Origin of the sequence: Saccharophagus degradans 2-40, assembly GCF_000013665.1 — a bacterium.
GTDB lineage: Bacteria > Pseudomonadota > Gammaproteobacteria > Pseudomonadales > Cellvibrionaceae > Saccharophagus > Saccharophagus degradans.
On the sequence record NC_007912.1, the window covers coordinates 865071 to 922741 of the forward strand.

Annotated in this window: 32 protein-coding genes (1 of these 32 only partly in view); 16 read left to right on the plus strand and 16 right to left on the minus strand. The window is 45.0% G+C overall.

All coding sequences use genetic code 11. From position 1 onward, the window contains the following. From SDE_RS03630 to SDE_RS03685, 12 genes are all read left to right on the plus strand, one after another. Positions 1-758, plus strand: partial view of a hypothetical protein gene (locus SDE_RS03630; protein ID WP_011467164.1) — the 3' portion only. 178 nt of this gene lie to the left of the window's left edge; the window shows 758 of its 936 coding nt (coding positions 179-936); the start codon falls outside the window, past its left edge; the stop codon is at positions 756-758. Between the two features lie 420 nt (positions 759-1178). Further along, positions 1179-3905, plus strand: a complete 2727-nt coding sequence (locus SDE_RS03635; protein ID WP_011467165.1) for a TonB-dependent receptor — start codon at positions 1179-1181, stop codon at positions 3903-3905. A gap of 71 nt (positions 3906-3976) precedes the next feature. After that, entirely contained in the window at positions 3977-5170 is a 1194-nt protein-coding gene (locus tag SDE_RS03640; protein WP_011467166.1) for a glycoside hydrolase family 53 protein, read from the plus strand. Between the two features lie 44 nt (positions 5171-5214). Continuing rightward, positions 5215-7572, plus strand: coding sequence for a glycoside hydrolase family 2 protein (locus tag SDE_RS03645; protein ID WP_011467167.1), 2358 nt, complete (start codon positions 5215-5217; stop codon positions 7570-7572). A gap of 243 nt (positions 7573-7815) precedes the next feature. After that, positions 7816-9231, plus strand: a complete 1416-nt coding sequence (locus SDE_RS03650; protein WP_143710842.1) for an MFS transporter — start codon at positions 7816-7818, stop codon at positions 9229-9231. A 41-nt stretch (positions 9232-9272) separates the two neighbouring features. Beyond that, positions 9273-10277 carry a LacI family DNA-binding transcriptional regulator gene (locus SDE_RS03655; RefSeq protein WP_011467169.1) on the plus strand — a complete coding sequence of 335 codons (1005 nt, stop codon included), beginning with the start codon at positions 9273-9275 and terminating at the stop codon, positions 10275-10277. Positions 10278-10404: 127 nt separating this feature from the next. Next, positions 10405-11997, plus strand: coding sequence for a PfaD family polyunsaturated fatty acid/polyketide biosynthesis protein (locus SDE_RS03660; protein WP_011467170.1), 1593 nt, complete (start codon positions 10405-10407; stop codon positions 11995-11997). A 65-nt stretch (positions 11998-12062) separates the two neighbouring features. After that, positions 12063-18845: a type I polyketide synthase gene (locus tag SDE_RS21125; RefSeq protein ID WP_011467171.1), complete on the plus strand. Its 6783-nt coding sequence runs from the start codon at positions 12063-12065 to the stop codon at positions 18843-18845. Positions 18846-18852: 7 nt separating this feature from the next. Then, positions 18853-28074, plus strand: coding sequence for a beta-ketoacyl synthase N-terminal-like domain-containing protein (locus tag SDE_RS03670; protein ID WP_011467172.1), 9222 nt, complete (start codon positions 18853-18855; stop codon positions 28072-28074). Beyond that, positions 28074-28937, plus strand: a complete 864-nt coding sequence (locus tag SDE_RS21130; RefSeq protein WP_011467173.1) for a phosphatidate cytidylyltransferase — start codon at positions 28074-28076, stop codon at positions 28935-28937. Before SDE_RS03670 ends, SDE_RS21130 begins: the two co-directional genes overlap by 1 nt. Then, positions 28924-29514, plus strand: coding sequence for a CDP-alcohol phosphatidyltransferase family protein (locus tag SDE_RS21135; protein WP_011467174.1), 591 nt, complete (start codon positions 28924-28926; stop codon positions 29512-29514). The genes SDE_RS21130 and SDE_RS21135 overlap by 14 nt, the downstream gene beginning before the upstream one ends. Next, entirely contained in the window at positions 29507-30706 is a 1200-nt protein-coding gene (locus SDE_RS03685) for a hypothetical protein (protein WP_011467175.1), read from the plus strand. The genes SDE_RS21135 and SDE_RS03685 overlap by 8 nt, the downstream gene beginning before the upstream one ends. Positions 30707-30814: 108 nt before the next feature. On the opposite strand, the gene tpiA is transcribed toward SDE_RS03685, so the two are convergent. The 4 genes from tpiA to SDE_RS03705 form a co-directional block, all read right to left on the minus strand. Next, positions 30815-31588: a triose-phosphate isomerase gene (gene tpiA, locus SDE_RS03690; RefSeq protein WP_011467176.1), complete on the minus strand. Its 774-nt coding sequence runs from the start codon at positions 31586-31588 to the stop codon at positions 30815-30817. A gap of 304 nt (positions 31589-31892) precedes the next feature. Further along, positions 31893-32732, minus strand: a complete 840-nt coding sequence (locus tag SDE_RS03695) for a VOC family protein (protein ID WP_011467177.1) — start codon at positions 32730-32732, stop codon at positions 31893-31895. A 70-nt stretch (positions 32733-32802) separates the two neighbouring features. After that, positions 32803-33744: a hypothetical protein gene (locus SDE_RS03700; RefSeq protein WP_011467178.1), complete on the minus strand. Its 942-nt coding sequence runs from the start codon at positions 33742-33744 to the stop codon at positions 32803-32805. A gap of 229 nt (positions 33745-33973) precedes the next feature. After that, positions 33974-36886, minus strand: a complete 2913-nt coding sequence (locus tag SDE_RS03705) for a TonB-dependent receptor (RefSeq protein ID WP_011467179.1) — start codon at positions 36884-36886, stop codon at positions 33974-33976. Between the two features lie 195 nt (positions 36887-37081). On the opposite strand from SDE_RS03705, the gene SDE_RS03710 reads away from it, so the two are divergent. Beyond that, the gene (locus SDE_RS03710; protein ID WP_011467180.1) at positions 37082-38776 is read left to right on the plus strand and encodes a glycosyl hydrolase family 28-related protein; all 1695 of its coding nucleotides are present in this window, start codon (positions 37082-37084) and stop codon (positions 38774-38776) included. 96 nt (positions 38777-38872) lie between these two features. On the opposite strand, the gene SDE_RS03715 is transcribed toward SDE_RS03710, so the two are convergent. Continuing rightward, positions 38873-39685 (minus strand): hypothetical protein, encoded by an 813-nt coding sequence (locus tag SDE_RS03715; RefSeq protein WP_143710843.1) that lies wholly within the window; start codon positions 39683-39685, stop codon positions 38873-38875. A 232-nt stretch (positions 39686-39917) separates the two neighbouring features. Between SDE_RS03715 and SDE_RS03720 the strand changes: the two genes are divergently transcribed. Beyond that, positions 39918-41432, plus strand: a complete 1515-nt coding sequence (locus SDE_RS03720; RefSeq protein WP_011467182.1) for a S41 family peptidase — start codon at positions 39918-39920, stop codon at positions 41430-41432. 140 nt (positions 41433-41572) lie between these two features. Here the strand turns inward: SDE_RS03720 and SDE_RS03725 are convergent, their stop codons facing one another. The 4 genes from SDE_RS03725 to SDE_RS21140 all read right to left on the minus strand — a co-directional run bounded on the left by SDE_RS03725 (position 41573) and on the right by SDE_RS21140 (position 47396). After that, on the minus strand, positions 41573-42610 hold the full coding sequence (locus SDE_RS03725; protein WP_011467183.1) for a hypothetical protein: 1038 nt from the start codon (positions 42608-42610) through the stop codon (positions 41573-41575). Between the two features lie 84 nt (positions 42611-42694). After that, on the minus strand, positions 42695-43522 hold the full coding sequence (locus SDE_RS03730) for a glycoside hydrolase family 11 protein (protein ID WP_011467184.1): 828 nt from the start codon (positions 43520-43522) through the stop codon (positions 42695-42697). A 519-nt stretch (positions 43523-44041) separates the two neighbouring features. After that, positions 44042-46081 carry a BACON domain-containing protein gene (locus tag SDE_RS03735; protein WP_011467185.1) on the minus strand — a complete coding sequence of 680 codons (2040 nt, stop codon included), beginning with the start codon at positions 46079-46081 and terminating at the stop codon, positions 44042-44044. Positions 46082-46379: 298 nt separating this feature from the next. Further along, complete coding sequence (locus SDE_RS21140) at positions 46380-47396, minus strand: CAP domain-containing protein (protein WP_011467186.1); 1017 nt, start codon at positions 47394-47396, stop codon at positions 46380-46382. A gap of 687 nt (positions 47397-48083) precedes the next feature. Between SDE_RS21140 and SDE_RS03745 the strand changes: the two genes are divergently transcribed. Further along, the gene (locus SDE_RS03745; RefSeq protein ID WP_011467187.1) at positions 48084-50111 is read left to right on the plus strand and encodes an Ig-like domain-containing protein; all 2028 of its coding nucleotides are present in this window, start codon (positions 48084-48086) and stop codon (positions 50109-50111) included. A gap of 415 nt (positions 50112-50526) precedes the next feature. Here the strand turns inward: SDE_RS03745 and SDE_RS03750 are convergent, their stop codons facing one another. The 7 genes from SDE_RS03750 to SDE_RS03780 all read right to left on the minus strand — a co-directional run bounded on the left by SDE_RS03750 (position 50527) and on the right by SDE_RS03780 (position 56890). After that, positions 50527-51090, minus strand: coding sequence for a hypothetical protein (locus SDE_RS03750; RefSeq protein WP_011467188.1), 564 nt, complete (start codon positions 51088-51090; stop codon positions 50527-50529). 184 nt (positions 51091-51274) lie between these two features. Next, positions 51275-51577 (minus strand): GNAT family N-acetyltransferase, encoded by a 303-nt coding sequence (locus SDE_RS03755; protein WP_011467189.1) that lies wholly within the window; start codon positions 51575-51577, stop codon positions 51275-51277. 74 nt (positions 51578-51651) lie between these two features. Further along, on the minus strand, positions 51652-52071 hold the full coding sequence (locus tag SDE_RS03760; RefSeq protein ID WP_011467190.1) for a GFA family protein: 420 nt from the start codon (positions 52069-52071) through the stop codon (positions 51652-51654). A gap of 1408 nt (positions 52072-53479) precedes the next feature. Next, positions 53480-53920 carry a hypothetical protein gene (locus tag SDE_RS03765; RefSeq protein ID WP_041324162.1) on the minus strand — a complete coding sequence of 147 codons (441 nt, stop codon included), beginning with the start codon at positions 53918-53920 and terminating at the stop codon, positions 53480-53482. Continuing rightward, positions 53920-54564 carry a hypothetical protein gene (locus SDE_RS03770; protein WP_011467193.1) on the minus strand — a complete coding sequence of 215 codons (645 nt, stop codon included), beginning with the start codon at positions 54562-54564 and terminating at the stop codon, positions 53920-53922. The genes SDE_RS03765 and SDE_RS03770 overlap by 1 nt, the downstream gene beginning before the upstream one ends. Before the next feature lie 595 nt (positions 54565-55159). Then, complete coding sequence (locus SDE_RS03775) at positions 55160-55621, minus strand: Rap1a/Tai family immunity protein (RefSeq protein WP_011467194.1); 462 nt, start codon at positions 55619-55621, stop codon at positions 55160-55162. 945 nt (positions 55622-56566) lie between these two features. Further along, positions 56567-56890 carry a hypothetical protein gene (locus SDE_RS03780; protein ID WP_011467195.1) on the minus strand — a complete coding sequence of 108 codons (324 nt, stop codon included), beginning with the start codon at positions 56888-56890 and terminating at the stop codon, positions 56567-56569. 204 nt (positions 56891-57094) lie between these two features. Here SDE_RS03780 and SDE_RS03785 point away from each other — a divergent pair, with 204 nt between their 5' ends. Next, the gene (locus tag SDE_RS03785) at positions 57095-57340 is read left to right on the plus strand and encodes a helix-turn-helix domain-containing protein (RefSeq protein ID WP_011467196.1); all 246 of its coding nucleotides are present in this window, start codon (positions 57095-57097) and stop codon (positions 57338-57340) included. Positions 57341-57671 lie beyond the last annotated feature (331 nt).

Here is a 57671-nt window from a genome sequence, read left to right on the forward strand (position 1 = left end):
TGGCAGACGATGAGTCGATAACCCTAAAACAAATCGAAACGTTTACCTATAACAGCGACAATAATGTGTTTGAGCAGCGTATACGCACCTACCATGGTGGCGATACAGTAGGGCGCTTAGCGCTAGAAATCGACTTTGAGTACGACTCAATAGATACTTGGCAATCTAGCGTGGTTACCATGAATAATTACGATAGCTGGATGGAGTCTGGCAATGGCAATTTATTTATGCGGGCTGAGTGGGTAGATACGTGGAATAGTGGTAAGTTTGTTTCCAACACCGAAATGCTTACCTTCTACAATACCTCTACTGGGGAGCAATCCGGCGAGGCATTCCACCAAGCTTTCCGTTCGTACACGGGCGATTACAACACCCTGTTTGAAATAGATTATCAAAGCGATAACACTATAGATAGAACCGAAGAGCGCACATGGACAGATGATGGCCAGATCGAGTGGGTATTCACTTACTCCGGCTCATTTGAGGCGTTATTGCAAGAGGTGCTATTCACCTACGACGACGACGGCTTGTTAAGTATGCATGAGTCCTATGACCATATCACTCAAGTATCTACAGCTAGGGTTTACGACTTCACCGACCCAACGCAAGTTATTATGGGTAAAGCTAGCGGTCCAGATGAGTTTAACCTTCAAATGGAGGCTGCGATACTCACTTATAAACAAGCCCCTTGCGGTAAAGCTGCCGAGGCTCGTTTTAAGTTCGAAATAGAACCCATTCCACGCTGTTTCGTTAAGTAACGCATTGTAAAGCATAGTAAAGCGCACTTTTATGCTGCGCGTACACTCTTCTTTAAGGGCGCCTTCGGGCGCTTTTTTATTGCCTGTTGATTGTTCATAAGTTCGCAGTTGGCTATTTCTTATGCGAAATCGGCTTAATTGCTCTTGCTCAAAATGCTTTACAGATTACAGGAAAACGTTTACCTTTGTTTTCAAGGAGGCCCTGATGGGCATTTTTTTGGGGTTGAGGGGTAAACGTTTACCTTTTGTTTTCTGATAATCGCGCATTTGTAGGCTAACAGCGGTATTCGGTGAACTCTTTGTCGCGAAGTCATCCAGCCCTGCTTAGACCGTACTTTCGGTGTTTCTACCCAATCCCTAACGGACTCTCACTGAGATGAGGGCTGTTAAAGCAAGATAAATATAAATCGGAGAGTTGCTATGAATCGTTTTAATTCGCTCACTACCAATGCCAGTACACGCGTTATCGCGTTGGCCTTGGGCTTGGTTTCTACCGTTAGTTTTGCGCAAGAAGAAAATGTAGACGCAAACCTAGAAGAAGTGATTGTTGTTGGTAAGTACCAAGCCAGTTTGCAATCTGCATTGGAACGCAAACGCGGTTCCGCAAGTGTAATAGAAGCTATTTCAGCAGAAGACATTGGCCAACTGCCCGATGTGTCTATTACCGAAAGCTTGGCGCGCTTACCCGGTGTTGCGCAAGACCGCGATCGCGGTAACGGCAGTCAAATTTCTATTCGCGGTATGGGCGGTCAATTGGGTTTAACCACCTTAAACGGTCGCGAAGTGGCCACGGTAGAAGAAGATCGCAACATTCGCTACGACCAGTTCCCCTCTGAATTAATTAACGCTGCGCAAGTGTACAAAACGCCGCAGGCAAAAATTGCTGAGGGTGGCGTATCGGGTACGGTAAACCTAGAAACCATCTCCCCATTAGATTACGACGAGCGTGTTATTGCGGTTAATTTGCGCGGCTCTTCTTATTCACTAGGTAAAGATATAGACGATGCTGCTGGCGGCGGTATTGGTACGCGTTACAGTGTTTCTTATATAGATAAATTTGTCGACGACACATTAGGTGTGGCCATTGGTATTGCCGGCCAAAATCAACCCATTGCAACTCAGCGCGCAGAGCTGTGGAACTATGGTGATACGTGGCACAACACTCAATGGAACGACGAAGAAGGCAAAAACTTTAACGCGCCTTGGGGTGGTTCGGCCCTAGTTCGCGGCGGTGAAGATTCCCGCGTAGGCGGCATGGCTGTCGTGCAGTGGGAGCCCACCGAAAACTTTGCATTAAGTTACGATTTCTTTTACTCGCAGCTAGATATTAGCGAAGAGCAACGCGGTTTCGATTTTAATATCGACCCCGATTACGCGCGCCAGTGGGATATTAACGATTCAGTTGCCACACAATTTACCAACTCGGATGAAAATGCCGAAGATGTACTAAGCGCGCACGTTGGTTTAAGTTCTTTGCGCAGCTTAAATGAAAAGTTTACTCAAACCGACGATTTAATGAGCCACGGCTTAACCGCAGACTGGTATGTAGGTGGTTGGAATTTAGTGGGTGCAGTGTCGCACTCCGCAACTAATCGCGATCGTATGTGGCAATCGGTACGTACAGTAAACACCTCCGAAAATTTAGGCGGTACTTTCGGTGCTAACAGCGATGACCGCATGACGTTTGCGTTGGATACCGGTATAGATTTAACCGACCCTGCACAAAACCGCGTAGATAACCTAACCGTTAACCCGCTCTCTGTGGGTGAAGATGCTATTACCGCAATTGAATTTAGTGCAGAACGTGAATTAAACGGTTCGTTTTTCTCATCGTTTGAAGTGGGTGCACGTGTATCCGAGCGCGTTAAAAAGCAGGATGCGCAAACGTGGGACCAATTTGTAGTAAACAATTGGGATGTAGCATTAACCGACGAGTTTATTATCGACGCCGGAGCTAAATCTTATTGGAGCGACTTGCCTGATTACTTAACTATCGATCGCGAAGCCGTTATCGACTACTACTTTGGCAGCATCGAAAACCCAACCCCTGGCGACAACGACGACCTATTAGCTAGCTGGGAAGTAAGTGAAGATATTCAGTCGGCATACGTACAGCTAAACATAGATACACAACTGGGCAGCATTCCAATGCGCGGTAATGTGGGGGTGCGCGCAGTAACAACAACAACGGGCACAAAAGGTTATCAAGTGCTATCCGCAAGTACGTGGGTAGAAGAACCTGTAGGTTCTGGGGTATGGGTAGAAGTTTTACCGTCGGCCGAGCAGGTGGAAACCGAGCACAGCTATGACGATTTCTTACCCAGCGTTAACTTGGCGTTCGAATTGCGTGATGACCTAGTTTTACGTTTAGGCGCAGCAAAAACGATTGCTCGCGCACCGTTAGACTTCTTAAGCCCAGCGGTAGACATCGGCCAAGATCAATGGGCACCTAACCCTGGTGAATCCGCGTCGGGTAACCCATACCTAGAGCCGTTCCGTGCCACTCAAGGCGACACTACCTTGGAATGGTACTTTGGTGATAGCAACTCTATAGCTGCCACCTTGTACTACAAAGATATGGAATCGTACATTGCACGTCAGGCGGGTGCAGAATCTATCACTGTAGACGGCACCGACTACCTATTGTCGTTACCTGTAAACGGCAGTGGCGGCTACATCAAAGGTTACGAAATCTCCTATCAGCAAGCGTTCGACTTTTTGCCAAGGCCGTTTAGTGGTTTAGGTGTGTATGCCAACTACGCCAATACTTCTTCAAATATCGAACAAGGTACGCCACTAAATGCAACGCCATTTGGTTTGACGGGTTTGTCTGAAGATGTAGGTACATTTACGCTTTGGCATTACTTAAATGGTTTTGAAAGCCGCTTGTCTTACAATTACCGCAGCGAATTCCAACGCGATATTAGCCGCGTAGCTGGCGAAGAAGGCGTGAACGCCGCAGAAGGTTACATGGATTTAGCATTCTCTTACGAGCTAAACGAAAATGTAAAACTTATGTTGCAAGTACAAAACCTAACCGATGAACCTTACAAAGTGTATGGCTTAGAGTCTAACAACCCTAATCACATTAATAAGTTTGAAGAGTTTGGACAGCGCTACAGCTTTGGTATTAGCTGGAAGCTGTAATCACACAAGGCCAGTTAGGCAACTAACTGGCCTTCCTGTAATTTTCCATTCCTAATAAGCGAGTTGTACCTATGTTATTAGCTCAATTGCCAGTTAAAAAATATTTTGTCTTATTAGCTATTTTCTCGTTTATGCTGGGGTGTAATAGTGCTGGCGTACAACAAAGTGCTAAATCAATTCAGGTTGCTGGCACGCACAGTAAACCCGCTCGTTTTTTTGCTGGTGCCGACCTTTCTTACGTAAACGAAATGGAAGATTGCGGAGCAACATACCGCGTAAACGGTGTAACTACCGACCCTTACCAAGCCTTTGCCGATGCCGGCGCAAATTTAGTGCGCGTGCGCTTATGGCACAACCCTACTTGGACAGAATATTCCGACTTTGCCGACGTTAAAAAAACTATCCGCAAAGCCAAACAAAATAATCAAACGGTATTGTTAGATTTTCATTATTCAGATACCTGGGCCGACCCAGAAAAACAATTTGTTCCAGCCGCTTGGGAACATATGGTGGATGACACCCCAGCACTAGCGCAAGCCTTAGCGCAATACACAACCGATGTATTAGAAAAGCTGCAAGCAGAAAACCTATTGCCAGATATGGTGCAAGTAGGTAACGAAACAAACGCAGAAGTCTTACAGCTAGAAGCGCACATGAAACACGGCGAAATAGATTGGCAGCGCAATGCAGCGCTACTAAACAGTGGGTTAGCAGCCGTTGCTGAATTTAACCAAAACAACAACACCTATATTGAACGCGTATTACATATCGCCCAGCCAGAAAATGCTTTGTGGTGGTTTGACGATGCCGCGCAGGCTGGCATAACCGATTTTGAAATTATAGGTCTTAGCTACTATGCCAAATGGTCAACGTATAAATTAGATTCCATCGGCGAAGCTATACGCGCCTTGCGAACCGCATTCAATAAAGATGTGTTGGTGGTAGAAACCTCATACCCCTGGACTATGCAAAATTTCGATCAAGCCAATAACGTGCTCGATGCTACCAGCTTGCAGCAGGGCTACCCTGCAACGGCCGAAGGCCAAAAAAAATACATGATGGATTTAGCTAAACAAATTATGTACGCCGGTGGAATTGGTATTGCCTACTGGGAACCAGCTTGGGTAAGCACCCCTTGCAAAACTCTATGGGGTACAGGTTCTCACTGGGAAAATGCCGTGTTTTTTGACTCTGGCAACAACAACGAAGCGCTACCCGCGCTTAGTTTCTACACAGACATAATGGCTCTTTTTAAGCAAGATTAACGGCATTACCGCCACCCATAAAGCACAAAAAATAATGGTGACTTATGAATATTAAAACCCTTTTTATCGCGCAGCTCGTATGCGTGCTGATATTGTTGCAGGGGTGTAACTCTAATCAGAATAACAGCCTGCGCGATGAGAATAATTTACACACGCCTGCCACCTTGTTTAACGCTAATTGGCAGTTCCAAAAATCAGATACCGTATTAAGCCTGCAGCAAGCAGCGGAGCTGGAAGGTTGGCAAACGGTAAGCCTGCCACACACCGCAAATATAGAGCCAAGAATTGTAAACAACCAATGGCAGGGTGACGCATGGTATAAAAAGAAAATCACCTACAACAATGCGTGGGATGGAAAAAAAGTTATTTTAGATTTTGAAGGCGCCATGAACGAAGCGCAGGTTTGGCTAAATGGCGAATTGGTTGCAACCCATCGCGGTGGTTACTTGCCTTTTTCGGTAAACCTTACCGGTAAACTAACCGCAGGCGACAACGAATTAATGGTGCGTTTAGATAATCGCGACAACCCCATTACAGGCCCCAAACCTTTAGACATTTTAGATTTTAATATGTTTGGCGGTATTTATCGCAACGTATGGTTGCGGGTAGAAAACCCCACCCATATTTCCAATGCTGTTGCTGCAAACAAGGTAGCGTCCGGTGGAATATTTGTTACCTACCCAAAAGCAAGCAAAGCCGAAGCGTTTGTAAAAGTGCAAACCCATATCTATACACCTGTAGCTAATCAAGATGTATTGGTGCAACACACGCTTACCTATAAAGGTGAACAAGTAGCCTTAGCTCAACAAATTATTGCCGATAACACTCAACCCGATCACGAAGATGTGCAACTAATAACCGTGACCAAGCCCGCACTGTGGTCGCCAGCGGAGCCAAATTTGTATCAACTTAATACGCAGGTTATTGTTGATGGCAAAGTGTTAGACGAAGAGAATACGCAAATAGGTATCCGCGAATTTACCTTTAAAGAAAACCAGCTTTATATTAACGGCGAAAAAACGTTTTTACGCGGTGTAAACCGCCATCAGGAATACCCATACATAGGTTATGCGCTTTCCGATGCTGCCCAGTATCGCGATGCAGAAAAAATTAAAGCGGCGGGTTTCGACTATGTTCGCCTATCTCACTACCCACATTCTACGGCCTTTATGAAAGCTGCGGATGAGTTGGGCCTTGTATTAATAGATGCAATTTTAGGCTGGCAGTTTGTGTCTGAAGATCCCGCTTTTCAAAATCATGTAGTGCAAACCTGTCGCGACATGATTCGTCGCGATCGCAATCACGCGTCGGTACTTGCATGGGAGTGTTCACTTAACGAATCGTGGATGGAAGAGCCATTAATCGACCGCTTCCACACTGCCGTTCACGAAGAAATGCCAACCACCACCACTTACTCGGCGGGTTGGCAAGCCTATGGTTATGATGTGTATCTGCAAGCGCGTCAACATCGCTTGCAGCATTACGATACACCCACTAAACCCTATGTCGTGTCTGAGTATGGCGACTGGGAATACTACGCCATGAACGCCGGTTTAAATCAAGACGCATGGGGCGAGCTTAAACAAGCCAATCGTTCAAGCCGACAATTACTCAGCGATGGTGAAAAGCGCCTTCAGCAGCAGGCCGCCAATATTACCGAGGCGCACGACGATAATTTCAATACCCCAGCTTTTTCTGATGGCTACTGGGTAATGTTTGATTACAACCGCGGTTATGCCGACGATTTAGAAGCATCAGGCATAATGAGCTTAGAACGCCTGCCCAAATTTAGTTACTACTTCTATCAAAGTCAACGCCCTGCTAACGAGCAGGCTGGGCCTTTAGCTAACGGCCATATGGTGTATATAGCTAGCCATTGGCAAGTAGGTTCAAGCTTAGAATTTGCCGTGTATTCCAATGCCGACAAAGTGCAGGTTACCTTAAATGGCAAACAGTTAAGTGGTGAGCGCGCAACAAAACAGTACCCCAACTTGCGCTTTGCTCCATTTATTTTTAAAGCCGATAAATTTGCAGCAGGTGAGTTAGTGGCAAAAGCCTTTGCCAATGGTAAGCAAGTGGCAACCCATAAAGTGGTTACACCCACTAAAACTGCCAGTATTGCGCTAAGTTTAGAAAAATCTTCTAAGCCTGTGCAGGTAGGCGTTGGCGATACCGTATTTGTTTACGCCAAGGTGTTAGATACAAACGGCAATAACAGCCGTGTTAACAACTTCCCTGTAAGTATTCGTTTGGAAGGCGATGCGCAACTGCTATCGCCGGCCAATGTTAATACAGAAGATGGCATCGCAGCGGCTTTAATACGCGTTGGCAGCGATCTTTCATCAATTCGTATTTCCGCCTCTGCCGATAAAGTAGAAGATGCGTTTTTAGAAATTAAATAAAAAGCTAGATAGTCGTTACGCTTTATGCGGCCTACGCAAAGCAGTACTTGCGTAGGCCCAATAAGGCACAGCCCCCATCGGGCAAAACCCTAAAAACAACAGCTTAAAAGCAACCCCCTCGCTTGCCAAGCAAACCAAAATCTAACTACTATGATCTATAGGTAGTCTATTTTAAAAAGCCATATGCTTTAACTAAGCCTATAACTTAGCCTATAACTTAGTCTTTAATTAGGCCCTTATATTGTGCAGCATAGGAGCATTGTTATTACGCGCGAATTAAGCACAGTAAATATGCTCGCTTTGGGGCTGGGTTTCTTGGCGCAATTCTTCACTGTGCAGGGTATCCCTATTTTGGCGGTGCCTTATTACCAAATGACGCTCGGGGTCGACCCGTTTTTACTCAGCATTGCTATGATGGGGCCACTGTTATTTGGTAGCGCAATAGGCCCTTGGGTTGGCCATCTCTCCGATGCATGTAACAGCCGCTTTGGTCGCCGCAGACCATTTATATTTGTGGGTGCTTGGGGCCTGTGTATAAGTTATGGCTTATTGTGGATGGTGCCGCAAAGCTGGTCTTCCTCCGCACAAATAGTGTATTTTTTTATTGTTGCTTGTGCCTACTATGTAGCTGGGGCCATCTACACGGTGCCGCTAACCAGCATGGTGTACGAACTAAGCGACGACCCTCACCAGCGCACGCGCATACTTGGCTTTACTACCTACTTTTTTAAAACCGGCTCGCTTATGTATCAATGGGTGTTTCCCATTGCACAGCTCGCTATTTTTGGCAGCGTAATAGTAGGTATAAAGTTTGTTGGTTGGGGCATTGGCATTTTTATTTTTGCGCTTATGGGCATGTTACCGGCCTTGTTTATTCGCGAAGCTACGCAGCCTAATGGAATTGGTTGTGTAGTAGATCGTGTAACCGTGTCGTTTAAGCAAAGTTTGGGCGCAATAATTAATAACCGCGAAATGCGCTTGCTTATTATTGTGGTGTTTATCCAAATGGGCGCCTGTGCCGGCGCAGCCATGATGGATTACTACCTACTGGTGTATTTTGTTCACGCAGGTGATATAGGCACAGGCGCAGTATGGAAGGGCGTGTTGTCTACTTCTTATGCGCTAGCGGGCATGGCGTGTGTGCCACTGGTTGTGCATTTTTCCAAGCGCGTGGGTAAGCTCACTGCGCTTAAATGTATTTTTATAATAAATATAGTAGGTGGTGTGGCTAAGTGGTTTATCTTTGTGCCCGGCGCCCGTTGGGGCATAGTGCTAGATGCAGTGCTGTGCAGCGCGGTATGGACAGCCATGGTAGTGCTTATTCCCTCTATGATTTCTGATTTAAACGCGCAGCAATCAATGCAAAGCAGCACAGCAACTAAAGGCGCAACTGGCTCGCAAGCGGGCGCATTTGCTGCAGTACACGGTTGGGCGGCAAGCTTTGCAGGGGTAACGGCGTTTATCGCTAGCGGTTTTATGCTCAACCTAATTGGTTTTAATGCGGCAAGTGGCGCAGCACAGCCAGAGCAGGCGCTGCTATGCATGCGCATTATTTTAAGTGGTGGCACAGCAGTATTTAGCCTCTGTGCACTGGCAGTGCTTCACTATTTGGGGTGGAGCAGGCAAAATAGCCAATTAAAGCAAACGTTTACATCGTAATACACATTACGATAAGCATATAAAGCTAGTTAGGGTAGGTTATGGCAACAATAAAAGATGTCGCACGCGTTGCGGGCGTATCCACAGCCACGGTTTCGCGCGTAGTACACAACGGCGGTCAAGTAGGTGATGCGTGCCGCGCACGGGTTAAAAAGGTAATTGCTGAGTTAGGTTACCGGCCCAATACAAATGCCCGCGCTTTGGTAAGTAAAAAAAGCGATACCCTTGGTGTGGTAACGCCGCGTTTATCGATGACCTTCTTTGGCACGCTCGCCGCAGGGGTAGAAAATGCCGCGCGCGAAAATAGCTATAAATTGTTAATGAGTAACTCTCTCTACGAAACCGAAACAGAATTAGAAGCCATAGAATCACTGCGCGAACACAGTTGCAATGCAATTATTCTACACAGCGAATACTCCGACGAAAAAACATTGCAAGAGCTTGCACGGCAAGTGCCTGGCTTGGTGTTAATTAATCGCTTTTTGCCCAGTATGGCGAATCGCTGCGTGTGGTTAGATAACGTCGCCGGTGGCAAAAAAATTACCGAATACTTAATTGAGCGCGGCCACAAGCAATTTGCAGTAGTAACCAGTGTGTATCAAAACAACGACCCGCAATCGCGTTTAACGGGTGTAAAAGAAGCATTAAAAAATGCCGGTTTAAAAATGCCCGCTAATAATATTGTTGAGTCCACGGCCAATATGCGCGGTGGTGAAGAAGCCGTGCAAGAATTATTAAAACGCGGCGCAAAATTTACAGCGGTAGTTGCTTATAACGATTTAATGGCCGTAGGTGCAATGAACGCATTGCAAGATGCTGGCATACGCGTGCCAGAAGATGTGTCGGTAGTAGGTTTCGACGATTTATACATCACGCGCGCCTGCCGCCCCAAACTCACCACCATGAGCTACCCCATAGAAGAAATGGCCAACTACGCCGCAAAGCTGGCAATAGACCTAAGTACCAACCCCAGCAATGTACAAAACCGCACCCATCTGTTTATGCCCGAGCTAATCGAGCGCAATTCGGTGGCGGATATTAGCTAATATTTATATGTAGTTTACATAAATTCATTCACGAGCATTGATGGCTTAAAGTCTAATGGCACATTATTCCTTTTATTGGTGCTAAACTGTTTCGTTTATAACTCTTAAAACGAAATAGGGCGAGGCTGTGAATGAGACTAATACTGGGCTAGGTAATGATTGTTGCCGGCCAATAGCATCCGGGCCAGCGCTGCTCGAACTCATACGCAGTGTGCGCGCGCCATTAGCTGTTTATAAAGATAAGCATGGCAGCTTATCTGTGTATCCCGCCACAAAAGACGTTACCGTTACCAACGATTACTCCCCTGTAGCAACGCTGCCCCCCTTATACCCAGAATGGTTGGGCGATAGAGGCTTTTGCGCAGTTCACGGTGTGCGCTTTGCCTATATTGCTGGTGCCATGGCGCGAGGTATTGCCTCTATAGACATGGTGGTAGCCATGGGCAAAGCCGGCATGATGGGGTTCTTGGGCTCTGCAGGTCTAAGCGTAGAGCAAATTCAACAGTCAATCTGCGCCATTCAAGCGAGTCTAAATAACGGTGAAGCCTGGGGCTGCAACCTTATTCATACACCCGATGCACCAGATTTAGAGATGAGCATAGTGCAGCTTTTTCTGCAGCTGGGTGTAGCTCGTATTTCAGCTTCTGCATTTATGAGCATGACTCCTGCATTGGCGGCCTATGCTTATAAAGGTATCTATCGCGATCGCGATGGCGTTATTTGTCGCGCTAATTACGTTTTTGCCAAAATATCTCGGCCAGAAACCGCAGCCGCTTTTATGAAACCCGCACCGCAGGCCATGCTCAAGCAATTACTTGAGCGGGGTTTACTAACTGAAGCCGAAGTGCAATTGGCGCAAAACTTGCCAGTTTCCGAAGATATTACCGTCGAAGCGGACTCTGGTGGACACACCGATGGTCAAATTCTTACTGCGCTGTTTCCTACAATTCTCGATTTAAAACATCAGTTAAGTGAGCAGTACCAATACCAACGCGATATTCGCATTGGCGCAGCGGGAGGCTTAGGCACGCCCTCTGCTATTGCCGCGGCCTTTGCGTTGGGGGCTGCCTACGTACTTACTGGGTCGGTAAATCAGGCATGTATAGAAGCAGGTACTTCTCAGGCTGTTAAGCAATTGCTAACGCAAGTGCGCACAGGTGATGTGGCCATGGCGCCCTGCGCAGATATGTTTGAAGCTGGGGTAAAGGTGCAAGTCTTAAAGCGCAGAACCCTATATGCACCAAGATCTACCAAGCTTTACGAAATATATAAACGCTACGACAGTCTAGAAGACATTCCTGCAGCAGAATTAGACCAATTAGAGAAATCCATATTTCGTCAATCATTAACAAGCGTTTGGCAAACAACCAAACGCTTTTTTGAAACCAGAGATCCAGCGCAATTAGCGAAAGCAGAAGCGAACCCAAAAGTGAAAATGGGATTAATTTTCCGCTGGTATTTAGGCAGCAGCTCGCGCTGGCCAATTGATGGCGACGAAGATAGGTTGGTGGATTACCAAATATGGTGTGGGCCAGCACAAGCGGCCTTTAATGATTGGGTGCGGGGCAGCTTTCTAGAGCCAGCAGAAAATAGAGCAGTAGTGCAGGTAGCTCGCAATTTGTTAGAAGGCGCGGCCATAGTCACCCGCGCGCAACAGCTGCGTACCTTTGGCATAGCTGTACCGCAAAATGCCTTTGCTGTGGTTCCGCAAAAGCTATAGCACCTAATGCAGTTTGACGTGCCCCTTTAAAAACGAAATTTTTAGCATAGCCATCGAGTTTAAATATGAGTAAATCCAGCCCTATTGCCGTTGTTGGTGTGAGTAGTATCTTTCCCGGTAGCCCGCAAGTATCTGGTTTTTGGCGAGATATTTTGCAAGGCAAAGATCAAATACGAGAAATACCAGAAAGCTACTGGTTGATAGACGATTACTACGATAAAAACCCCCAAGCGCAAGATAAAACCTACGGGCGCAGAGGGGCGTTTATCGAGTCGGTAGCATTCGACTGTATTGAGCACGGTATTTTACCTTCGCAACTGCAAGATATAGACACAGTGCAATTGCTTGCACTAGTGGCTGCGCAGCATGTGTTACGCGATGCGGCCAAGGGCGATTATAAGCATTTAGATAAATCTCGCATGAGCGTTATTTTAGGTGTGGCTGGGGGCACAGAGCAGCTAGTGCAAATGGGCGCGCGATTGCAAAAACCGGTATGGCTGAAGTCGCTACGAGAAGCCGGCATAGCAGAAAATTTAGCGCAAGAAATTTGTCAGCGCATAGCCGACCACTACGTACCTTGGTCGGAAGCTAGCTTTCCTGGTTTATTGGGTAACGTTGTGGCTGGACGAATTGCCAATCGCTTGGATTTAGGTGGTACCAATTGCGTGGTGGATGCGGCCTGTGCAAGTTCCTGCTCTGCCTTGGCGATGGCCGTAAACGAATTACATCTGGGCCATTCCGATTTCGTAATAACCGGCGGCGCAGATGCACTTAACGATATATTAATGTATATGTGCTTTAGTAAAACGCCAGCGCTATCCGCTACGGGGGATTGTAGGCCATTTTCAGATGCTGCAGATGGCACTATTCTTGGCGAAGGTGTAGGCATGCTGGCACTGCGCAGGTTAGAAGATGCCGAGCGAGATGGCGATACTATTTATGCTGTTATAAAAGGTGTGGGCTCAAGTTCAGATGGCGCAGGTACTGCGGTGTATGCGCCGGTAAGTGAAGGTCAAGCAAAGGCAATTAATCGCGCATACACACAAGCAGATTTTTCTGCAAATACCATTGAGCTAATTGAAGCACACGGTACCGGTACCAAGGCTGGAGATAAAGCAGAATTTAACGGGTTAAATATTGCTTTTGGCGCAAGCGAGCAAAGCCAAAGCAATAATCAGTGGTGTGCGCTTGGCTCGGTAAAAAGCCAAATAGGCCACGCAAAAGGTGCCGCCGGTGCAGCGGCTTTAATTAAAGCGGTAATGGCTCTGCACCATAAAGTACTGCCACCAACCATTAAAGTGAATCAACCAAACCCCGCCTTTAATATAGAGCAGACCCCTTTTTATATAAATACTAAATTGCGGCCCTGGGTGCGCAACAGCCATTACCCGCGCCGAGCGGGGGTATCCTCGTTTGGCTTTGGTGGCAGTAATTTTCACGTAGCGTTAGAAGAATATACAACTGCGCAAGCCAACCCGCGTTTGCACATGGTATCCGATACTCACCTAGTGCTGGCTGCTGGTGGTAGCCACGAAGAGTTATTCCGTAAACTAATAAACACAGTAGACAATTTACCCAGCGATAAAGATGCGCTGGAGTATTTTGCTAGGCAATCGCAAGAAACCGTACAAGCAAGCCAGCCTTACCGCGTAGCATTTGTTATTGATAGTGTTGAGCAGCTGCGCCAGCTTATTGCGCAAGCAAAACAGCAAACACAAGCCAATACCGCTAAAAATGTTAATTCGCCCAGTGGTTGGTTTTACGGTGTTTCTCAGGGTGCTACCGCCGGCGAGAGTGAACATGTTGGCTACGGAAAAATTGCGTGTCTTTTCCCCGGGCAGGGCAGTCAATATGTAGATATGTGTGCGCCATTGGCAACGGTATTTCCCGCTGCGCGCGAAGTTTGGGATTCCGCCGAGTCGAATTTTGCTGAAGGCGAATCGCTATCTCGTGTTGTATTTCCTATTTCTACTTTTAGTGAGGCGGCCGCGCAAAGCCAACGTGATTGGTTAAATCAAACAGAGTGGGCACAGCCTGCTATTGGTGCCGCTAGCTTAAGTGTATGGGCGCTATTAAAAAAACTAGGTTTAAATCCAGAAGCCTTTGCTGGCCATAGTTATGGCGAACTTACCGCGTTAAGCGCCGCCGGTGTACTTTGCGAGCAAAGTTTAATTGCCACTGCGCGCGCGCGTGGGTTGGCGATGCGTGATGCATCTGCTTCTACCAGTGGGGCAATGGCTGCGGTGCATGCCAGTGTGAATACCGTTAATGAGTTGTTAGAAAAATTATTAAGTGAAGCAAAGCAAGCGGGTAACGCTAACCCTATTATTACGCTGGCTAATATTAACTCGCCGTCGCAGGTTGTTATTAGCGGTGCAACGGAAGTGGTAGACGCCTTTACCGAACTGTGCGAACAAGAAAATATTCGTGTTAGCAAATTGCCTGTTTCAACTGCATTTCATTCCCCGATTGTGGCGCAAGCGGTAGCCTCGCTGGCAGATCACCTAAAAACCACACCATTTAACCCAATACAAAAAACGGTGTATGCCAATAAAACGGCACAACCGTATCCAAGCGATGTTACGCAACAGCAGCAATTACTTACCCAGCAATTAATATCACCTGTGCGTTTTCAAGAGCAAATCGAGGCCATGTACGCACAGGGCTACAGAACATTTATTGAGGTGGGGCCAGGTAATGTACTTACCGGTTTGGTCAGTGCAATATTGCAAGGCAAAAATCACGTCGCTATCGCGACCGATAAAAAAGCAAATAATTCCTTAGCGACCTTCTGGAAGGCGCTAGGCCAATTAACCTGCCTAGGGGTTAAGTTAGATTTTTCTGCACTGTGGCAAGATTTCCGCAAACAAACGGCGCCCGCGGACCGTGTGAAACCTAAAATGGCGTTGCCCATAACGGGCATTAATTACAATCGTGTATACCCTCCAAAAAATGGTGCAGCAGGTATTCCTCCAGCAAATCCAGAAGAGCTGCTGGCGCAGTCTGTCAATGCTCAGTCCACATCTGCTCAGCCCATAAAAACAGAGCAAGATAATTTACATTCCATTAATAAAAATGATGGCGTATTGCTTAATACCCCTAACGCGCAGCCCCATGCCGCTAGCTCGCTTAAGAGCAACTCGGTGGATACTAGCTCGATGGTTCCTAACCCTATAGCCGCAATGCCAACTACCAGTAGCCATCAAGCCCATTTGCAAACAGAGGATAGTCCCATTTCTAATTTCACCCCTAATCAAAAAAGCGAATGGCTGGCGGCATTCGAAAATATACAAAAACAAACTAACGAAACTCATCGTCAGTTTCTGCAAATGAGCGAGCAAGCCTTAGCACAATTAGGGCAGTTAGTTGCATCAGGTTCGGCTGCGCCAGTAGATACTAGTTCAGTTAGCGCTCAGGCAGAGCACACTATAGCCGTTAACAACCTAGACGTTTCTGCACATGCTCAATATCAGCAACCGCAATCGGCAATACAAAGCGAGCCAAACGTAGCGCCCGCAGGCGATGAAATAGTTAAAACAGTGGCGGAGCCCGCAGCACCTAGCGCCATGCCATTACCAGTTACGCAAAATCTTGATGTAGCAGAGGTTATGCTAAATGTAGTGGCAGATAAAACCGGCTACCCGAGAGAAATGCTGGCTTTGTCTATGTCGTTAGAAAATGATTTGGGTATCGACTCCATTAAAAGAGTGGAAATATTATCTGCAACCTTAGACGTTGTGCCAAACCTGCCAGAAGTAAACCCTTCAGATATGGCGGTACTAAGCACACTCGAAGAAGTTGTGCAGTTTATTCAGCGCAAAATGGCAGAAGTGGCGCCAAGCTCCAACTCAATGGCTACACCACAAAACCAAGTAAGCGCACCGGTTGAAAGCCCGCAAATACCAAGCCCAGCGCAGAAAGTAGTAGCCGATATAAATGTAAACGACTTGCTTATGCAAGTAGTAGCAGACAAAACAGGTTACCCGCTAGAGATGCTTAATCTCGATATGCATTTGGATGCAGATTTAGGTATAGATTCTATTAAACGGGTAGAAATTTTATCTGCGGCAACAGAGCAATTAGATTCCTTGCCAGAGCTCGATAACAGCGTAATGGCAGGCCTTAATACACTGGCAGAAATTTCGCGATATATCACTGCGCAGCTAAGTGCAGCCAGTGGCGTTGCAAGTGAGGCAATAGCACAGCCTGCTACGCATGAAGTTTCTACCCCCTCGATCACATCCAGCGACAACACTGTAGATATTCAGCACATAATGTTAAGCGTTGTGGCAGAAAAAACGGGCTACCCGGTAGATATGCTAGAGCCAAGCATGGATTTAGAAAACGACTTAGGCATAGATTCTATCAAACGCGTAGAAATACTTTCTGCGACCCTTGAGAAGGTACCTAATTTGCCAGAGTTCGATGCCGCGAGTATGAGTAGTCTAAACACTCTTGCTGAGATAATTGAATTTATAAAAAAGCAATTAGGCAGTACTAAGGATGAAACTAATCCAAGTGCTGCCGTAGTCGAAAAAGAATTACAGGCTGCCGCAACTAACAATAATTTATTAAGTCGTTACGAATTAGAGCTGCTGCAGCTACCAAGGCCAAATTTTATGCCGCATCAATTGATGCAGCCACTAGTCATTGTGCCTGCTAATTCCCCCTGCGCTCAGCCACTATGCGACGCGCTAAAGGCGCGCGGTTTGCAGGCCGAGGTTGCTCAGCGAGTAAATGAAAACCACAAGGCCGTAATTAGTTTAAATGGTTTGCAAAAATTTAAACACAGTAAAGATGCACTAGCGATTAACCGCGTTATTTTTGAGCAAGCCTGCACATTGGCTCCAGTGCTAGAAAAAGAAGTCGGAGTATTTATTGCTGTACAGAACACTTCGGGCGACTATGGCCAAAGCGGTGCCTCAGGCGTGCAGAGTTGGTCTGGTGGTATCAGTGGCCTAGTTAAAACAGCTGCGCAAGAATGGCCCGCTGCGTTAGTAAGAAGTATTGACATTAATATAGAAAAAATCACGCTTGCTGAGCTTGTTAATAATCTTGCACAAGAAATTGTCGATGGCGGTATTCAGCGCGAAGTAGCGTTAGGCTTGTATGGTAAGCGTTGTGTGCCTGTTAGCGTAAAAGCCAGTGTGCAACAAGGCAGCATGCCACTACATAAAGACGATGTGATATTAGTTACTGGCGGTGCGCGGGGCGTCACAGCGGAAGCCATATTAGCTTTAAGTAAACAATTACCTTTAAAGTTTGCATTGCTAGGCCGCTCGCCGGTAATTGATGTAAGCCGGTTTGAGCATTGTGCGGATGAAGCCGCAATAATGCGAGCAATTCTAGCCGAAGCAAAGGCGGCAGGAATTCAAATGCTCCCTGCAGAATTAAAGCGAGAAGTGGGGCTTGTGGTTTCTTCTAGGGAAGTAAGCAAAACGTTAAGCAATCTACAGGCAGCTGGCTCACAGGTAAGTTATTTCCCGTGTGATATAAACAATCAAGACCAACTAGCCGAAGTGGTAAAACAAATTCAAACGCAGTTGGGGCCCATTAGTGGGGTTGTTCACGGAGCGGGTGTATTGGCCGATAAATTATTATCTGGCAAAAAAATTGAGCACTTTGATGCGGTGTTTGGTACCAAAGTGCAGGGGCTGCATAACTTACTCAATGTACTAACGGATCAAACATTAAAAGTGCTTTGTTTGTTTTCTTCGGTTGCTGCGCGAGCGGGCAATATTGGTCAGAGTGATTACGCAATGGCTAATGAAGTACTTAATCGTGTGGCCGCTTGGTATAGCGCAGCAAATAACACTAAAGTAGTGGCTATTAACTGGGGGCCGTGGGAAAGCGGTATGGTAACGGATGCGCTCAAACAGAAGTTTGCGCAAATGGGGGTTGAGCTAATTCCCTTGCACAGCGGTGCACAATTTTTTGTAGATGAGCTACAACACAGCCAAATTAATACCGAGGTCGTTTACGGTGGCATGCCTCTTAATAAACCGTTGGCCAACCCAGGTGCTTTGTGTAGCCATAAAATGCAGGTGGTGGCGAGTTTACAATCTCTGCCCCATTTAGAAAGCCACAAGGTTCGCGGTGAAATAGTACTCCCTGTAGTACAGGTGGTAGATTGGTTTAGGTCTGCCATGCTATCTGTGCTGCCAAGTTTAAAGGCGTTTACACTGTTAGATTTAAAAGTGCTAAAAGGCATTGTACTTAGCGAGCCTCACGTTACTTTTACAATCAACTTGGAAGAACTGCCCAACTCAACGCTCTTTTCGCTTGGTCTTACCGATGCCAATGGTGTACTGCGCTATAGCGCAAACGTTAACTGTTTAGATAAAAGTTATACCGAAGCGAGTGGTGCCGGTGTGGGCGAATCCGGGGAGGCGCCGTCTCGTGGCTTACTTAGCAAGCCAAGCAACCCCAGCTATACGCATTTTAACCCCTATAAAGAATTGTTGTTTCACGGTGAACACTACCAGTCGATTACGCGAATTGGCGCTTTAGAAGATGATAGTGCCGTGGCCGAATTAATAGGTACAAATCAATTAAATTGGGCTGACTATGGTGCAAGTATAGATCAAGCTATATTGGATGGCGCTTTGCAACTTGCATTGGTTTGGGGGCAAAAGCATATCAATCGCGAAAGCCTGCCAATGGGGTTCGACACTATGCAAATAAATCACTTTGGTACAGTACAGGGCGCAGTGCGCTGTTATTTACAGCGTGAAAAACACGATAGTGTGAGCACGGTTTCCAATATTTGGTTATTAGATTCCGCCGATACAGTACTTGCTTGCATACGCGGTTTGCGTATGTACGCTGTTAACGAAAGCTTGCGGTAAATTAGTTATGGCGTATAACCATTTTGAGCCTATCGCTATTGTCGGCGAGGGGTGCGTATTGCCCAGCGTAAATTCTGTAGAGGATTTATGGCGAGTTACATCAGCGGGTTTAGATTTAACCTCTAATGCGAGTATCAACCATTGGGGGGTAGACCCACAGCGAGTAGTGGGTGAGCAAGCTCAGATTACAAGCCCTGGTGATACGGCTTGGTCTGCACGCGGTGGCTTTGTTGACGATGCCATTGCACTGTCTAATGTTGATTCTCTTAATCTAAGTTCAGAAAATTTGCAGCAAACTAGTCGCGGTGTTCAGTGGTGCATCGCCGCGGTTAGGCAGGCAATGGCAAGCGCAGCAATATCGCCCGAAAAAAAGGCGCGAACAGATTGGGGGGTGATTTTAGGTAACCTTTCTTATGCACCGCGCGAAACTAACGATTTATTTGCGCAGCACTGGCTGGCGAAGCAGCCAGAATATGCCGCGTTACATAAAAAACTGTTTAATCGGCAAGCCGATTACAGTCAGCGATTTTCTTCATCTGCGCCCAGTCATATTGTGGCACAGGCTATAGGCGCTGCTGGCCCCACCTTTTGCTTAGATGCTGCGTGTGCGTCGTCGTTATACGCCATTAAACTCGCGTGTGATTATTTGCATTCTGGGCGTGCGACCACCATGTTTACAGGTGCAGTTAATCACGCAGATAGCCTCTATTTAAATGTGGGTTTTAGTGCGCTTAAAGCTCTGAGTAAAAACGGCATATCTCGCCCATTTGATTCCCGTGCCGATGGCCTAGTGCCTGCAGAAGGGGCGGCCATTGTTATTTTAAAAACACTGCGCCAAGCGCGAAAAGATGGCGATACAATTCGCGGTGTTATTCGGTCTATAGGTTTATCGAATGATGGCCGCACAGGCGGCTTACTTTCGCCTTCGCGTGCAGGGCAAATTCGCGCCTACGAAAATGCATACAAACACTGCGATATAAAACCTAACAAGGTCTCGTATATCGAATGCCACGCCACGGGTACCCCAACGGGGGATAGTGTCGAACTAGAAAGCATTAACACTTTCTTTTCCACAAATACGGGTTTGGCAATATCTTCACTTAAAAGTAATTTTGGCCATTTAATTACTGCAGCCGGTGCAGCCGGTTTGATACGTGTATTACAGAATATGAAGCAATCTACTAGCGTTGCGTCTATTCACTGCGAGCAGCCTATTGCAGGCTTGCATTCGGGCCCCGCGCGACTAGTGCAGAAAAATGAACATTGGGCTAATGGCGATAATTGCATTGCCGGTATCAATGCGTTTGGCTTTGGTGGTAACAATGCTCATATGGTGGTGCAGCATCAGCTTAATAATAAGCTGTGGCTAGTACCAAAAAGTATTGATACAAGTACATCTTCACGGCAAAGCACAATCAACTCTATTGCGCAAGAGAGCGACCCGCTAGTTGTATGCGGCGTTTCCCTGCGCACAGCGCGAGTAGAAAGTAAGCTCGATTTTGTAAAAAAATGGAGCCGCGAAAAATACGGTTTAAATTCTGCGAATATTGGCTCAGACGTAAAAAACAAGCGAATAAATAAACTAGATATAGACCTCGCTCAACTTGGCTTTCCTCCAAGTGATTTAGACGATACCAGCGCGCAGCAGCTACTTATTATGACGCTTATTCGCGAAGCGTTAGGTGAGCTGCCAGCGTACGATGCTAAGCGCACTGGCGTATACGTGGGTATGGGGGTAGATATGAATAGCTGCCGCTTTACTATGCGTACACGCTTGGCTCATTGGCTTGGCGAGCTTGCAAGTATCGAGGGACGAGTCGACGAGCATTGGCTGCCCGAGACGCGCAATAGTATAACGCGGCCCATAAATGCTGTTTCTGTCATTGGTACCATGCCAAATATTCCGGCTAACCGCAGTAATTTGCAGTTAGATTTGCAGGGTCCAAGCTTTACTGTGTCCGCAGAAGAATACAGCGGAAGTTACGCATTAGATATTGCAAAGGTTGCACTATTAAAAAATGAAATAGATGTGGCGGTGGTAGGCGCGGTTGATATTTCATCGGAAGAGATTCATCGCCAAGCAGTTGCATTACGAGATCAACAAGCTAATCCAAAAGAAAATAGCGCAAGCGCACAATTGCCGATTGAGCAGCAAGTGGACGGTGGCGTAGTACTGCTATTACAGCGCAAAAGCACTGCATTAAAAGCAGGTAATCCAATTTACTACGAACTTCCTTTGGATGAAGCTCAAAATATTGCCAAAGAACGTACAGCCGAGCTGTGCCTAGCAAAAAACGACTGGCTAAATACTTGGTCGAATATTCTAGGCGTGCCCCACACTGCAACCCATTTAATGGGGTTAGCAGCTGAAAGTGTGTTAACCCACTATTCGTTAGCTAGAGGGCAAAGTGAAATTGGCGCAGAAGCTGAAACTGAAATTGAAAAAAAAGCAGAGCAAGAAAACTCTCTGCCGATATTACATAAAGAACAGCTAGCGTTTTTTCAGGGCGCCACATTACAAGAGCTAATCAATAATGTGCAAGCTGCTCAACCTGCCGAATTAGACTGTTTGCAGGCAAACCAGCCGTGGCGACTAGTTATAGTATTGGCATCGCCCAAACATTTTACTGAGTTGCAAAAAAATGCAGCTGAAGCTCTGGGTAAATTCTCCACTGTAAGTAAAACGCCTGTTGGCGTGACTAACTTGGCAAAAAACATCTATTTAAGCTGCGAAAAACTAGCTGGGGATGTGGGTTTTGTTTTTACTGGCGCAGCGTCGGCATACCCAGGAATGGGCAATGCACTATGTTCAATTTTCCCTACTGCGGTTGAGCAAACATTGCGTAAGCACCCTGTATTTGCTAGCTGTTTACCGTGGTTGCAAGCTGAGGCTAAGCAAGTAGAAGGGCCGTTCGATGTTTTGCAGGGCTGCAGCTTACTGTCTCAAATTCATGCCTGTATTACCCAAAATATTTTAGGTGTTAAACCACAGGCAATGCTCGGTGTGTCGTCTGGCGAAACGAATAGTGTGTTTGCTGCTGACGTATGGCGAGATATGGGAGCGTTATTCGACGATATAGATCGCTCTGGTATGTACACCCAATGGATAGCCGGGGACTTAGACTGTGCGCGTAAATACTATAACAACCCCACAATTTGTAACTGGTTAATGTTGCGCGTAGTTGCGCCCGTAGAAAAAGTTAAAGCGTTATTGCGTGAGCATAAAGATATTACGCTCACCATGATCAACAGTAATAATGATTGCGTGGTAGCGGGTGAGGCGAGCTGCGTTAACGCCATAAAAGCAGCGCTAAATTCATTTGCTCGCGCTATTGTACCTATGGGGCACGACATTGTCGCCCATCATCCGGCGCTATCTACATGGCAAGATACTTGGTATCAAATACACAATCGCGACACCTTTATAGATGAAAGTAGAGGGCGGTTACCGCGCTTTTATTCAAACGCGTTTGCTGCAAGCTACTCATTATCGCGACAAAAAATAGCTCAGGCGCTAACCCAGCAGGCTGTCGCACCGGTAGATTTTAGGCCCGTTGTAGAGGCTGCGTATAGCGATGGTGTGAGCATTTTTATCGAGCACGGTCCAAGGCATACATCCAGCCAGTGGATAGCAGAGCAACTCGGTGAACGCCCCCATTTAGCGGTGCATTTAGATCGGTCCGGCGCTGGTGCGCTACCGTTTTTCGAGGCAGTAGCACAGCTGTGGTGTGCCGGTGTAGAGCTAAACAAAACGCTGCTAGCCGGTTTGGCGCACAGCGGCAGTGCTAAAGTGCCTAGCTATAGCAAAAGCTTACCTGTGCATTTGCCTGCAATTGTATTCCCCTCGCTAGAAAAGTTTACATATGCAGGTAGCGATAAAACAACCGTATCTTCAAGTAACCAACTACAAATGCGCACTACACAGCCGTATTGGCAAGATACAAAAATGGCACCGGCTCCACCATTGCCAGACGCAATAACAAGTATAGGGGTAAGTAAGCCTCAGCAAGGGCTAAAAGATAATATTGAAGACGATAATCACACCGTACAGTTAAAGCAAATACTTGCTGCGTTTCCTCAACCAGATTACAGCGGTAAAAATAACCGTTTGCCTTTTTCACTACCTGTTGCGTTACCTGTTCAGCTACCTATTCAGTTACCTTTGTCTTCCGCTGCGGAAGCTATCGCGCCATTACCTAGAGCAATTGATTTGTCTGAAGATAAAAATGAAAATAAAAATAGAGCAGTGCAAGCGCCTATGCATTCTGGCACCGCTGCGCAAAGCGTTTATCAAACACAACACAGTGCAGCTATTCGCGCATTAAAAAGCCTACATACGCAATTAAGCGAAAATCATAATCAGTACCTAGCTTTTCAAAATAAAGCCGCAGAAGTGCTACTGCAAGCAAAGCTCTCTGCAAGTGTTGCACAAAGTAATGCACATGTTGCTGAGCAACGTTCTGTGCAGAACTCATTTAAAGGTCCAATTAAAAGCCAAATAAAAATATCAGAGCAAACGCGCTCTAATGCTGCTTCAGCGATACACACCAAGCCGGCAAGTAGTACTCCATTAACTAACGAGCCTGCGCTGAGAAAACAGAGTGATGTGGCTGCGACAAGTAGTGATTACAAAAAAAATACTTCCGAGTTTCCCGGCCCTAAATACACTAGAGCACAATTAGAAGAGCTTGCTGGCGGCATTATTTCCAACATATTCGGGCCGCTGTTCAAGCAACAGGATAATTACGCCCGCCAAGTAAGAATGCCGCAACCGCCACTGCTTCTAGCAGATCGAGTATTGGGCATAGATGCTACTCCAGGCGCTATGGAATCTAGAGGCTCCATCTGGACAGAAACCGATGTAACAAGCAAAGATTGGTATGTGCACCACGGGCATATGCCAGCCGGTATTATGATTGAAGCGGGGCAAGCCGATCTTCTATTGATTAGCTGGATGGGCGCAGATTTTGAAAATAAAGGCGAGCGTGTATACCGCTTACTAGGCTGTGAGCTCACCTATCGCGATAAATTACCCGCAGTTGGCGATACTATCCGTTACGACATCCATCTAGATGGCTACGCAAAGCAAGGTGATGTGCGACTGTTTTTCTTTCACTACAATTGTGAAATAAATGGGCACACTCATTTGGAAGTAAGGCGCGGGCAAGCAGGCTTTTTTACCTACGAAGAGCTCGCAGGTTCTGCAGGTGTAATTTGGGATGCGGAAAAAGAAAAAGCAAATACAGCGCTGAATGTGGCCGATGGCCCGTGCCATACAACCAAGACGGCGTTTACTCGTGCCGATATTGATGCGTATACACAAGGCGATTTAGTGTCTTGTTTTGGCGATAGCTTTTACCGCGCCAATTGCCACCAGCGTACCCCTACCATAGTAGGTGGCGACTTATTGATGTTTGACGAGGTGCTAGAGTTAAATCACCGCGGCGGGCCTTGGCAGCGCGGTTACCTAAAAGCCCAACTCAATGTTAAACCCGACCATTGGTTTTTTGATGGCCATTTTAAAAATGACCCCTGTGCCCCCGGCACATTGATGCTTGAGGGTGGTGTGCAAGTAATATCATTTTATCTTGCATCCATGGGATTCACGTTGGCGCGTGACGGCTGGCGCTTTGAACCAATTAAAGATGAAACGTTTAACCTCATCTGTCGTAGCCAGCTTATTCCGGGTGGTAAAAAGCTGGTTTATGAAATTTATGTTCACGGGGTAGAAGCCACACCAAAGCCGCAAATTCGCGTAGATTTAATGTGTACCGTAGATGGGCGCAAAGCCTTTTTAGGCCAGGGTGTTGGTGTTGAGCTGGTGCCAGGTTGGCCTTGCGAAAGCCGAGTGCATGTAATTGAACATGCCGAGCCGGTAAACCAAGCGGACTCTAGTGTAGCTGCCGAACAAGAATTTAAGTTTGATGAAGACTCTATGGTGGCCTGCGCTTGGGGTAAGCCCAGCGATGCATTTGGCCCGCATTACAAGCAATTTGATGGCCCCCGACGCGGCCCAAGATTACCCGGCTACCCATACCATTTTATTTCGAAAGTAAAATCGGTAGATATAGCGCCACGGCAATTAAAAGCGGGTGGTAAAGCGGTAATGGAATATTTAATTCCGAACGACGCATGGTATTTTAGCGAAAATAGCCAAGCTACTATGCCTTTTCCTGTTTTACTCGAAGCTGCCCTACAACCCTGTGGCTGGTTAGCTACTTATATGGGCGGCGGTTTTGGTGGCGATACAGAAGCATTTTTTCGCAACTTAGATGGCACCGCAACCCAGTACCGAGAAATAGTTGCAGAAGATACATGCTTATTAACAGAAGTAGAAAGCACCTCAGTATCGGCAATGGCGGGTATGATTATTCTGGGCTTCAACGTGCGCTGTTATATTCGAACAGAGCTGGTGTATCAAATGGAAACCGTTTTTGGTTTCTTTCCAGAAGCAGCCTTGGCGCAACAAGCTGGTTTACCTACAACAGAGCAAGAGCTTTGCGCGCTAAATAGCGCAGAGCACAATGCTTATAACTTGCGCCATAGGCCGGCAGATTATTTTAACGGTCAGTTGCGATTACCTGGGCCTATGCTTTGTTTAATAGATCGTATTACTGGTATATGGCCAGATGGCGGGCAACTAAAACTAGGCCGCGTGCGCTCGCAAATGAGCGTAAACACAAACGCTTGGTTTTTTAAATCACACTTCTACGGCGACCCTGTTCAACCTGGTTCCTTAGGTTTAGAAATGATGCTGCAAACATTGCAGTGCTACGCCATATCGCAAAACGTAGGTGAGCAATTTGTAAAACCACGGTTTGAAACGCTCGCCAGCAATATTGCTCATAGTTGGAGTTACAGGGGGCAAGTGCTGCCCCATAATAAAATTGTGGAGTGCGACCTAGAAGTACAGCAATGCGAATATGAAAGCGGGCGAATAGTTATAACGGCAGATGCAAGCCTATGGGTAGATAAACAAAAAATCTATCAAGCTAAAAATATTAGTTTGGTAGTAATAGATGAAAGCAAAGCCGCTAAGCTATTAACGCCACCAGAACGTATTTTTGATAGCCAATCTCAACATTGGATTAATGATCACTGCCCCACATTTACGGTACCGGCTTTACCATTTATGGTATTAGCTAATGCGATGATGGAAGACGCAGCTAAACGCTTACCCGGCAGAAAAATGACGGGGTTAGAAAATGTACGTGTAAATAGCTGGGTAAGTTTTAACAACCCAAAACAAACCCTACATAGTTGGGGAGTTGCGCACACCGCGCACCGCGTTGCCATGGAGTTAACTCAGTGGGATGAACCCACTAGCAGGTATAAAAAAATTGCACATGGTAATGTGTTGTTCGATGAGCAATATCCATTTCCCGTTAAATTGTTACCGCCGTTGCCCTCTGCAGACCCAGTAATACTAGCGGGTAACCCCTACGCAGATAAAGGCGGTTGGCTTTTTCATGGCAGTGCCTTTCAAGCTGTAAGCAATGTGGTTATTACAGCAAAAGGGGCGTCGGGCAAAATCGATATTCAGGCTATAGGTGTTCCCGCTGGCAAGCTGCACCCAGGTGTTTTAGATGCGAGCTTACATATTGTGCCTCATCACATGCTTGATATGTGGTTCCCGACTGTGGAGCAAGGTTCTGCGGCTTATCCACTGTTATTAAAACGAGCTACCTTTTTTAGCGATACGCCAAAAAGTGGTGAGCTATTAGTAGAGGCGCGCCCCGTTGGCTTAGATGATGCCTTAAAATTGCCAACGATTAAAATACAAATTACCACTGCAGCAGGGGGATTGTGGGCTGAATTTATTTTAATCGAAGCGGTGTTGCCCAAAGGCCCGCTGGGCGAGTTGAGCAGTGAAGCACAGCTTCAATTTTTTGTTGCTAAGCAACCTGTACCCGGTGCTCGCTTATCCACTATAAATGAAAATAGTGCAAGCTTAGCGCTCGAAGTTGTTAACCAATGCAATTGGTTACCGGGTACGTTAGAAAGTATTTACGACTGTAACGCAAACATAATGCGGCGCACCGGTTTAACTCTAACAGAGGTGATTCTTGCCAAGGAATATCTGGCTGCGCAATGGCATATACACCCAGCGCAGGTTGATTTAGCTATGCAGGGCGAGTTGCTTATTGGCTTAAATAAAAGCGATTGTTTAAGCATGCAGCAATTAACTATAGCGTGTACAGGTGCTACTCCTAATGTGACTACTTATAACGTTACTGCTTATAACGTTAAATCAAAGTTTGCTCAGGCTAATGCGGGGTTACTATTTATTAGGGATTATTGGCGAGCTTCTATTAGTGCGACCGGCGGTTTAGTGGAAGATATTTTTATGGCAATTGCCCACCGCTTTACTGGTACGATTAAAAATAACAATATTTGTTCAGGTAAGCGCATACAAGCACAAAGCGATAGCAAGCCAAAAGGTGTGCTTTATTTAGCGAACCATCAAGTTGGGGTAGAATCGGTTTTATTCGCTATTGCGATGAGCGCGTTGAATGGATTGCCCGTTAGTGCCTTGGCAAAAAAAGAGCACGCCCATAGTTGGATTGGCAACATGCTTACGGCGCTTGCGCCTTTCAACGCAAAGAACTTGCTAACGTTAATTGATAGAGAAAACCCCACTGCTGTGCTGCAGGCAATGAGTAAGGCTATGCAGGCTGTCGCGATGGGCGAACATTCGCTATTAGTGCATATTGCCGGTACGCGTTCATTAGCCGCACGAGAAGCGCAAACTACAATCAGTTCATCATTAATTGATGCCGCTATTAAGGCGGGTGTAGATATAGTGCCAGTGTTATTTCACGGTGGTTTACCTATAGAGCCTGCAAAGCAGCGTTTGGAGTTTCCACTAGGCATGGCAAAACAAGATTGGACTCTAGGCCGCGCTATTCCCGCGCATATACTTGCAAACTTAAATAGCGCGGAACAAAAGCAATATGTGTTAAATGCGCTCAATAGCCTCGACGATATTCTGGTTAACGAGCAGCCCAATAAGCCACAGGTAGAGTTTGGAAAGCATGTTGCTAGTATTTCGAACTGTACTCACGAGCAGGCTGTTATTTATCAGTGTTTACAGCATTCACCATTCGCATTATCTAACCACGGGCAAGCGCTTATGGCTGCAGTAAATGCTCAGCGAACGTGGAACTTAGAGTCTGAGCAAGATAGAGCGCTAAAAAATGTTGCCGATGTAGTACTAGGGAGAAGCTAATGGCACCACAGATATTGGCATTTTATTTGTTGTGTTTAAGTATTGCGGGTTTACTTACCTTGTACTGCTTTATTAAACGCAACGCTGGCATGGTAAAGCGTTGCATCACCATATTGGTATTACTGCATATTATGGTGGTTATTTTATGGTGTTCACCCTGGGGGGCTTGGCTGTTTACTTTATTGCTTTGTGGTGTGGCAAGTTTTGAAGTAAGTCGACATCAACTAGGGCGGCTGGGAAGTTGGCTGTTAACGTTTGTTGCCCTAATTCTCGCTGTAACTATTTTTAAATTAGCTATATCAATTTGGCTTTGGGGCTGGTTGCTTGGTTTAGTGGCAGTATTTATATTGCCCGCACATGTACTAGCCTCAAAAACCGCGAGTTTAGTGTTTACTCTTATGTTTGTAGTGTTGGGTTGTACTGCATTATTGTTTTTAGTGCAGCCTGTGCCGGTGTTGTGGATGCTATTAATATTGATTGTTCAATTTAATGATACCCTCGCTCTCTTTATTGGCAAGGCATTGGGTAAGCATAGGTTGTTTCCCCATTTAAGCCCAAATAAAAGTGTAGAAGGCTATGTGGCAGGTGCGTTGGGCGTTATTCTGGCCCTTATTGCAGCCTATGGTTTACTTGGGTTTGAAATGGCGAGCCCTACCGCATGGGGTTGGTTGGCGCTTGTTGGCTGGGTGGCCGCTAGCTTGGGCGATTTGGTTTTTTCTAAATATAAGCGGGCGCAAGGCATTAAAGATTTTTCTGCTATGTTGCCAGGGCATGGCGGTATTGTGGACCGTTTTGATAGTTTGTTGGTAACTGCTCCGGCTTTCTTAGGTTTCTATATAGGATTCCCCTATGCGTTCTATTAACCCTGCTAATGCTATAACCCTTACCGGCTTAGTTGGTGGTTTGGTTTGTATATTTTGTTTACAGGCAGATTATATATTACCGGCAATATTTATTATGCCGAGCTTATTTTTGTTGGATAAGCTAGATGGCATAGTGGCCAGAAAATTAAACTGTGCCTCAGAAATGGGGGCGCAGTTAGATAGTTTGGCGGATGCGGTCAACTTCGGTGTACTGATTGCGTTATTCGCATTTGGCCAATCTGGCGAGTCGCTTTATGTGTGTGCTGCAGGTATTTTTTATGCTACTTGTGCGTCTTGGCGATTAGCCCGCTTTAATTGCGAACAAAGTTCCCTTGGGTATTTCTCTGGCTTGCCTACTACTAATGCGGCAGCTTGGGTGTTTGTTGCCTTGGCTTGTATTCAGTGGTTACCAGGTTTGCTACACGTAGGTGCAACTGTTGTTGTGTTGGTGGGCGCTGCTTTATGCATGGTATCTACTATTAAATATAGTAACCGAGGTTTAACTACACAAATTTTGTATCTGTTGGTTCCAATTGCGGCTGGCCTGTTTGTGTATCAGGCCCTTAGTTATGCGTAGTTTTTTCTTCTTCTTCTTTTGGTTCTTGTGGATTGGCGGGGCCAACGTAATACCCCAAACCTATTTTCTTGCCGTTGCTCCAGAATACAAAGAGCAACTGGTCACTCTGTTGCTTATGCTGGGGTCACTTGCATCAATAGCAGGTATTGTTTGGGAAACAAAATTAGGCAAATATATTTCTTTGCAAGCAGCCCTATATGTAGGGTTGCCCCTTGTGGTTATTAGCTTTGGCTTGTTGTTTTCAGGCTTGTCTGTTGTGCCCTATTTTGGCTTTTATTTATGCTTTCGGTTTTTATCGTGTGCGTTGTATCAGAAATTAGATGCGGGGATATGTCATCACGCAGACATACAGGTTAGCGATAACCATGCAAAGCACAGCATGATATTTATGTTGGTGGCGGTGTGTTTGGCTCCTGTGTTTTTTGCCTTCTACCAACATGGCGTTGTTGTTAGTGGGGTAGTCATTTTACTCGCCTTCGCAGCGGCGTTTTATTATCGCAATATAGCTAGTGTAATAGGTGCAGGTGTAGTAGGCGCCGGTATAACCGCTACAAGCGATAACGGCGCAAAAGAAAATACCAAAAACATACCTCTTCATCTAAGTGATAAGTATTTTCTCATTTACAGTGGTGCTTATTTGGCGGTGGTTTTTTTAACAAGCTCTCTACTTGTTTATTTTATTCGCGATTTTTACGGGTTTAAAAGCCCTGTAAAGCTCGGTGGCTTGGTGATGCTAGTGATTAGTTTGGCAGCGGTTGTTAGCTGTTTGCTATATGGTCGCTTTAGGCAATCGCCATTTCGCGATAGTGGCTGTGTGTGGGTGCAAGTAATAATTTTAGCAGCAATGAGTGTAGGTGTTGTATTGCTGTACCTCAAATTGGTGCCCTCGTTTATGTATGTGGCCGCAAGCGCGTCTTTGATGGGTATTTCGTATGGGGTGTTTGTAGTATTTACGCGCAGCCTAGTTGTGCATCGCGCTAGAGATTGCGGCAGAACTACGCTATTGGCCTGGTATAACATGCTGCCATTTATTAGCTCTATTGCTATATTCGCTGCGGCGGGTGGCTTAAAGCTTATTATCGCGAGCAGTGCGTATAGCTATTATTGGTGCATTGCCGCAGTACTAGCTGTAGTAGGTGTGATTGCGCTAATTGCATTAATTGCTTTTAATCGCAATATTGAGAAGTACTAGGGGGCAGTAGGCTAGGAAAAGTGAACAGGGAAATGTGGACAAGAAAAAGTGAGCAGGGATAAAAAGGGCGCTGCTATACGTAATGGCATAGCAGCGGGAGGTTTTTTATTAGCTAGCAGAAGAATCTGAGGCGTGCTGGCAAATAGCCAAAAAGTGGCCTGGGTCTAAGCTGGCGCCGCCTACAAGTAGGCCGTCTACATCTTCTTTGGCGAGTAGGTCTTTGGCGTTGTCTTTGGTTACGCTGCCGCCGTACAGCAAGCGGATGCTGTTAGCGGTTTCTTCGCCGTACAATTTTATTAGTTCTTGTCGAATAAACGAATGTACATCCTGTGCAATTTCTGGGGTAGCTGAGGCGCCGGTGCCTATTGCCCAAATAGGTTCATAAGCGATACAAATTTTACGGCCATCTAGCTCTACGCCTTCTAAACACTCGGTAACCTGACGGAAGATCACATCTTTAGTGATTTTAGCGTCGTGCTCTTCTTTGTTTTCACCTACGCACAATATGGGCATAAGGCCGTGGTTTAGCGCGTTGCCAATTTTAATTTGGCAGCTTAGGTTATTTTCTTTAAACATAGATCGGCGCTCAGAGTGGCCGATTAAGCACAGCTTACAACCTGCTTCTTTGAGCATTTGCGCAGAGGTTTCACCGGTATAAGCACCCGACTTAAACTTACTTACGTTTTGGCTGCCAATGCTAATTTCTGAATGTTGCAGGAAGGTAAGCATATCGCGCATGTAAATGTAGGGTGGGCAAATAGCAATATCTGCCTCGAAGTGCTTGCCTATAAACGAAGCAACCGAGGTGCAGATTAGCTCTAGGCCGCCGTTGAGTTTCCAATTTGCTATAACTATTGGCTTTCTTTTGGTGTTGGTATTCATCCTTAGTGCCTATTTTTTAATATGTTTTTTACGATAGAGCTCAGCGCAAGGTAAAGATTGGTTAGGTCTTTTTAGGGTGTTAGGTTTTATAGCCTTTGCGCCAGCGTAGGGGCATTTTAAATATAAATTGGTCAAATTGATAATGTTAGCGGCCCTATAGGGCAAATCAAATTATTGCTAGGGGCTTCTTTGCTCTACTGGGCACGCTGATAGCTATTGTAAGGCTGTATAAGTGTTAAAGAGTCTAGCCCGTTTTGTATGACAATACTTGCGGGCTATCTGTTCCGCAACGCCTGTGCAGCCCTTAGGCATCAGGCAGCATTATCATCCAGGCTACGCCAAATTTATCGGTAACCTGGCCGTACAGCGGTGACCAAAATACCTTGGCTAAAGGCATAACTACCTTGCCATCTTGCGCTAGCGCGTTAAACACTCTGTGGGCTTGGGGTTCGTTGGGTACCGTAAGTGCCAAGCTAAAGCCGCTAAACGTGTCTGTGTCGTTACAGCCATCGCTGGCCAGTATTGTAACGTCGCCAACTTTAAACGCTGCGTGCATAATTTTATTTTCAAAGCCTTTTTGTAGCATATCTGCCGGCATAGGTTCGGGGCTTTCGTTGAAGTGCATTTTAAATTCAACTTTTGCGCCTAAATGCTGGGTGTAAAAATCCAGTGCTTCTTGGCAGCGGCCAGCAAAAAACAAATAATTGCGCACGCTGCTTTTTTGCATCTCTAAGGTTTGGCGCAGTTCGTCTTCCTGTGCTGCTATTTCGCCACTTGGGTCTGCGTCGGCGAAGTCTTCCATACCGTAGAGTGCGCGAATCTCTATATCCGATGCTTCTTCCATGGGGTTGGGGCATTTTTTAACCCACTCTAAGGCTTCTTCCATAGAGTTTACATTCCATACCCAAAAGCCAGCTACTAATTCGTTGGTAGCGGCAAACGGGCCTTGGCTAACGGTGCGTTCGCTGCCATTAAAATGTACGCGGTAGCCCTCGCTGCTTGGCTTTAAGCCTTCACCACTTTCCATAACTCCTGCATCTACCAACTGAGCATTAAATTCGCCCATTGCGGTAAGTAGTGCTTCGCTTGGCATTTTGCCCGCTTCGGAACTCGCCGATGCTTTTACCATAACCATTACTTTCATATGAGTGTCCTAAATATAAGTGTCCTAAATATAGAATGCTGAGGGGAATAATTGGGTTAACAATTAGGTTTTATTGTGCGAACTCGTTAAAAAAGTCGTCTATATTTTCGAGGTGGTTAAACCCAAATATCCAACAGGTTTCTACAACATCCGAAAAATCCAAACCGCCTTTGGCAATTGCCCCATTGTGGTAGCGCTCGTCTTTACCGTTGTATTGGTTGGCAATATCTAGGGCTGTGCTCCAAAGCACTTTAAGGTTATTTTGTTTAATTATGTTTTTTAAGTTTACGGGTTGTTCCGTTCGCAAGCCGGGGGTGCCATTGCCGGTGGCGTTGCCATCGGCTATTTTGTGGTAATCGCTGTACTGTTTAACGTAGCGCAATTTTGCGGGGGCTGCGTTTTCTTCGTTCCATGTGCTGTGCTGCACTATGTGAATGCGCTTGTTGGTATTTATATTCGGTAAGCGCTTTTTAACATTTTTAATGAGTGCAGCAGAAAAATCCGATTGGCCCGCTTCTGCTATCCAAATATCGCCGCCTTTAAGTAAGGTGTCGCTTACGAGTTGGCTCACGTCTGTTAACGCTTGATTAAAATTAGCGTGTGCATCAGACCAATTTTTGCCAAAGGCGGCATCAAATAATTCATTGGCGGGCACATACAAGCCACCTTGTATGCCATAAGCGCCCGCTACGGCGTGGTAGCGTACTTTTGCGAAACGCTTATCTGATAAAACCGTGGCAACGCCTGCAATAGCGTGAATATCGTCGACGTCGGTTTTGCTATCGAATTGCGCTAAATATAAATCTTTGGCGGTATTAAATTGCCCAAGTTGTGTGGTGGCTTGGGTGGTTTGGCGCGAGCTGTGTGTTTGGCTGGTTGAAGCGCTACTTTGTGCGGGAGTGGTGGCAGTAGGGTGAGACGCTGTATTTTTATGTGCGGCTCCAGAACAAGCCGTAAGCCATATGCCACCAAAGCACAACGAGAGCACGACTAGGGCGTTGCTAAAACGCATAAAACCTCCCCTTGGTTTAACAAATTATTAATAGTTTATCGGTTTATTAATAGATTAATGCCAAATGGCCACAGAGCTAGCCGGCTATAAAATTAATCAGAGTTTCCGTAACACCTTTTATACTAGTTTACAGGGCATAAGCTGTAAATGTTGTGCTGTAAGCCAATAAAAAGGGCGGCGCCTATGGTAGGCCCGCCCTTGGGTGCTTAGTTATTTATTGTGGTACGGTTTACAGTTTAACGCGTACGCCAACAAAGAACTTAGTGCCGCTATATTCAATGCGGTTATACGAACCGTCTGTCACGCGGTATTCTGCGTAAGGCTCGTTGGTTAAGTTAAGCGCTTGAAATTTAAGCTGTACATTTTTAGTTACGTTGTAAGCTAACGATAAATCTACAGAGCTTGTGTCTTCTACAAAGCGGTTAGTTTGGCCAAAGTCGCTACCGAAAGGTTTTAGGTAGTCCGAACGATATTTGTAAGATAAACGGCTAGTAATACCGAATTTCTCCCAGTACACCTCTGCGTTGTAGCTTTGCTTAGAGAAGCCCGGCAAGCTTGCTGGTGCAATCACTACGTCGTCGGTCATGTCTACTCCGTTTTCGAAGTAGTCGAAGTTGGTATCGGCAAAGTTAGCGCCCGCCATTACACCTAAGCCATCAAAAGGTTGTGGCAAGGTGGTAAAGCCGTGCTGCAAGCTTAGTTCCACACCAGAAATGTTAGAGGCCTCACTGGTATTTTGAATTAAGCCGTTCACATCCATAGTGATGTCGGTACCGTTAATATTGAACGACTCTTGTACTGTAGAGGAATCCGCAACATCTAGGCCCGCTTCGAACTCTTTAAAGTAGAACGCAGCAGAAAGCATAGTGTCTTCAGATGGGTACCAAGCAACCGATAGATCGTAGTTCATGGATTCAATGGCTTCCATGTTGGGGTTACCCAGCGCTGTGGCATTACCCGCCGCTACGGCTTCTGCTACGCTTGCAAAATCTTCTTCGCCATCACCTAGGTCTAGGTCGCGACCAGCGCCCATCCACCACATATCTGGGCGGGAAATTGCGCCGTAAATAGCCGTACGTATTTGCACTTCCTCGTTAAGCGTAAAGTTTACGTTTAAGCTAGGTAATACGTTGATGTAATCGTTGTTGTAAACTTCTTTCTTTAGTGTGCCATCGGTTTCGGTAATGGTTACAGTATCGTCCGAAGTATCTGCAGGTGTGCCTGCGTCATTTGCTACTACGCTGTAATCTTGGCGATAGCCAACAGATTCAACATTGGTTTGCACAACGCGAACACCAAAGTTACCCGAAACATCAACACCGCCAAGCATGGTGTTAAAGTTAAACTTAGCGAAGGCAGAATTAATATTTTCGCTAAGAATTACATCGCCTGCGCTTGCTGCTTCCGGGGTTAACGACATATCTTCGTCGCCAACCATTAGGTCGAATGCGCACAGGGTGTCGTAGGTAGCCCACTCGGTGAGGTTACCGCCTGCATCGTCACCAAAACCAGATTGCGGGAAGGCAGTTGCACAGCCAGAGGCTATATCGGTAATGTCTGCGTGATCGGTAGCGGTAAACTCAACGCGGTCTTCGCCGTAGTTTTTATGCTCGTGCGAAGATAAACGCATGCCGCCTTCTATAGAGGTAATAAAGTCGCCCTCTAATAAGTAATCGGCATTAATTGCCAGTGCACTAATTGAATCGTTTACTTCTGCTTCGCCGTAACGTGCACGCTGGTTTGCATCGTAAAAGTCGTAATCGTTTAGCAAGCTGTAATCGATCTCAGAACTTGCTGCATCGTCGCTATCGGTGTACAAGCTAACGGTTGGCCAGCTGCTGCCGTAGTCACCAGCGGTGTCGAAGTCATACCATAGGCGGTCTGATCTAAAACGTGTTTGCCAGGTTTCTTGGTAGCGCACGGTATCGGAATAAGAAATATCGGCATCTACAATAAGTTTGTCGTTTACTTGCCACTCAACGTTTAAGCCCGCACCTTTATAAACTTCATCGCGCTCTCTGAACTCGCCGTAGGTGCTTACGCGCGATTCACCAGTGTATGAAGTAAGTGCGCCAGAGTCGTTGGTGGTCCAGTTACCAATGCGACGACGGCCATCATCAAAATATAAATCGTGGCGATCTTCGTAGTAAAAACGGTCGGACCATTGCGCGTCGGCAACAATATTTAAATCGTCATTGGGCTGCCACTGCACGGTTGCCATTAACGCATCGCGAGTTTCTTCAGATTCCATCTGACGGAAGTAAAAAGCATTGGGAATAAAATAGTATTCGCCGTCTGCCGCTGCACCGCCATTTGCGGCTGCATTGCTATCGCTCCAAGAGCAATTGCTGCCGCCGTCTTCAAAGTAGTCGGAGTTACAGTTGCGCAAGCTAGAGCTGGTGTTGTAGCTTTCTTCTGGGGTAGAGGAGTCGTGGCTGGCATAACCTATTGCTACACCAATGGCACCTATGTCGGTGTCAAAAATATCGGTATACGACACAGAACCGCGGTAGCCAATACCGTCGTCGCCGTTTAGCTTCGCATCGTAATCGTTGTAGTTGGCTTTAACTTCGGCCTGAATGCGGCGTTTACCGTAATCTAACGGGCGCAAGCTCTGTAAGTTAATTAAGCCTGCAACACCACCTTCAACTAGGTCGGCGGTTTGTGATTTATAAACAACGGCGCCGTTTACTAGCTCTGACGGAAATTGCGAGAAAGCAACAGAGCGGTTACCACTACCGGATGAAATTTCGCGGCCGTTATAAGTGGAATAACCTAAGAATGGGCCAAGGCCACGTACAGAAATTTCACTGGCATTGCCTTTAAAGCGGTCGCCGGTTACACCCACAATACGCTCCAGGGTTTCTGCTACAGAAAGGTCTGGCAGAGCGCCCATTTCTGCCGCAGAGATAACATCCACAATGGATTCTGCGTCGCGCTTAATCTCGATAGAGTTGCGCATAGTGTTGCGCAGTGAACCAACTACAACTACTTCTTCAAGCTGATTGCTCGATTCTTCCTGCGCAAATGTAGTAGGGGTTTGTATTGCAGCGGCAGCCACAAGTACAGCAAGTAATTTTTTTGAGTGCCCAAAGCGTGCTTGCTTAGGCGCGGCTAGTGGTTGAAAAGTCGTGATAGTCACGGTTATTCCTCCGAAAATAATTATTATGCGCAAATACCCTATAGGGCTTGCTTGAGTGAGATTGGTTCGAGCTACTCTAGGTTGAGTATGGTGTGAGTATGAATTAATACAGCCTGATGGTAAAGTGGTAATGCCAGTTTGTGCGCGGCGTATAATGAAATAAATGCGCCTACCAACCAAAAGGTACAAGCCATCATGCGTATGTTTAAGCGAATAAAGTCTGTTCCATCAAGGGGTTACCCGCTAAAAGCCAGTGTGTTCACAGCTGTCTTTTTATTGTCTATGTGTATCTGTGCGACAGAGTCAATAGATAATATCAATCAAAAAGTGCCCAATTTTTCTTATGCTGGGTATAAAAATGGCGGGCATGCCCTGCGTATTCCGGTTAAGCATAGGCTTAATGTGGTGGATTTCGGTGCGGTAGCAAACGATGGCAAAGACGATACCTTGGCGTTTCGTAAAACGCTGGCCAAAGCCAACAGCTTGCAAGGGTCGGTGCATATTAGCGTGCCTGCTGGGCGCTTTATTATTAGCGATATTTTGTATATTCAACGCAGCAATATTGTATTGCAGGGTGCAGGTACTGCAGGCACTACCCTCTATATGCCTCGGCCATTAAGTTTCGCTCCAAACCCAGAAGCCTTAGCAGAGCTGCGTACCTACCTAGTAACGTTAAATAAACGTCAGCGCGAGCCGCATAACCTAATAGATTTACCCTATTCACAGTATTCTTGGTCTGGTGGGTATATTTGGGTTGGTGTAGCGGGGGATCGCATCAAGCCCTATTTAGATGAGTTAGATACACCAATAAACCCAATTGCCAAACCAACCGCTGGTAAGCAGGGCGAAAGCGTCATGGTGGTTGATAACCCTAGTGCACTTAGCGCGGGACAGGTTGTTACAATTAATTGGTACAACAAAGCGGGTGAAAATTCTGCATTGTTGGCATCGCTTTACCCAGGGCTAAGCCGCGATCACATTGGCGAAAACCACCGCAAGTTTCCCAACCGGCCACTGGTAACACAGTACAGCAAGGTGGCAAAGGTGGAGGGCAATCGCGTTACCCTTGCCGATGTTTTACTGCACGATATTGAGCCACACACAGATATTTCGATAACGCCGTTTTTAACTAACGTGGGTATCGAAGAGTTGACGATAGCGTTCCCAGATTCGCCATTTGTAGCGCATCATATTGAGCAAGGTTTTAATGGTATTTACTTAACCGGCTTATTCGACGGCTGGGTAAAAAATATAACCGTTATCAATTCCGATAGCGCCGTACTTACCGAAAAAATTGCGAACGTTACTATAAAAGGTGTAACTACCACCGGTACTCACAAAGCGCATTACAGCGTGGCAATGAGCAACACACACAATGTGTTAGTAGATGGCTTAAAAGTTTTTAACCCCGTAGAGCACCCCATAAGTTTTAATACCGGTGCAACCAAAAGCGTTTACACCCATTCAGAAATTTATAGCCGGCCCATACTCGATCAACACTCTGGCGCAAACCATCAAAACCTATTTGATAACTTGCAGATGTATATAGAGCTAAACGAACAAGAGCTTGCTTCCAACAGCTATGCCTTATTTAAAACCGGTGGTGCAAAATATTGGTGGCCAGCACATGGTGCGGGCAGCAGCTTTTGGAATATTCAAATTACCTTTGAGAATGGTGTTAGTAATATCAGTAATACGCCAATAAAATTGTATGGCGTAAAAGATGGGCCAGGCGCAAATTTAGTGGGTGTAAAGGCCAATATGCCAGTTAAAATAGAGTACTTACCGCAACCCGCAATACTGGATGCCGAGCGCGACTTAACTTCTGTGCCGTCTTTGTACCTTTATCAATTACAGCAGCGGTTGGCAGAATCAGAAAGCAGCAAATAATGTAATAAATAAAATAGCTACCCAAAATACCACCAAATAAAGGTGCATACCACAAAGCCTGCCCAGCCTTGGTTGGTTTGATTTGGTTGGGCACTTTTAAAAACCCGTAGGTAAGGTTAGCACCCAAACTCTAGGTGCTAACCTTGGCTTGTTGTACATAGCGGGCCGGCTTGGGTCGCCCAGCAATACGAGTTTGTTTCCTTCTTCAAACGCTACATCAATCACCATGCCCGCGGCAAAGCTAATGTTGGCGATGTCTTTGCCTTCTGGGAATGTATTGTTATACAGCCGCACAATACTCGTTTGCGGACGGCTGCTGTCGCCGCCAAAAGCGTACGAATAGCTATCGTGGTAATACACCAAAACGGTTGTATTGGTGCTTTCGTTTACAAAGCGTTTGGGGGGAATGTCAAACGTGTAATAAGGCGTCGATTCTAATTTATGGGCTTCTAGTGTTTTTACATTTACCTGATAAAGGTGGCGAAGCTGATGGTCGTGTTGCGACGGGGGAGCGGCTTCTACAAGCATATAGTTTGCGTTTATTACTGCCGCGTGGGTTACGCGAGTAAAATTGTGTGTGCCCCACGCTTTTTCTTCGTGTGCTAGCACGCCGTTGTGTACCCAAAATAATTTTTTATCTTTAAATGCAAAAGTATAATAGGGGCCGGTGAGTAATAAATAGCTTTTGCTCTGCTCTTGCTCAAGCCCAGAGCTGCCCACAACAAAGGTGTTGTTGTCTTGTAGTACAGCGTCTTGTGCATTGATGCTTTTATCCCAAAGAATGCTGTAGTAATTGTCCCAAGGCTGCATATTGGTTGCGCGCTCGGTGAGCGTGGCGTCTTTTACCAGCACTTTATTGTTGGCGTTGCGGCGCACCTTGCGTTCGGTGCGTGGCGCAATATTAAACATAATGAACACGCCTATGCCAAATATTACGTAGGCCACCATGCAAAACAGAAATATCTTTCCAATCCAGAACAAAATGTCTAACAAGTCATACACCTTTTGTATAGTTTCACTCACTGGTGGCAAGCTTACCCTAAATGTAAGTAGCCAGTAACAACTTGATACACACTGATACATTTAAACACGTTAGTTAGGGATACACTTCTGTGTAAATCAATTAGCAGGAGCGATGGCGATGAAACGAGTAAAGAATGGATTGTTGGCGTGTTTATATACTGTGGGTGTGGTTGCATGTGGTGGCGCGAATAACGAGAAAGTATATGATGACTACATAGGTGTGTGGCAAGCAGACGGCTATAACTATGCGCTGCATATTGGTGTAAGTAAAAGCAGCGCCAACCAAAATAAAGAGTACTCGCTTAAACAATATTCCTACACGCAAGACCACTGCTTGCTGCAGCGCGAGGTGGCAGGCTATTCGTTAAGTGAACTACAGCAAATTGTAAAACTGGGGCATGGGCAGGTAGTTTTCGAGTTTATCGAACCCGGGCAAAGCCTAAGCCCTGGCATACGGTACACCAAGCAAGAAACATTGCCGGCTGCATGTCGCCACAATTTAAGTGCTGTGGCGCATCAAAAAAATTATCGTTTTGATGCAGAGCGCGACTTCGACATTTTTTGGCAAACTTTCAGCGAGCTGTATGTTAGCTTTGATGAGGCCAATATCGACTGGCAAGAGATTGAGCTGGAATTTCGATCTAGATTACAACTTGTACAAAACGAAAACGACCTGGCCGTGCACTTTGCGCAAATGATAGAACGCATACAAGATGGCCACAACATTGTAGTGAAAACCGAATTAACGGCCGACTTTGATGCAAGTATGCGCGCTAATTTAGCCAGTGGCGAGGTAGATGTATACAGTTACCCGTTAAAACCAACTTATGCAGACCTATTAATAGAAGAGTATGTACAGCAAAATAACATTGCGTTGCCATTATCGAATACCGATAAGCAAAACGCGTATGCTTATGCAGAAACACAGCTGGATTTGTATTACGCCAATATTTTTAATTTAGCCACAACCGAAGTGCATGCTAGAAGTAATGATCACTTTATTTGGACAACGCTCGAAAATAATATTGGCTACATACTTATTAACCAAATGGATGGCTATACGAGCGAATTTTTAGATTTGGCCGCCGATAAAAGCGCGGCACAAACACAAATAGATGAAGCGGTAGCTGAGCTGCAAGATACTCAAGCCATAATAATTGATGTGCGATTAAACGAAGGCGGCTTTGATGAAGTTGGCCTTGTGTATATAAGCCGCTTTTTAAGTGAATACACCGCGCTTTATTCTAAGCGTGCGGCGCCCATACAAAAAAGGGAAATACCCTTAGATGTATGGCTGCGCCCAGACGGCGAAATACAATACCTTAAGCCGGTAGTAGTGCTAACCAGCGCAACCACATTTAGCGGTGCAGAAGTGTTTGCCCTAGCAATGCGTGAGCGCGCAAACACTACCATAGTGGGAGAACGTTCGGGCGGCGGTTTTTCAGATATTTTATTAAAACGCGTTAGCTCAAATATTGCCTTTGGCCTAAGTAACGAAGTGTACACAAGCCCGCGAGGCGAATGGTTTGAGCGCTTAGGCGTGCCTGTACACCACGAAGTGAGTATGCCTACAAAAGCTCAACGAGAAAACGGTTTAGACCCAATGCTGCAAAGGGCGCTAGAGCTTTTCTAGGTGCATCTAGGGTAATGTTACTGCGAGCCGATGGCAGGCACTAAGCCAAACGCTCTCAAGTCCAAATGCAAAACAAGCAGCCAGTACAAAATTAAAACCACAAACGGTGGGCTGTGCCCACCCTACGGATAATCATTTTTTCATAACTCTCTATTGTACTTAACCGCCAACTGGTCATATTCCTGCTTATTTAATTCGAAAGCATACTCAAGTATTGCGCGCGCTTCGTGGTTTAAATTATCGTTGGGGTTATTTGCTATAGCCATTAAGGCATTTTTCATTTCTTCGGTTGCAGAAATATCGCCGGAAGCGAGACTATCTAACACCGCATTCCGTATTGGGTTTGCTCTGTGTTGCGAAAGTAAATCACTAGCAACGGCAGGTCGATGTTCTTGATCAGAAAAGCGTAACAGCTGCGGTACAACCTTGGCCGCTTCATTTGCGGGGCTGTGGTCGATTAACTGCGTTAGCTCTATGCGTATACCATGCTTTTCTTCTTCAAACAGCTGATGCGGTTGCACTAAGTGAAGTGCTTCTAATTTGGTGCTCGCATCTACTGCCTCCATATCAACTATATGCAATAAAGCCTGAACGGTGGGTTTAGAATCTATAGTGCCACTAGTATTGGTAAGTAAAGCTAGAAACTTTTCGCGCGATTCGACGTTTTCAAGTGCTCCTTCATACTGCTCTGCAATAGAAAGTAAGGCAAAGTCTAAGTCCTGCGCAGGCAATGTTTGTAATGCCGTTAATGCAGAAGAAAATAAATGGCTATCTAGTGGGGTGTTATAAAGTAAGTCGATTAAGTCATCGGCAAGCTGCGGGTTTGTAGCGATCGCTTTTTTCAAAATATCAAACTGTTCGGCAACAAGCTCACCGTTGCCGGCTTGCTGGCGCAACATGTCTAGTCTCTCCAGCATGCTTTCAATGTTTTCATCACCCGCTATGGGTGCTGTGGTATTCAAAGCTGCTTTAGTATTTCTAGTTACCTCGTTAGGTTTAATGGTAGCGGGTTCCAATGTGCAAGCCGCTAGCGCGTTTACATGCGTAGTGGGTGGGTGGTTACTTTTATTAAGCGCTAACTGGTCACCGTTATTAGCCGAATCCTTAGCGACAGATGAAACCATATAGCCCGCAATAAAGCAGCCAAAAGCGAATGTAAATAGAGCTATTGTTTTCACGCTGTTACCCCTAATGTAGAAGTATTACAAAATTGGTTGGGCCGCGTGTGGCAGCCCAACCAAACTGTTATTACCTAAAAATACTTAGCGTGGCCATAAAGTAATATCTGCTGCACCTTTATGTCTTAGGTTCGCATCACCAAATATTTCAACCGCTAAAATTTGGTAACCGCTGCTTAACCCGTCAACTTTAAAACCTAGGTCACTGTTGTCCCAGCGGTTGGCGTGCGGGCGAAAATCCATATTACGGTTGCCGTTAATCGCTCTAGGCGTTCTACGCACACTCCAAAACTGATCAAACGAGCGGCTGCTGCCATTAAAACAATATTGCGCACCGTTGCGGCGAACCTTATAAACATCGTATGTTGCACCATTAGCGCTAACTGTTCCTACACTCTGTGCTGGAGCACCGTTGCCATTATTTGCGTTTTCATCCCAAGGCACAAACTTGCCGCCGTCCCATGTATCCACTACATAATATTCTTGTGATATTTGGTTGCCACCACTGGTAGAGCAAGACCAGCCATACATAGCAACCAATGCTTTTTGAATAGAAGAATTAGTTGTAAGTTGGCCAACGTTGTAACCTATTTTTCTATCTCTCGAGCCAGAGCTCCAACCCATTCCACCAATTGCATCTTCTCCCCAAGATTGAGCAACATTCCACTCCACCCTAAAGTGTCGATTGGTTTCGTTGTAAAAACCAATTTTTGTATCGCAATCGGTAATGTCTTCTTGGCTTAACTCAAACCAAGAATAAAATTTGCCATTGAAGGTTCCTGCACCGTAGCCGTTATCGGAATCGGCTGGGTTGCAAAGCGTTTTGGTAATGCTTGCTGCATAGCCAGTGCTGGCGTTAATTAATAAAAATACACTTGCAATAAGTGCGGGGAAGAATGTTTTTATGTTCATAAGAAAATAGCCTTTTCGTTACGTTATTATTTTTAAAGGTGTAACCAACAACATTATGAGGTCTGGGTTAATATGTTGTTGTCGTAAAGACTATATCAGTGGTTTCTGAAAAAAAGCAATCATTTTGAAATGATCAAAAATGATATACGTGATGTTAATTATCAATTCGGAATAAGCGCGTGGCCGCACTTTGCCAATATCTAGGCCTAGTGGGTGAATAGATATTATTTATCTTCTGTTAGTTAGTTCGAAAAAAGTCTAACTAACAGCATTTTCTATCAGTATATTTTCGTGTGTTTACATTAAAAATGCTTTGAAATGATAAGAGAAAGTTTTTTATGATTTTTGGGGTAATCGTTATTTTATATGTGATTTTATCGGGTAGGTGAATATCTAGTACTGGCTAAAGAAACCTCAGGGGGAAGCAGACCAGTAAAGAGCAGTAAATGTTTGTAGTGTAAGCAACTACATTTAATGGACCAAAAGAAAAAGCCCGCTGTTTTTAGCGGGCTTATTGTATTATGGCTTAATAAGTTTATAGACTGTCTCGGTGTTATCTATAACCAATATTTCGCCGTTATAGGTAAATACGTGTTTGGGGTCTTGCAGGGTGTTGCTTATTACTTGGTAATTATCGTAATTGGGTAAAGCGTAGCTTGCGAGCGTGCCGTTATTATCTAAAAGTACCGCACGTTCGCCAACAGTATCGTAGGCAACATCATTAATTTGTACGCCGCTTGGGCTAACAGCCTTCACAAATATAAGGCCATCTGTACTGAATAAGTCACCGCCACGGCTAAGAATATTATCCCCTGTTGGTTCTATCCATATGTCATCCCAAATTCGGTAGTCACCGTGGTAGGGGGAGTCTTGCGAATTTAAAAATTCTTCACCGTTATAGCTGTCGAGATAGTAGCGTGTAATATCTGAAGGCGAGCTGTCGGTAGTAACCGTATAAACTTCTGTTTGCCAAGGCGCGAGAATAATTTGACTGCGATGACGCAGGCTAACGCTGGTATATAAAATTTTGCCTGTTTTTGCATCGTACATGTTTAACTCTACCCATTGGCCAGAGCCAGGTATAACGTAAACTTCGCCCGCATCCGATGCGACTAAATCCCAAGGGTCGGCGTTAATTGCAAATTTATTAATTAATAAGCCGTTCTCCAAGTCGATTACTGCTATTTTCCCGCTCGGCTCGTGTTGAAAATAGTCGTGTTCGTGATGTAACAAGGCAACGTAAAGGCGACTGCCATCGGGTGATACATATACCGATTCAGGCATTTCATTAAACGGATAATAAAACAGTGTTTCACCGCTGGTTGCATCGGCTACGTAGAGTCTGTTTGCATTCGTATCTGATAGGTAGAGCTTGTTATTTGCGCTGGCATGCGCAGCTCTGTTAACAGTAAAGGCAAACTCGTTGGCAGTGCTGCCGGTGACCGCAATAGGTTCAGATGCGATAAACGTACTAACTTTAATTACATGTGTTTGCGTATCAGCAAAATCACTGCGGGTGTTTATTGTTATTTCTGCTTCATAACGCTCGCCCGCGGCATTTTGTAAAAGGGTGGTTTTATCTACTTGCAATACTGGGGTGGTTTCCCCCGCCGCGGTGGTGCCACTATTACTTGTAAGGCTAAGCCAATCTTCACTGCTAGAAATAAATTCCCATGTGTACACGTCTTCTGGTGAGTTGCCCTGCAGCTCATCAGCAATGGCAATGGTGCCAACTAATTCTGCCGAAGTTGTGGTGGGGAGCACAGCAAAGAAGTGTTCAGATGTATCTACACTTACACTAGCGTGATCCATTTGATAGCGTACATTGTACGAGAAGCTATTGCCGGAAACTGAATCGCTAATTTCAATGGTGCCAACGTTAGTACCGTATTGGGCTATATTTGGGTCTACGGTTACAGTGAGAGTTGCCTGTCCATTACCGCTGGTAGGGCTAACAGAAATCCAGTCTTCAGAGGCGACTGTCCATTGGGAGTCGGCACCCACAATATTAATGGCGTAAGCCACATCAGAAAGGTTAGAGCTATCGCGCCCCACAGAGCTAAAACTGAACGGCGTGGGCTGCGCAGAATAAGTGCTAAACGATTCCGAAACTGTAAAGGTAACGGGCAAATCTATATAGCGCGTAGCACTGCCATCTTCCTTGCCTGTTATAAAGCGCAGGGTTGTTGAAAATTCACCTGCGCTGTAGCTGGGCGAAGCGGCAACTAAAAAGGTAGCGGTAGTAGCGGTGTAGTCCCGCGTTGTAACATCTAGCCAATATGCCGTATCGATATTAGGGGGAAAGCCAACTATTACGCCGTCACCTTTATAGGTAACACGAACCTCGATACCAGCAGAAACGTTGCCATCTGTATTGCCGGTAAACGTTAAGCTAGTTTTGTTTAGCGAAATACTATAGTTGCCGCCTCCTGTGCCACCGGTATTATTAGTCTCGGGTGCAGCTGTGCTTGTTCCGCCACCTCCACCACAGGCAGAGACGATTAGTGAGAAAATAAGCAGTAGTGAGATTGACCAGCAGCGGCTAAGTATATGTTTCATTTTATGGCCTATAGGGTGAATTAATCTGGTTGGTATATAGCGAGCCAGTTTGAGCCGCTATCGTAATATTTCGCATGTAAATATGCATTATTAATACGAAAGGGCTTACAAACACATGCTATAGACACACCAAAGCAGGGCTCCCTCCACTAAGGCGAATTAAGTTGCGAAAGGTATTCGGTACGGTGGGCAAAATAAGCATGCAGTTATGCCCGGTAAGGCAAAACTGCATAAGGTATAGCAAGTGGGGGTAAGAGTAAGTTGTGAGGTTTTACAGCTTTTTTGTATTACTTATTGCTTAGGGGCGCCCGAAATTCTGAGTCCAATAGGTGCCGTAAGTGGTAGTGCCTGCGGGCGCTATAACCCGTGAAGATCCAAAATCGGTGTAGTTAGCGTTCATAATATTATCGCAGTGGCCTGTGGGGCTGCTTAGCCAAGCTTCCATTGCGGCGCTAACGGTAGTGTAGCCAGCGGCAATATTTTCGCCACTAGCGCGGTTAGAAGGGAAGCCCGCCTCTACCATACGTTGCGCATGGTTAGAGCCATCGCTACCTGTGTGCGAGTGAAAATTATTGCTGGCCATATCATTCGAGTGGCGGTCTGCCGCTTCGGCTATTACACAGCTCCAAATTAACGGTGTGGTAGCAGGCTTACTGCCGCTGGCACATACATATCCTGTTGCACGAACGTTATTCACCGCGTCGAGCATATCTATATCGTCTTCCGACATACACAAATCAATAGTGCTTTGTGCGGTAGCGCCAAGGTTACCTGTGGTTGTAAAGCTCCATGCACTCGCGTCAAATTCGTCGCCATCTTCGCTCATTAAACCGTTGTTTATGGCTACAGTGTAAGTGGTGTTTGGCGAGAGTAGGGCGTTGGGCGCTAAACTAATGGCGCTGCTGTTTTCGCTAGTAAAAGTAAAGGCGACATTAGTTCCATTCGCGCTTAGTGAGAATTTATTCTCGCTAAGTGTGGAAGCAATAATAGGTTTGTTAAAGTTGATTGTTATCTCAGTTGCTAGCGATCTTTCGTTTGCGCCATCCTGTGGTGCATAGCTTTCTATTATAAAAGCAGAGCTGGAATCCGTATCCGGTGGGGGTGAGGTATCGTCGGTATTGGGGGTATCCACCGGAGGTGTAGTCGTATCGGTATCCGGCTGCGATGTGTTATCTACATTCTGTTCTGCATTGTCTTCGCTATTTGTGGTACCCGCACCACCACAGGCCGTAAGCGCAAGTAGTATAAGCGCAGTAGTAACCAGTGTTATTTTTTTTGCTATAAAATTGGTGGACTTTAATTTTTGCATCGTCATACGGCTTAGCTCGGCAATGTGGGCACCCCAATATTACTCGGCGCACACTAAAACAACTGTGATAACCGCACGGTTTAAATAGGGTATGCACAATTTTGGGAATTAGATCACGGTACTAAAACCGTTAAACCCAAGTAGGTCGGATAAAGCAAAGCTGCCATCCGGCATTGCCAGCCATGCGTATAGATATAGTCGAGCAATACGAAATTATAGTTTGGTAAGTGGTGGGCAGTGCCCACCCTACGGGAGCATAAGTGTATGTTTCATTTTATGGCCTAAAGGGGAATTAATCTGGTTGGTATAATGGAAGCCAGTGTGCGCCGCTATAATAGTGCTGGCCACGTATTTTATGCAGTCAAATTTATATAGCGCGTAGTACGCACACAACCTCATAGACACACTAAATAAAATATCCCTACAAGCGGCCGAGTAAGGCCCGCTCATCTTCCTATATCTCTAGCGCGTTAATCATTGCACAGTCCGTCGTCTAAATAAAACACACAATATGAAATCAAAGTTTGCAACAGTATTCATTTTGCGTGGCTTCTTGATTGTGAAGCTATATTGGATGGTTTCTCCGTATATTGCAAAAAATTATTTGTTCAATTGTTTTTTATACGCCAAAGTGACACCCGCTACACCAACCATATAAAAAATATTTCAAAAACAATTATCATGGAGTTCTAAGTGACTACTCATATTACCCGCACTTTACGCGGCTTTTTCTACCATGCGTTAAAAACAGCAGCAGCTTTAATGGCTGTGTGTATATTTTCTCTTACTCATGCTCAAAGTATGAATCACCCCGGGGGCATGCACTCCAAAGCCGATCTCGATTTTATTAAGTCGAAAGTTCAATCGGGTGAACAGCCTTGGAAAGGCGCTTTTGAACAGTTAAAAAACAGCGGCTACGGGAAATTATCTTACAATTATGTGGCCTATAAGGATGTGAAATGTGGCTCGTATAACAACCCGAATGTGGGTTGCAATAATATGGTGAAAGACGGTATTGCTGCTTATACCTTGGCGCTGCGCTGGTACATCGAAGGAGATGATGCTTACGCAGATAAAGCGATAGAAATTATTGATGCTTGGTCTGTAAAGTACCGCACAAACCAAGAGTCGAATACACGCCTTGTTGTTTCTTGGGCTGCTCCTTGGTACGTGAACGCGGCAGAAATTTTGCGCTATACCGACGGTAGTGGGTGGACGATTACTAACACCAACCAATTAAACGCAATGCTTAACCGCTTTAAGAATTATATTTTTTGGGAGGATCGTCCAAACAATAACTGGATGATGTCTTCAGTTGAAGCGCGTTTAGCGATTGCTGTTTTTCAAGACGATACAACCGCTTTTGGCGATGCTATCGATAAGTGGCGTTTACGAATTAAAACGTATTTGTATCAATCTTCCGATGGTTCTGTGCCTATTGTTAGTCCAAACGTTACGCCCGGCCAATCGTCGTCGATATGGAAGCAGGGTACTAACACGATCTATGTTAATGGTATGGGAATGGAAACCTGTCGCGACTTCAACCATATGAAGTTGGGTTTTGATTCACTGATGAACGGAGCAGAAATAGCTTGGACTCAAGGTGTTGATCTGTTTGCTTCGGAAAGTAAGCGCATTAGAGATTTCTTGGAGTTACACGGCCATTGGGCTACAGGGTCGAAGAGCATTCCTAGCAACGTATGTGATGGCTCGATAGACTGGAAAGGAACCAAGGAAAATGCACAGCAAGCATTCGAGATTGCTTACAATCACTTGCATGACCGCTTAGGTATTAGCCTGCCTGAAACTAAGCAAATGATAGACAATAAGCGCCCGAATAACGCAAATCATTGGGTGTCTAAATGGGAAACACTCGCTTATGCTGATCGCCCGTTTAACCTTGATGATGGTGCAGGCCCAACGGTTTCTTTTGATGAGCCTAACGGGAATATCACCGTTAGCCCTGGTTACGCGCAAAGTGTAATTGTAGAAGCGACGGACTCCGACGGCATTGCACATGTTGTGCTTTTTATTGACGGTAGTGAGGTGCGTAAAGAGACTAAGTATCCGTATACTTGGGGAATTACCGAGTCGGATACGCCGAATGAAATTAACAACTTACCTGCCGGTACTCACACCATTAAAGCTGTCGCGACAGATAATACTGGTAAAACCGGTGAGGCAACATTTAAGTTAACGGTAACATCGCCTTCGGATGGCTTAGACCAGTGTGATACCACCAGTCAGTGTATGGCTCAGTACAGCTTTTTTAGCGGTGCTATGGATTGCTCTAATAGTCAGGCGAGCGACAGTGTGTGCATGTGTGGCTCAGCTCGTTGTGACTCTTTAAGTGGTTCTTCAAGTTCTAGCACCTCGTCAAGCACCGGTAGTTCATCTAGCTCTAGCAGCTCTTCTAGTTCCAGTTCTGGTAGCGCAGCGGGTTGCAACGGTACGTTAAATGTCGCTATGAGCGAGAGAGTAGAGGTAAATCTTAATAGTACAAACTGTGTAAAATTTGCGAGCACATTGTCGGGTGAAACGCTTCAGGTTTGGGATAGCGACACACAGTCGTGCGACTTTAGAGGATCTGTTGTTTCACAGGATGGTGCGGGGAATTTAAATATTTCCGCAAACTACCACTCCTCCAGTTCGTTTTCGGGTAAAACAATCAAGTTTGCACCGAGCAATGGCTGTAAATATGTGCAAGTAAAGTACTACTAGTTAGCCTCCGTTAACCGATGAAAAATAAAAAGGCGTTACGGGAAACCGCAACGCCTTTTTGTTGATGGTATAAGCGCAGCAAAAACCAATTAGTGGTGAAATTTAATTCAGATGAAGAAGGTCTGTCTCTAATTTTCTGCATTTTCCATGTCTAAAGCGTTAACTAAAAGAAAAAATGCGCAAATTAACATCACTACCGAGAATATAAGCATATTCCCAACTGCTTTCCCGTTTTAGTGATTGGTTGAATGTTCTAAATAATACTTACATTTAGGTCAAATATACGATTTTTCCCGAACTCGCCAGTCTTCGCAAATTCGTGATTTTTCATCTAAGATATGCTGGTAATTACCGCATTCGTATTTTTGCAAATTTTTATAAATAACTTTTGGATAGGCTGCAGATTTTTTCGCAATTAAAAGTTTGGAAACGGCTTATGCATCCAGCATTGTAATATAGCGTTCAACTCCTTCTCTAGCTGCTCGTCTTCAGTTTCAATATGCTTAACTTTTCTCTCGCTTGGGTTATACCAATTGATGATGATAGCAGTGATCACAGATAATATGGCCACAATCACGCCTTTAATTAAATCATGATTTAGTATTGCCATTATGGCGGTTAAAGAGCCTAATGCCAAAAATAATAAGAGAAATAGAGATGAATACATGTTTGTACGCACTATAGGCTTTAAGCGTTCCAAGCTTTGTTTATTTTCAATGGTGGGGTGCTCTAGTAGAAAGATGTCGATCAGTTTTTTGTTATAAAGTATTAGTAACACAATCCCCACGTCACAAAGAATAAATACTTCAAAAGATACAGTCTTTACGTACGCTAAAGCCCCCAGTTCTGCGTTTGTTGTGTGAAGGAATATATAAGCCGCGTAAATTAATATAACCATAGCTATAGATAACGGCAATATTATAGGTGTTTTAAATACGCGCTTTTCAGTAGGTTTTGGTGGGCGATAGGGGTTTTCCATTACTATTTCCTTGTCTGTAACGTTTTGTAAAAGATAGTTTTTATGTGATGTGATTATTGCACGATTTTTTGCATAAGCACATTTTGTTTTTTTATATGTTCAAATCCTATTCTAATGTAAATGTCCTTTACCTCTTTTCGTTCGTCGTTTGCTCTAACTCTTAGGGTGCTGTAACCCTTAGATACTAAATGGCTCTTGCGGTGTTTATAAGGCTCTTTGCAATACCTTTGCTTCTAAAACCTGGTAGTACACACAAGCTGACAATTTCGCCACTTATGCCCTCTGCAATACGTACGTCAACTAGTGCTTGTGCCATGCCAACTATTTGACCATTGCTGGTTACAATTACAGGTGAATCGCCCCTTGTCTGCAAGGATTTAAATGTTTTATAAGCTACATCAAAGTTAAAGTCATATCCTAGTGCTTTGACTAAGGGTGCTATATCTTCTATATCCGTTTCCGAAGCTTGCTTGTAAATTACTGTCATATAATTACATCGTATGGTTCCGGACGATGTTGGGCAATAGGGGCCTGCCGTTTAATGCTTAATGGGGCTGCCTATTACTGTGGTTGTTTATCAAAGGTTTTTACGCCTTCGGGAATGTTGAACCAATCTTGTTTTTCGCTAACCCATACGTGTACGGTTGGTTTTATTATTCTAGTGTCGGATAAATTGCAGGGTTTAAGTTTTATTTTATCCGGTTCATCAGGGTTGTAATGATAAATTCTATTCCCGCAAGACGGACAAAACTTGGCTGCGCTGATATTTCCGCTATCCGCTGAGCGGCTCCAATCTTTCATTAAACCGCTAAACTTAACGCTGCTAGCGTTTACCATTGCAGTGATACTAAATGCACTAGTGGATAATTTTTGACACTCCTTACAATGACAAGCAGCCACTAATAACGGTGGCTCAAGAAGATCATAAGTTACACCTCCACATTGGCAAGCTCCTTTAATAGGGTAGGTAATATTGTCCATAATTAGCTCCGATGCTTAAAAATTAACTATCTGTCGCGGCTAGAATAGCACGAATCGACAAAGCTAGATATTTCCCCGCCACTCACAAGCTTTATTTCTTACAGCTTATTTGAAGTTTATCCGTCACAACGTACAAGGTCTAAGCGTGTGCTTGGGGCGAGTTAAGCCTAAATCGTGCTAGTTTTATTTTTATTGCTAGAGATTTGAGTACGTCTGGCTCGCCTTCACTAAGCCGAAAGAGCGCCTAGCCCGCTGTTTTCTCCTTCATTTCGTTCAGTTATTAAAAAGCGTTTTTTGCTTGCTTAATAAGCGCTTATCGTGTGGTTTGTGAATCTAAAGTCCATACATCTTTTTCTGGCATGAACTTGTACACTTCTGCTTTTATAATTGGCTCTCTAATCTCGGTAGTTTTAATGTTTCGAATAACAACTACATCGCCGATCCGGTTGTTAGAAGTAACCACGCTTATTAAACTCTCTTCAATAATCTCACCGGAGCCTTTTGTATCTCGCCCTCAAAAAGAAACGGTGCTTTGGATGTTGCTATAAAACAACAGTGCATATTCATTGGGTTGGCCGTTTACATATAGCGCCGCAAAAATATAAAACTAATAAAGTCAATAAGCTACGTTCTACAAGTTTGGTTAAAGATGTGTAGGGTGGGCACTGCCCACCAGGCACAAGGGAAAAGATGCATAACCTAGCAAAAATCACGCAACTATCAAGTAGGTCGGGTACGACAAAGCCACCATCCGACACAAGCCTAAAGCGAAGAGATGCAATTCAAGCTTGGTATTGACGGTCGAAAAAACAGAGAGTCAATACCCTCCCTTTTAGAGAAAGCAGGTACTAGCTTTGGCAGCCGTCTAAGCGATAGATTAAACTTTCAGTGCGTGATATACGAGAAATAGATTGTGGATTTTTGCATGCCACATAACCTTCAGCTTCAAGCGTTGTTTTTAACGCCTAGTTACCCAGTGCACCAATAGCTATACATGAAACAAACCAAACAACTAGCACTGTGGGTAAAATATTCTAAACCGGCGCATTTTTTCTTTTGTGCCCGTATATTCAGCTAAAGCCATGGGCCAAAAAACGGAAGCCAAAATAAAATATAAGTTGCTAGAGTCGAATAGAATAGGGTCTGCATGAAGGGCTATGGAATGAATAAGATTGGTTGTGCTCACAACAGCATAAATACTCAAAGGGATTGAGGTCAATGTTATAAATGTGAAGCCTAGTCTTGCTGTTTTCGGCGACATTAACGAATTACATAAGCATGTTTTTGGGTGCATATACGAAATTTTTAACTGCAGCTTTATTAAGTTTTGTAGATTCAGCTTCGAGGGTGGAATTTTAATTTATCGTTGAGGCCGCAGGTCGATTTCTATGGGGTAGGGGGGGAATGATTAGTGCTGGCTCAGCCGGAAGTACTCTGTGCGAAGCCCTCCATTTTCTCCTTCTATTCGCTCTGTTATTAAAAAAGCGTTGTTTGCCTGTTTTATAAGCGTACGCTGTTTAGTTTGAGAGTCTAAAATCCAAACGTCTTCTTCATTCGTCGGAATGTATACTTCTGCCTTTATGGAACGTTCACCACTTTCATTTGATTGAACATTTCTAATAATAACTACATCGCTGAGTTGGTTATTTGTGGCAATTACACTTATGAAGCTCTCCTCTATTATGTCACCCGAGCCTTTTGTATCCCACCCTCGAAGCGAAACTGTAACTTTAATATTAGTATGAAATACAGGGTTTAAAGTCGGGGAAGGATTTTCAGCATAAGCGCACCCAGTAATAGTTAAAATAAATAACTGGATAAATGTTAAGTACATATAAAAATGTTTCATTACGCGCACTTCACCTCTGCAATATTTAGTAAGCTTTTTGAATTTGGTGGGGTGATAATTACTCCCGATAACCACGGAAACTGATTTAGAGGTATCGATGTGTAAAGACCGTTCGAGAACTCTCTATCCCAATGAGATTCGAACACTTTTCCGTAAGAATAAAGCCAGCAGTGGGTTCCACCTTTTGGAAGTCCAACACCAAACGGTATTAGCTTGAATTTATTATAATCTATCGTTACTTTTTCCGTTAGGGGTAAATAGCTCGTAACCTTATTCGGTGAGGGGCGGTAGTTTATAAGTTTGTGTGAGGTTGGTACTTTCCCAACACTATAAGTACAGTTCCGCTTTACCTGATTATAGTAGCTGGCATTGTGCTCTCCTTTACCGTCAGATGGATGATTGACATCTGGGTTGTAATAAACGCCGTTCCAGTTATGAGTGTTGATTAGGTATCGAGCTAGCTCTGTCCCTTTATACCCAAGAGTACCTATCTTTTTAGCCACATCATGCAATCCTCGCTCTTTGAAAGCATGTTGGAGAACCCAAATTACCATGGTAATACAATCACTTGATTCATGATTTTGGTATTTTGCGGGAAATTCTTTCTTAAGCTGACTGCCTACGTGATTCGTACCGTTACTCATTATGTCAATAATTTTGTCGGTCGCTAGATGTGATATGGTTTTAGTTATCCTTGTACTTTCCTGATCATTGAAATGATATCTACTTTCCCTATTAGATAATATAGAGAACCATATTAATAGTAGTTGACTTGATATTTCTTCGATGTAATTGAATTAAGTGACATCCCGTTAAAAATATGTGACTTAAGTCGGGTTGTTCTACCGGTGTATAGATTTAGTTAGGCTAGCGAAGATCTGCTAGTTTGAAAATAAGAGATTTAGTTGATCTAATAGAAATATTAAATAGTTATCTAATAGATCGATTACGAAGCGTGTCTGCCATAGTTTGTTTTTTAGCAGAACAATTCTGCTTGTTCTTTTCTCAAAGTGAGCCAACCAAACTAAGTGTTCGAACAAAACCACACGTAGGCCGGATAAGGCAGAGCCGCCATCCGGCGCCTGTTTGAATCTATCCCTTTTGGGGAAAACATAGCTCACAGTACGAAATTAAAATTAAAGGATTGGTGGGCGGTGCCCACCCTACGCGTTCTTTAAAAAGAGGGTTCAAAGAGTGCCTGTCTGACTTTCTACTTGTGGGTGAGCTTGGCGGGCCTTGTTATGTTCTTGGGCAAGGGAAGTTTGCAATGGTGGACATAGCTAAAACTTCGTAAGCTTTAAACTGTAGTTTATCTTCATTTTCCAGCATCCACTTTACAGATATTGCTGCCATTTGGTTAATGGTAATTTCTTTAGGTACACAAAACATTTGCTTTCCTTTATGCTTTAGTGGCGAGAGTGCATTCGCCCCACCAAATCCAGAAAGAAATCCCACACAACTTGCGGCCCTTAGTGCCTCAGCACTGCTCAATAGCTCATTAAGTTCACCAACCGTCACATCATCTTTATTCCCACTTGCAGCCAATTCTCGAGCCTTACCCAATATTATTTCAGGCTTATATTGAGCGATACCTTCCACTGCCTTACAGTTTTCAAGTAGTTCGTGACCATCACTAATTGCGTGAACTAAACCGACATTAGCGAATCCGACACATAGCAATAATTTTATTATAAAACGCAAAATACTTTCCTTATAATTGGGAACATAACATTGAAAAATATCACATAGCCATACGTGGCTATATACCAAAATGCGGGCATTCTCTTCCCCACTTAATGCCTACATTATTAACGCGTTCAACAGTTGGAGCAAGTACATGATTTTGGTAAGTGAGCGTTGGTAGGGGGGATTTGAATTCTTAGGTCCGTGTCGCTGTGATCCTTATTCAAATTAAATCAACAAGTGCCTGTCACGTTTCGTGATCAAAACCACACGTAGGCCGGATAAGGCAGAGCCGCCATCCGGCGTCTGTTTGAATCTATCCCTTGTGGGGAAAAACATAGCTTACAGTACGAAATTAAAATTAAAGGATCGGTGGGCGGTGCCCACCCTGCGCGTTCTCTAAAAAGCGGGTTCAAAGAGTGCCTGTCTGACTTTCTACTTATTTTGGTGAAGCTTTCTGCATTGGCTACTCTCCTTGTCATATCGGGCTTTTAGAAATAATTACACCTTCCGGATTGCCGTAAAGCAAGCCCAAGGATCTGCATTGCGCCACCCTGTACGTCAGATGAGACCTCCGTCAAGCTTGAGTGGTTTATTGTAAAGCGTATTTAAAAAGGTTGGGCTGTTAAGGCGTGTGTTCTCTCGGGGCTTTTGAGTTGTATGACTAAGTTGTATGACCGCCATTAGCTTACGGGCTTTGTTAGTTTTGATGAAAGGCTACGTTTAAAGTATACAAGGGTGGGCATTGCCAATCGTGGGCAAAAAACAATTACCAAGTAGGCCGGATAAGGCAAAGCCACCATCCGGCATCTCGTTCCACCAAGCTCCCAGTGGGGAAGCACATGGCTCAAAGTGCGAAATTATCATTAAAAAAACGGTGGGCAGTGCCCATCCTCGTGCACACTATAAAAGAGTTTTTCAATAAGTGTCAGTTAGGTATTGTCTCGCACATAGCGAATAACCTTATTTAATAGGCGTTGGCCCCGCCGTATCCTTTCTTTTACGGCTAACTATTTGGCTTGCCAAGGTTACTAAATGTGTTTCGAAGTCATTTAACTTAAACTGTAATTTTGCTCCCCCAGCATCTGCTCGGGCTACTTCGAATTCTATTGCTTGGTGTACACATCCCAGCAACAATTGCGCACCTTGTCGCGTAGCGGCGGTAGACGCGTGTTCCATAGTTACCATAGATTGGCAAATAAAATCTAAGCTGTCTGCGGCCATGCAGAGCGTGTCCACTGGGTCTGATTGAATAATTGGGTTTACCATTTGGTTAGCTTGAGTCATAGAAATACCTTTTAATTAAAATCACCGCAGCTATCACGTAACGCCAATAGCTATAAATTTACATAAGCCCCGCATAACTCTAATAACGAGCCCTACAATGCAGCTAGACTTATAAGTCTAAATATAGACGTGTGGTCTGTGTTTGTCTACTAGACTATACCTTCCAATTCAATATCAGTAATCAATATTGAGGAGGGGGGAATCTTGCACACTAAAAATGATGATAAGCGAAAACCTAGCGAACAAATTTTGAGCGTTCTGGCGAAGAACGTAAAAACACTGAGGGTGAAGCGAAAGTTATCACAAGAGCAGTTAGGCGAGCTGTGCGATTTTCATCCAACCTTTATAAGCATGATGGAGCGGAAGCAACGCAATGTAACAATTAGTACACTAGAAATTGTCGCACGTGCGCTAGAGGTTGAGGCTTTCCAGCTGCTAATGGAGCAGTAAGAGGGCGCACTTTAAGTTGCTTGATTTAAATGGGGGCTAGCGAGGTTGGCGCTTTATAGTGCTATTGGCGTTCGCGTGTGCCACGTTATTGAGTGGGGAGGGGGGGATAATTACTCACGAAGAGTGACTGTCCTAATTTTGTTTAGAGGAGCCGGAGAACTTACAAAAAGTGCCTGTCATAACTTTGTTCGCTGTGGTTTTTACTTTGAACATCCCAGAGTTTACTGAAATCCGTGTTGGAGCCTGTTGCGTCATTGAAACAATCTACAGTGATTATTTCAATTTCTTCACTATCGCTTCTCATTCCCAGCAAATAAAGCATAGACTTAGT

Bases quoted from the DNA above. Each gene is read 5' to 3' on its own strand.
- SDE_RS03700 (WP_011467178.1), bottom strand. From the start codon at position 33,744: ATGCGTTTTAGCAACGCCCTAGTCGTGCTCTCGTTGTGCTTTGGTGGC.
- SDE_RS03645 (WP_011467167.1), top strand. From the start codon at position 5,215: ATGAATATTAAAACCCTTTTTATCGCGCAGCTCGTATGCGTGCTGATA.
- SDE_RS03710 (WP_011467180.1), top strand. From the start codon at position 37,082: ATGCGTATGTTTAAGCGAATAAAGTCTGTTCCATCAAGGGGTTACCCG.
- SDE_RS03735 (WP_011467185.1), bottom strand. From the start codon at position 46,081: ATGAAACATATACTTAGCCGCTGCTGGTCAATCTCACTACTGCTTATT.
- SDE_RS03780 (WP_011467195.1), bottom strand. From the start codon at position 56,890: ATGACTCAAGCTAACCAAATGGTAAACCCAATTATTCAATCAGACCCA.
- SDE_RS03750 (WP_011467188.1), bottom strand. From the start codon at position 51,090: ATGGAAAACCCCTATCGCCCACCAAAACCTACTGAAAAGCGCGTATTT.
- SDE_RS03670 (WP_011467172.1), top strand. From the start codon at position 18,853: ATGGCGTATAACCATTTTGAGCCTATCGCTATTGTCGGCGAGGGGTGC.
- SDE_RS03640 (WP_011467166.1), top strand. From the start codon at position 3,977: ATGTTATTAGCTCAATTGCCAGTTAAAAAATATTTTGTCTTATTAGCT.
- SDE_RS21130 (WP_011467173.1), top strand. From the start codon at position 28,074: ATGGCACCACAGATATTGGCATTTTATTTGTTGTGTTTAAGTATTGCG.
- SDE_RS03695 (WP_011467177.1), bottom strand. From the start codon at position 32,732: ATGAAAGTAATGGTTATGGTAAAAGCATCGGCGAGTTCCGAAGCGGGC.
- SDE_RS21135 (WP_011467174.1), top strand. From the start codon at position 28,924: ATGCGTTCTATTAACCCTGCTAATGCTATAACCCTTACCGGCTTAGTT.
- SDE_RS03685 (WP_011467175.1), top strand. From the start codon at position 29,507: ATGCGTAGTTTTTTCTTCTTCTTCTTTTGGTTCTTGTGGATTGGCGGG.
- SDE_RS21140 (WP_011467186.1), bottom strand. From the start codon at position 47,396: ATGACGATGCAAAAATTAAAGTCCACCAATTTTATAGCAAAAAAAATA.
- SDE_RS21125 (WP_011467171.1), top strand. From the start codon at position 12,063: ATGAGTAAATCCAGCCCTATTGCCGTTGTTGGTGTGAGTAGTATCTTT.
- SDE_RS03770 (WP_011467193.1), bottom strand. From the start codon at position 54,564: ATGAGTAACGGTACGAATCACGTAGGCAGTCAGCTTAAGAAAGAATTT.
- SDE_RS03720 (WP_011467182.1), top strand. From the start codon at position 39,918: ATGAAACGAGTAAAGAATGGATTGTTGGCGTGTTTATATACTGTGGGT.
- SDE_RS03715 (WP_143710843.1), bottom strand. From the start codon at position 39,685: ATGTTTAATATTGCGCCACGCACCGAACGCAAGGTGCGCCGCAACGCC.
- SDE_RS03730 (WP_011467184.1), bottom strand. From the start codon at position 43,522: ATGAACATAAAAACATTCTTCCCCGCACTTATTGCAAGTGTATTTTTA.
- SDE_RS03655 (WP_011467169.1), top strand. From the start codon at position 9,273: ATGGCAACAATAAAAGATGTCGCACGCGTTGCGGGCGTATCCACAGCC.
- SDE_RS03635 (WP_011467165.1), top strand. From the start codon at position 1,179: ATGAATCGTTTTAATTCGCTCACTACCAATGCCAGTACACGCGTTATC.
- SDE_RS03760 (WP_011467190.1), bottom strand. From the start codon at position 52,071: ATGGACAATATTACCTACCCTATTAAAGGAGCTTGCCAATGTGGAGGT.
- SDE_RS03755 (WP_011467189.1), bottom strand. From the start codon at position 51,577: ATGACAGTAATTTACAAGCAAGCTTCGGAAACGGATATAGAAGATATA.
- tpiA (WP_011467176.1), bottom strand. From the start codon at position 31,588: ATGAATACCAACACCAAAAGAAAGCCAATAGTTATAGCAAATTGGAAA.
- SDE_RS03765 (WP_041324162.1), bottom strand. From the start codon at position 53,920: ATGAAACATTTTTATATGTACTTAACATTTATCCAGTTATTTATTTTA.